We start from the raw sequence: 57,671 nt of genomic DNA on the forward strand, positions 1-57,671 counted from the left end.
AAGCAAAATATTCGGAAAAAATAATCGAATCAGCCGATGAATAAGCGAGCACATTGCCAAAAGCATCTTTTATCAATTGGTTTGGACTGCCCAAAGAATCATATGAAAATAAGATTTCATGATTATCGAATAGTTTATAAAAAAAGTTGCTTACTTTCAAAGAATCACTGTTCTTAGTCAGAGCGAAGTAATTCGGGGATTGACTTTCGATTGGTATATCAAAATAATGGCTCGTATCTTTGCCAATTGATTTGGATAAGATTCCTTCATTGTTGTAACGGAAAGTGATGAAATCGCCATTCGGTGCCGAGTAACCTATTAATTGGTCTTCGTTATTAAAGAAAAATCTGTATTGCTCATCGCCAACAGCTATAGAGCTGATATTCTCAGATTCATTTGTAAAGATGGTAGCATCGCCAATCTTATGAGGAATATTACTGTTTGAACTGTATTCGTAGTATTTCAATTCTCCATTTTCATTCCTTGATATAATTCTGCCGGTATCATCATGATTGTAAATCGTTGAAATATCTTTAGTAGTAACTTTGGTATATTCCGACCATTCGTTATAAGCTAAAGCAAGTAGCGATGTATCTGTGTCGCTCGAAATTTTCAACAATCTGTCAGCATTGTCGTAGAAGTAATTATATGATTTGTTCAAAATTCCTGAAGAGTAAATGCTTAGATTGGAGAGTCTGTTTTTCGAATCATAATCATATCGAACTTCAAAGCCATAATCGTATTGTATGCGTTTTGGCAAATCACTTTTGGTTTTATGGACAATGATTGTTTGATTAGCTCCAAATCTGACCGTATCAACTATGAAATTTGTTGCTTTGTTAATTTGAATCAAACTCTCGCCATTAACCGATAATGATTTCAAGTTATCGAGATTATCATATTGGTAAGTAACTATATTTTCTTGTCCGCCTGATAGTTTCTTTAAGTGATGCAACCTATCAGCTTTATCATATTCATAAGTTATCAGTTCAATATCGGGACTTGTTCGTGAAATCGTTTCAGTTTGCCCAATGCCAGTGTAAGTATAATCAAATTCGTTATCTGCTTGGTCAAATCGAATTTTCAATCTGTTCCATTCATCATATTCAAAAAAGTTATCAAACCCTGTCGGGAAATCTTTTATAATCAAATTTGAGTTTCCATCATAGAAGTAAGCGTATTTTTTGCCGTCTTTTACGATACTTTGCAAGTTGATTTTCGTATCGTAGAGGAAATCGTATTTCAATGAATTATAATCGAAAAATTCAAGTTCGCCTGATGGTGAAAATTTGGAAGTGATTAAATTTTTGTTTGAGTGACTGATACGTGTCAAGTGGTGGTTTGCATCATAAAAATAATTATAAGTGCCGATTGCCGGAATTGAAACTGAAGTTACATTTTGATTCAAGTTGAAATTTACAGTTGACTGGAGCACATTGTTAACTCGTGTTTCAAACAAACTATTGCTTGAGTTGATAGCAAATTCGACACCATCGCTACTTAATGAACTCGGTTTCAATTGTTTACCGTTGTAGTTGTACACATTCATTGATGAGCTGTTTGTGTAGTTACTTATCCTACCATACTTATCTTCCCGATAGAAATAATTTGTATCACCGTTTTGAGTAGTGCTAATCTTATTGCCAAAATTATCAAATCTCGAATTGATTGTTCGTCCGATTCTGTCAATTTTGCTTACAATTCTATAATAATTATCCAATCTAAATGTGGTAGTATCACCGGTTTTATCGTACATTTTGAAATCATTAGCTTGCTTATTGTATCTGAAATTTAGTAGGTAATCGTTTGGCGAAATTATCGAAGTAAGGTTACCTAACCCATTATATTGAAATTCAAAATTGTTTCCCATCGGTTCAGCAATACTTATGATTTCTCCAACTGAATTGTAGCCGAATTGCAAGGAATCAAATCTATTTACTACAAATGTGATTGGTCGCCTTGCTTTATCATATCGAATCAAAAATTCCGCGTTAGTCCTATCAATAAAACTTGAAATTTCGCCACTATTCATATATAAGAACAGTTCAGAAGTGCCATCGTGAAAGTTTTTTCTTAATATTCTGCCAATTTTATCACGGAAATAGTGGATGGATGTATTATCAAAATCTGTTTTTTGGTTTGGCATTCCTAAGTGATTGTTGCTGAAATTGATTTTGTAATCAGTCATAAAGGTATAGGAATTCACAAACCCGAAATTATCATAAGTCATTCTTGAAAATGGCGTCCCATTCAAATCTACTGAGACAAGTTTTCCGTTCAGATAGTTGGCAGATAAGTCGAAGTCATACATTTGAATGCTCTTAATGCGATTATTTTGATTCGTTATTTTCAATGTATCATTTAATTCATTTACAATTTGTGCCAGATTCAAATCACTGTCATACGAAAAGTACTTTGAGCTGGTTGCATCATAGACTTTCGACAGAAGACCAAAAGGATTATATTCAAAATTTGTTAAAGAGCCTCTTTCAGTTATTGTTTGGATTTTCTGCCCATACTGATTGTAAATATATCGAATGGAATCAGTTCCGGGGAAACTAACTTTAGATATTAAGTCATTTTCATATTGAAAAGCGATCGGTCTATTTTCACTATCAACATAATTTGAAATATCACCATGTACATTATATAATATTGCTGTCGAATTCAAATTTGGGTTAATGATTGAAATCAAATTTCCTATTGGGCTGTAGTTCAAAGAGAATCTGTTATTATCGCCATTTGTATAAGAACTGATTAATAAGCTATTGCTATATGTAAGTCCAAATTTCAACCCATCAGCAAAAATTTCGCTCAATCTCTCAGAATCATCATAATAAATTCTCATCTCGTCGTTTGCGGCATTTGTTGCAGACATCAGCTTATAAAAGTCATTGAAATTATATGTATAATTGAAGTTATTGTAAAAACTGATTGACATACTTCCGGGTGATGTCAGCAATTTATGAGTAGTGCCGTTTTGAGTGATTTGCTTTAATGAACCTATGGCATTGTATTCATAATTTATTTTTTGTAAGTCTTGATTTACAATTTCACTAACTTTACCTAACTGGTTATATGAATAAGTTAGAAGGTTGTGATTGTTTTTTTTGATGTCTGATAGCCTATTCATTTTATCATACGTGAACGCCATTACATTCAGCCCTTTGTCAGTGCTTGACACTTTTCGGAGGGAATTGTATTTATACTGTATGGGTGTGCCATTGTTGATTGATATAGATTTGGCTAATCCATTAAGGTCGTATTCAAAACCAATGTGAAGTTGTCCCGGCTTGTTTAGTGCGATTAGATTTCCAAATAAGTCATAGTTGAAAGTAGCAATAGTTTGTGAATTGCGTATAACATTTTCGAGATTGTTCAAAAAGTTATATTGAAATACATATTGAACATTGGAAGGAGTAACATAGTTAGTCAGGTTGGAAAAGACATCATATTGGAATAGTTTTGTACCATTTGGATTTGAATATGAGATAAGTCTTGATAATTTATCATACAAAAATTTTTCTTGGAATCCTAAGATTGTTCTTTCTGTCATTTCATTATTTAGATTATAAGTCAAGTTCGAAACTAAGTTATTACCAATATATTCTCTTATCAAATTGCCCCTATCGTCGTATTCGTACTTGTATTCAACATTATTGAAGTCGAGCAATGAGCCAAGTTTTCGATTTTTATCAAAGACTAATTGAGCTTGAGTTGATATTGGGGTTTGGAATTTAATTGTATCGAAACTTTTGTAATCGGCAATGAACTCCGGTAAATTACCGATTTTGAATGATTTTGGTCTCCCCGCCGAATCATATAAAAAACTGACGGCGACTCCATCATTAAGTATGACTTTTGATAAATTCGAGCCATTGACATATTCAAACTGTCTTGAACTATTATTTGGGTAAGCAATTTTGGTGAACAAGCCTTTGAAATTGTTCTCGAACATATAAATTATCCGGTCCGGTTGTGTAAATGAGGAAAAATTGCATAGTTGGTCATAGCGGAAATCATAGAGGATATTGTCAGAAAAAAGTATTCGAGTTGGATTTCCTTTAGTATCGTTATCAAATCTTATGCGGACCTCATCAATTTCGAAACTTTTCAATATGCCTTTGCTGTCAAAGCCAAAATCAAAATTTTTATTACCATCTGATATTGCATTTATGATTCCCAGTTCATTTCGGATAAATTTCCATTTATTTGTTTCAGCATCTGTATATTCCAATAGATTTCCAAAAGAATCATACGAGTACAGAGATTGTCTATTCAGAGGATTGATTGACATAGTAAGTAAACCCAAATCGTTGTAGAAAAATCTGCTTGTGGATTCGCCGGGATTTTCAATTGCCGTCAGCTCGTATTTTTCATTATAGCTATGCAACACTGTGGAACCGTTTGATTTCGTAATTCGAGTAGTCCTGAAAAGTGTGTCTGAATCAAATTTGTAAAAGCTGCCATTCGGCAAAATTACTTTAAACGCTCCTTTGGCTCTATTGCTTTCAAAGCTGTATTTTACATTGCTGCCGAGCGTCAAATTTTTCACTGAAAGGTCTGATTCATACTCAACATTGATGCTGTTTCCTGCGGGATAAATTATTTTGCTTAACAAGTTGCAATCATCGTACTCATACCTATAAATCGAAGCATCGGGATAAGTAACTTTTACGAGATTATCTGACTCATCATAGTCATAGCTTATTTCAAGAGTATCACCAAATCTCAGTTTTTTCAGCTTTTCATCAGTATAGCTCAAAGTCAGTTTGTTGCCTGATGGAAATAGAACCTGTGTCAATCTGTTTTGTTCGTACTGCAAATTGATTTCATTTCCGAAATTATCAACTATATTGCTGACATAATGATTATCAGGCTCATTGAAATGGTAATAAACTAGTCCTGTATTTTTTATATCATCGTTTGTAATACTTGAATATGAATACTTACTATTAGAGAGATTGAGCTTACCGGTAGCACCATAAATAGGGTGGAAGCTTGAATCAACTTTTTGGAATAACTCCGTTTTGTCGTCAGAGAGCACTATCATAACATTCTTATTGACATTGTTCGTGCAATATCTTATGTTATACGAAAATTGCCATTTTGCTCCAAATCTTCCGTTGAAAGAGCTAAGACTATTATAGGTGAATTTTGCATTAATCGGAAAGCCAATTTCATTACTTCGGAAATCGGTTCTTGAGTAAAGTAGATTACCAGTTACAGTATTTACCAATAGCTGCACATGCTCTTTGTCAAGTCCCGGAGCAGGGCTTACAAAGTGCTGAAAATGATACTTGCCTCTTGTCATAGAGCCAATCTGAGGGTCCGAAATAATCGAATCACCATGATTAATGCTAAAATCCGATTGCGATATAAGTGCCTTATCCGCATACAGGAAAATTAACAAAATAAATATGGTATTAAACTTCATCATAAATTATAGACACAGACTGCTTTTAAATGTTTCATAATCATAATTTCAAATATAAATATAAAATTTTAGGTGCAAAGCATCGTGACATAATATTTCATAAGAGTAAAAATGAGTTTAAAAGTAATTACTATTGATTTCTGGAACACTTTATTTGATTCCTCAGGCGGCAAACATCGAAATGCACTACGCTACCACACAATAATGGATGAGATTTCTAATCTCGGAACTGCGGTTACAGATGAAGATTTGGATTTGGCTCTAAAAGCATCCTGGGAATTTTTCAACAATATTTGGATTAATCAACAAAGGACACCAAAGCCGGTAGAAACCATTGAATTTTTCTGGAGCTTTTTGAAATTACCATATTCAAAACCTTCAATAGACAAAGTCACACAGGTTTTCTCCGATTCAATATTGAACTATCCACCCAAAATGTTGATAAATGTGAGCGAAGTTTTGCCTATTTTGGCATCGAAATATAAGTTAGGAATTGTTTCCGATACAGGTTTTACACCGGGGACTACACTTCAGAAACTTATGCAAGACAATGGAATACTGCAATATTTCACATCATTCAGCTTTAGTGATGAAACCGGAGTTTCCAAACCACATCCTAAAACTTTTCATAGAGTTTTAGATGAATTTGATGTAAAGGCTTCGGAAGCATTGCACATTGGCGACATCGAAAAAACCGATATTAAGGGTGCCAAAGAATTAGCTATGATGGCAATCAAATTTTCAGGCGACCCAACCACGACACATCGTGATGCAGATAATCTGATAACTATTGCCGATGCGGAGGTTTTTGATTGGATAGACATCCCTCATTGTATCGAATTGCTTGAAAAGAAGAAAGGGTTGCCTGCATAAGACAACCCTTTTTTAAAAAACTCCCAAAATTAAAATTAAGCTCCGAGTTCGCCCTTGATTTGAGCAACCCAAGATTTGATTCTATCTTCGGTTTGGTCTTCTTGGTTGTCTTGGTCAATTCCAAGTCCAAAGAATTTGCCATTTTCTGCCAATCCGGCAGAAGTTGTAAATTCATAGCCGTCAGTGGGCCAATACCCAAAGATTGAACCACCATTTTTGAGAACCGGCTTTCCGAGAATGCCAATAGCATCAAGGAAGTTGTCAGGATAACCGTCTTGGTCGCCAAGACCAACAAATCCAACTTTCTTGCCTGAAAAGTCAAATGATTCAAATTCGCCAAATACAGCATCGAAATCATCTTGCAATTCGCCATCATTCCATGTTGGTACTGCAATAATGAATTGGTCGTATTTTGCCATGTCATCTACTGAAGCGCTTGACATATCATGAACATCAACTTCAAATCCACTTCCTTTCAACTCTTTTTCGAGTATTTCAACAACTGTTTCTGTGTTTCCGGTATTTGTACCGAAAAAAATTCCTATCAACATAATACATCTCCGGTTTGTGAATTAACAAATAATGTTTTTAAAAATTAGTAAAAATCCAATAACAAATATAATTTACGTTACTATAATAGCAAAAAAAAACGCAACCAATTTGGTTGCGTTTTGTAAGTTTTTTTCAACTATTTGGTTTCCAAATCTTTCAGCATTTGATATAAGCCCTTTTTATCGAGAGTTTTGATTGCTTTAGCAGTAGCTTTAATAGTAATCCAGCGCTTTTCTTCGGGTAACCAAATACGCTTTTTCTGAAGATTTGGCAAAAATCTTCTGCGTGTCTTATTATGAGCGTGTGATACGTTATTACCCGATATTGGTTTTGTACCTGTTAATTGACATATTCTTGCCATGACTTATCCCCATTTATGTTGTTTATTATTACCAAAGATTACAAAAATACACAGAAAGTTTAAAATAAAAAAACTATTGTGGATGAAATTTCTTATAAATTTCAAAAATCTTAGAAATGTTATGTTCCCAATCGAAATTCTCCTCTGCAAATTTTCTACCGGCAACCCCCAATCTTCTTGCTTCATCAGGCTTGTCTAAAAGATGTCGGATAGCTGCAACAAAATCGCTTTTGTTATCTGCAATGATGATTCCGTTTTCTTTCGTTCCGGGAATACCCTCAGCAGCTACTGAAGTAGCTATTACAGGTAATTCCATTGCTAAGGCTTCAAGAATTTTAATTCTGATGCCGCTGCCGACAAACAAAGGAGCCACGAAGAATGAGGCTCTATTCATGTATTGGTTAATGTCCTCGACATAGCCTAAAAATTCACTTCGATTTATTGTTCTATTTTCATACTGTTTGGGAGTTCCTTTGCCAATAATGTTAAATTTCACTTCGGGATGTGAACTGACCACTTCAGGCATAACTTCGTCAATCAACCACGTAATTGCATTGACGTTGTGTATCCATCTAAAGTATGCAATGTGAACAAATTCATTGACTTTTCTTTCGATTGTACTGTTTGGTGTGAACTTTTCAAAATCAACTCCCGGATAAATTGTCATGTAATTTCCGCTTGGAGCAATTGATTCAGCCAACTTTTTATCTTCATTCGTAATCGTAAAACACATGTCAAATTGAGGAAACATCTTAGCTTCTTGAGACTTGAGCAATTTTGCTTGTCGAGCTACATAATACTTTTTTGGGTCGAATGGGTTTAAGAATTCACCATAACGTTCCCAAATCCGATGTTCAATATTTTGCAATCGTAAGAAAGCCGGAATTTTCAACAAATTTTTCAAATACAAAGCAAGTGGCGCCATGCTTGAGTGCTCGGCATGAATCACATCATATTGCTTTTCAGAAACGATTTTGCTCAAATTTTCTTTAAGATAATCGTTGATGTGTTTTCTTAAGTAAATCGGGTAAGTGTCTAATAATGATTTGATTATGCGAATTGGAGTATTGCGTGTTGAATATTCAATTACATGAACATCTGCATATTTCTTAAAGTGTTCTAAATGATTTTGAGGGATTGGATTTCGCGAAAAAGTAACAAAAGTGACATCGCATCCTAAGGATTTCAATGTTCTTGTTGTATTGTATATGCTGATTTTGCCACCGTCATCTGCCGGAAATACAAATTGAGGCGATAATTGTAAAACTCTCATTTTTTCTTAAAGTATTTGTTGAATTTGAGAACAAAAAATGATTTGATGTAAATATAAACTTTGCGGGACTCGCTAACTCCAAGAGTGACGTCGTAGTATTTATCTTTGGGAATCGGTGTGAATTCGTCGCGTCTCGTTGATAATATAACAGGTATAATACTCAAGTATCCTTCGATAAAAGCACCAATAGTGACTCGCATTCGAAAAGCATCGAAAAACTGAAGAAATATTATCACTAAAGTTCTGCCAAGAGCATCGAAAAATCTGAAATATTTCCAAGTATATCGTATTATTTGTTTAGTCATTTTTATCCAACGTGTTGGTTTGGCGCGACCTCCCATCGAAGCATAGTGTAATACTCTTATGTTGGGGAAATATCGTACATTGAAATCTTCCAAAATCGCGCGGGCACAAAAATCCATCTCTTCATGACCCCATTCCCAAAAACCACCGATTTTGTCATAAACTCTACGTCTGATAGCTGCTCCAACGCCGATAAAAAAGTTTGCTTTGTAGCCATCCGAAGGCACATTGATTTTATCATGCTCAAAGGGATACCAATTCCATACACCAAAGTTATCGTGAACATTGATGCACTCGCATGATATTATATCAACATTGTCGTGCTTTTGGAAAATTTCAACAACTTTTGCAAATTCATCATCAGTTTCAGGGCTTGAATCATCGTCAGTTCGCCAAATAATATCGCCATCGGACATTTCGATTCCAATGTTTATCCCTTTGATATCAATATTGTCCGGTAATCTGAGGTATTTAATATCGGGGAAGTTTTCTTTCATCATTTGGGTTGTATTGTCTTCGGAAGCATTATCTATGACGATAATTTCCTTGTTCTCGTAAGTTTGAGCCAAAAAGCGATTGATTGAAAACTTCAAATCTTCGCTTCTATTTCGGGTGACAATGACAACACTGATTTTCATTTGCTTTTCGGTTGATTCTTCAAACATTCAAAAGTAGTGAAAATATTTTATATCGTATATTATAACTGAACTTGATTGGAAATGAGTATTCGTCAAATATGCGCTGAGGGACATAAATGAGCAATTTCGCACGATGAGCATTTGGGTCTGCGAGCGATACAAGTGTTGCGTCCGTGATTGATAAAATAATGAGTGAATATCACCCAATGCTCCTTCGGAATTATTTTCATCAGTTCATATTCAATTTTTACTGCATCGGTCGTATTTACAAATCCCAACAAGTTGCTGATTCGGATTACGTGAGTATCAACAACTATTCCCGGAGTATCAAAGCAATGCCCCAAAATTACATTAGCAGTTTTGCGACCAACTCCCGGTAGTTTAAGTAAACTGTCCATAGTTTGAGGAACATCGCCGCCAAAATCTTCGATAATCATCTTGCAAGCGCTGCGAATGTTTCTCGCTTTTGCTTTGTAAAATCCGGTTGAAAAAATATCTTGTTCGAGCTCTTCAACATCAACAATTAAGTAATCAGACGGCATCTTGTACTTTGCAAACAATGATTTTGTGACGATGTTTACTCGCGCATCTGTGCATTGTGCAGATAGGATGGTAGCGACTAAAAGCTCAAATGGGTTTTCGTGTTCTAACTGAATTTTAACATCGGTATATTTCTGCGAAAGGATTGATATTACATCTGCAATTCTTGCTTTCTTGGCTGATAAAGTAGCCGGGAATTTTTGGACAATCATATTGACTTTTTGATATTATTGCAAATGGAATCGGGTGAATTCCGATTATAAATATAAGTCGGGTAAGCAATTTTCGCAATCACTAAACCTTTTTTGACAGCTCTTTCGTAAAATTCAGTATCATCACCATATGTTAGTGCCTTGAACCCACCAAGTTCGATAGCTTTTTCCTTACGAATCACAAAGGTGCCACCAATGATGCAATCCGACAAATGAATCATCTTAGTAGTATCGTTCATGTCCGGAACGAATTTATTTCCTATAATCTTGACACCACCATGTAACAACTCAACATGAGGATTTTGATTCAGCACTTTGTGACGTATGTCGAGATGGTCGTTTCTGTATTCATCGTCCGAATCAAGAAAAGTAACATAAATTCCCGATGATGCTAATATTCCGGCATTTTTTGAAAGGGCTTGACCGCGATTTGAATGAAAAATATACCTGAATCTTGGGTCTGCGTCTAAGTATTTTCTGCAAATATTGAAGGTTTCGTCGGTGCTTCCATCATCAACAATGATACATTCCCAATCAAGTTCCACCTGGTTGAGCAAAGAATCGCAAGCACGATGTAACAATTCTGCTCGGTTGTACGTCGTAACAATGACAGAAAAGTAAGGTATTATATTCTTTCTAACGGCAATATACATCTATGGACATTACTCAATTTTGGACAATCTGTTCAGCAAATTCAATAATTCTAACTTTAGAGCAACTCAAAAGCTTCGAACGCTACCGTGATGAGTTGATTTATTGGAATTCAAAAGTAAATTTAATTTCACGCAAAGACGAAGATAATATTTTTGAACGGCATTTTTTACATAGCTTGGCTATTTTGAAATACGTCAAGATTCGCTCCAAATCAAAATGTCTTGATATTGGAACCGGCGGCGGCTTTCCGGGATTGCCAATCAAAATCGCAAATCCCGAAATCAATATGATGTTGATTGATTCAATCAGGAAAAAGGTCAAACTTACCGAAATGTTCGCTCAACACACAGGATTGAGGAAAATCGAAGTCGCAACAATCCGCGCCGAAGATTTAGCAATCGGGAAAAAAGAATTTATACAATTTGATTTCATAATGGCGAGAGCCGTGAGCAGTATTAAGAATATTGTTGATTGGTCCTACAAATTTCTATCCGATTCCGGACTGTATGTTTTGCTCAAAGGTGGCGATTTGACTGACGAGATTGCCGAACTTAAACAAGCCTACCCTTCGATGAAAGTTCGCGAACATTTGATTGATATGTACGGGTGCGATTCATTCAAAAAAGATGAAAAGAAGATTGTAATCATCGGCAAAAGAAGTCTTGAAATGAATGACAAAGTGCTTCGTCAAAATAAAGAGTAGAATTGAATTTAAGCAGCAAATGAGAAATATAACAAAACTAATAATAATCATGATGATTTTTGTGACGTCCGATGCGGTAGCACAACAAATTTCATCATCTTTTAAAATTGCCAGAGTGAAATATTCCGGTGGTGGGGATTGGTACAATGACCCTGCTTCCGAAATTGAGCTCTTGAAGTACGTTCAGCGTAACACAAATCTGAAGGTTGAACCTGTTTACGAATTTGTGGACTTGAGCACCGATAAAATTTTCGATTACCCATTTTTGTTTCTTACAGGGCACGGCAATGTGAACTTCACAGATAGCGAAGTGCGTCGTTTGAGAGCATATTTGCAAAACGGGGGATTTCTCTACATTGATGATGATTACGGTTTAGACCCTTTCATTCGCAAAGAAATGAAGAAAGTCTTTCCCGACCAAGAATTTGCTGAATTGCCATTTTCACATGGCATATTCCATGCACATTTCAAATTTCCAAATGGAGTGCCAAAAATAAACGAACATGACGGGAAAAAGCCCCAAACTTTTGGGCTATTTTACCGTGGCAGACTTTGTGTAGTATTTACTTACGAAACAAACCCAAGCGATGGTTGGGCACCGCCCGACATCCACAAAACACCTCCCGATAAGCGGGAACTTGCTTTCAAATTTGGTACTAATCTTATAGTATGGGCATTAAGTAATTGAGGAATTATAATGAAAACCGATAGAATAAATTTTTCTGAACTTGTTGATAAAGTGAAATCTGTCAGGCGGCTTGAAAGCAGTGTTTTATTGCTTACAGGATTGTTGAGTACACTGATAGTTGCTTTTGCCGCGTTATTTCTGATTACAGTGATTGAATCAATCGCTCACGGAAGTGTGATGTTCAGAACAGCACTTGTAACGGTCTTTGTGGGATTGACCGCAGCTGCAGCATTTTGGTACTTATTCCCTGCATTGATGAGAGCCTTAGGAATTAGGAATAATCCTACGGAGTACGATATAGCACTTAGAATTGGCGAATATTACCCCCAAGTTAAAGATAATTTGTGCAATGCAATGCAATTGGTGCCTCTCATAGACAATCCGCGTGGTGCATCGCCCGAATTGGCTTTGGCAGCTTATTCTAACGTTTCAAACATTGTAAAAGATTTAGATTTCACAGTAATAATTGATAAAAATAAACTGAAAAGAGCAGGAATATTGTTCTTTGCGATTGCTTCTGTATTCATCGCATCGCTTACAATTTTCAGTACAACATTAGGCGAATCCTTATTCAGAATCTCCAAATTTTCGACATCATTTTTACCTCCGGTGCCATTTACACTTGACATCGAACCAAAAGATGATACGATTTTAAGAAGTCAAGCAGTAGAAATCAAGGTAATTGTAAAAGGGGAGATGCCGGACAAAATCTATTTGAATTTGCGTGAAGATTTGCAATCAAATTTTGACAAAATCGAACTCAAACCCAATGAAAGCGGCGAATACGTCTATGCGATAAATTCATTAAAAAGTTCAATAACATTTTATGGCTCGACTGAATGGTTTAGCGAGGAAATTGTTACTGAAACTGGGAAAATTAGCGTAGTTGATAAACCAATTGTCCGTTCAATCAACGGCAGACTGATTTACCCATCATATACCAATACAGCACCAAGATATTTCGATGAGAAAAATGGTGACCTTTCGGCTTTACTTGGCAGCAGAGTCGAAATATCAGTATTCAGCAGCAAACCTGTTGTCGAAGGCAATATTGTATTTGTAACTGCTAATGTAAGCATGGAAACAGCTGAGGAATCCAATACTAAGCTCGATACTACAAAATATGCTCTTTCAATCTCCGGAACTCAACTCAACTCGTCATTTAGGATAAATCGCTCAGGATATTATTATGTCGAAGTATTTGATGACGCCGGAAATAGCAATGAAGAGCCGATTAATTATTCAGTAATTGCACTGACAGACGAATATCCCAAAATTAACTTAATAGAACCGGAATTTGATGTTCAAGTCAATACTAATGCATTACTACCAATCAAAGTTTTAGTCAGCGATGACTATGGAATTTCGACCTTGAAGCTCTATTATCGTTTGGCTCAATCTCCTTATGCGGCGCCCGACGAGAGATTCACAGCTATTGATATAAGTTTCGTCAAAGACAGATTGGATTTGGAAGTCAATTACATTTGGGATTTGAATCGCCTTGGGATTATGCCCGATGATATTTTCGAATTTTACCTCGAAGTTGCCGATAATGACATTGTAAGCGGACCTAAAAAATCCAAGACACAGACTGTCAGTGTAAGATTGCCATCGCTATCAGAAGTGCAAAAAGATGCTGAATTAGCCCAAGAATATATCGAGAAAAATCTTGAAAAATTGCTAAAAGAGACCTTGGAAATCAAACGCGACCTGGAAGATTTGAATCGTGATTTGGCGAAAAACAAAAATAAAGAACCCGATTGGCAGCAAAAGAAAAAAGCTGAAGATTTGTCCAAACGCCAAAATGAATTGCGTAAAGAAATGAACAAATTGAGTGATGATTTGGAACAAAGCACTCAAAAAATGGAAAATAACAACCTTATTTCTCAAGAAACTCTTGATAAATTCAAAGAACTCCAAAACTTGATGAAACAAGTGGATTCGCCTGAATTGCGTAGAATGCAACAAAAAATGCAAGATGCGATTCAAAACATGGACCAAGATGCTATGAAAAAGGCTATGGAGCAATTCAAATTCGACGAAGAGCAATTCCGTAAAAATATCGAAAGAACTATGAAGATTTTGAAGCGAATCCAAGCTGAACAAAAAACGGATGCCTTGCGGAAAAAAGCCGAAGATTTGGCGGAACGCCAAGAGCAATTGTCGGCGGATACTGAAAAATCTGACCCAAAAAATCAACAAGCCCAAGATGAACTCTCTAAACGTCAAGAAAAATTAGAAAGTGAATTAGACCAACTTGAAAAGGATTTGAATTCGCTTGATGATTTGTTGAGTGAATTGGGCGAGGAGCAACTAAAAGATAATGACCTGCAACAAGCTAAAGAAGACTTGAACGCAGAGGAAACAAAATCGGAGATGGATAAATCGGAAAAATCTCTGAAATCCGGCGATTTCAAAAAATCCCAACCGTCTCAGAAAAAAGCTGCCGAAAATCTCAAAAAGTTTGCCAAGAAGATGGATGAAATGAAAGAGAATATGAAGCAACAAGGAATGGAGCAGGCTATCAAGCAAATGCAAAAATCCTTGGAAGATATGATTGAACTTTCGAAAAATCAACAATCAGTTAGGAATAATACTTCAAGGAGCGATTTCAACTCTACTCAATTGCCAAAGCAAGCCCAACAACAAGCAGAGCTATTCGAATCATTGGCAAACGTTGCAAAAGCAATGGCTGAACTTTCCGAAAAAAGTTTTGCTGTTACTCCTGAAATGGGAATGGATGTAACCAACGCTTTGAGCGAAATGAGAGAAGCAGTAGAAAAAATGGCAGACCGAAACATCAGAGGAGCGAATCAAGCCCAAAACAATGCAATGGGCTCGATGAATAAAGCGGCTTCGCAAATGCAAGATATGGTGCAAGCCATGAAAGACCAACAAAACGGTTCGTGTGATAATCCAGGTGGCGAAGGTGAAGGCGAGGGCGAAGGACAAGGTCAGGGGCAAGGCTCAGGTGGAATGGGAATGTCACAAAAAATGCAAGAGATTGCAGCACAACAACAGGCTCTAAATCAAGCTATGCAAAAAATGATGGAAGGTGGCTCAGGTCAAGGCGGAAGAGAGCAAATGCAAAAACAAGCCGAAATGGGCAGACTTGCCGATAAGCAAGGGCAAGCACAGAAATCACTCGAAGAATTAGCCGAAGAACAAAAGCAATTTGCTCCAAATAAGGAAAAACTCGGTGAATTGAACCGCATTGCTAAGGATATGGAAGAGATTATGAATGACATCAACAGTGGTAATGTCACACCGGAAACCTTGAAAAAGCAGGAACGAATCTTATCCCGTTTGCTTGATGAATCGAAATCAGTTCATGACCGCGATTACGAAAAGCAACGCAAAGCAGATTCCGGTCAAAACATATTTGGCGACAACCCGAATGACCTTGATTTGTCAAGCCAAGAAGGTCGCAAAGAATTGATGAGACAGCTATTGGAACGCAGCAGCAAATCATTTTCCAAAGATTACGAAAACCTGATTCGTGCATATTTCAATAATTTGGAGAAGAATAATCAGTAGGGTTAGACGGAACAAAGACAAGAAAATCACCTCACCCCGACCCTCTCCGAAGGAGAGGGAGTATGAAAAAATAAAATTTTTGTAGGGACAGAACAGCGTTCTGTCCTTTTTGTTTTATGTTTTAAAGATGTGCCACACCTGCCAGGTGTGGCACATCTGAAATCTTGGTTTTTAAGACTTCCGCGTCTTTAATGAACTCAAGTAAATGACTTTACCTATGAAGTAAACTAATATCGCTAATGCCAGATGGGAGTATTTGAAAACATCATCAGTGCTTTCAATCAGAATGATAAAAACTAAAGCGATTGATATTAACACTATCACATCAAACCAACTGAGTTTAAATTTATCCTTAGAGCCCCCAAAGATAAGATTCTTCAACTTAAAGCTATTTTCACTATTTTTCATTTATCACCATATATTTATAAAAATTGATTTTCAATATAAAGTTTATCAAATTTGCACTCATCTTACTTTATAAATATAAACAGAAGAATGCATTGGATTGTCATCAATCAGGTATTCATCAATCAAGTCATCGATATCATTTGATTCGCCGATATCATTTGTAAGAAATGGAATTGGCTTTGTAGTATAAAAATAGTCCCTTTTAAAACCAAATTGAATCAATAAAGGGTAGTAGGTACCGTTGGAGCAATATTTTTCTGAAAGTTCAATGTTCTCCTCAATTAGCGTAGCCTTTCCATCCAATATCTCCCAAACATCGTAGAATCTTTCTCGTTTTGGAGAATCCGCGTCTTTATCTATAGGTTTGGACCAAAATACAAAAATCATGGAATCACTAACAAATTGCACGAAGTCAATCGTAAATATTCGGAAATACATTCCTAACAATTCGTCAAATGCCAGGCTTGGGGAGGTATGATCAATTTCTATATCATTATTTGAAGAATCATTCCAACCCTCTTTTGTGGTACTAATGGTAAAACTATTATTAGATTCAATATTATAAACTTTAATATTATAATCAGTTGGATTTGAAATAGCAAAATGGTCGTTTTTAATGCTTTCGAGTTGTCGCTTAACGTAAGTAAATTGAATATTCTCGGGATTGGCAACCGGAATATACAAATCTGAACCATCAATTAAATTATATTTATAGGCATATGTTTGAGTAGTATCATTTTTATTATTGCTGCTAAATGCGCAGAACGATAACTCAACTGTAGTTTCATCGTCAGAACTAAAATCCATTCTGAACATTGTATTGGGCAATTCAATCATTCGTTTCAAATTCAAACTATATCTGTCAAATATCCACAGATGTTGTAAATCTAAGAAAATATAATCAGAATCATTAACTAAAATGTCAACTATATCTACAATTCCCTTAAATGGTATTGACAACTCGTGTTGGTAGAGTATAGTGTCCTTGAGAACTTGCATTTGATAATGTGTAAATCCATCGGTCGTCCTTTTTACCGGATTTAACCTGAATAAGGTATCCTTCCGAAAATCTAAAGGGTAGATTTTACCACCCCCATAACTTTCTTCAATTATTATTTGCTTAATATCAAAATCATCATAACAATCCATACTCTTGAGAGCATTCGTGAAGAATAAAAGGGATATCGTACAATAAATTGATAAAAGAAGTTTCATTCCTCAGTCCCTATGTTATTACTAATTTTACAAATTTTCAACATCAAATTTCCAGTTTGTATGTTTACGTATTTCTAAATTAATATAACTTTTCAACATTAGCAAATCAGACAACACGATAATTCTCAATTATTCGGGACTAAAAATTTGATGTGTTCGCGTTTTGTTGTTGGCGACTTATAATGCAATCCGACGAGCATTTTATCGCGGTCAATATCTCTGATTTCGAATAAAGTAGAACCATTATGATTGAAAATTGATTTGTTAGTTAGTTCGTCAGGAGAATATCCTGCCGCATATGGGTCATTATCGTCCATTGACACTAAGTAGGCGAGAGTTTCTCTTAACCCGGACGGGTTGTATGCCACATTATCCGAGCCGTAAACGAAAGCTAATGGCTTATTTGTCCCACCAATTTCCAGTTCAATTAAAAATTCATTGCTTGAGTTTATCGAAATATTTTTACTATAAATCAAATGAATTATCATTGAACCCAAGGAATAATCAACAGAATCATATGAAATGTAATGGAATGGGCTAAAAAATTCTTTATGTAAATCCGAACATCCCATAGCTTCTAAACCGGAACCACAGTAGAATGAGAACATGTGAGTATATTTGAGAGAATCAAGGACATCTGCTGAAAAGAAGGCAAAATTATCGTAATGTAAGCGAGTATCTGCTGACTCGCAATCGCCCATATTATTGATGTAAGACTGACTGAATGAGGGTATAGGCATTGAAAAAATAGCAATTAGTGCCGAAATAAAGTACAATTTCATTTTTTGCTCCTGTTTTGTTAAAACTAAAGAATGCAATATATGCACTCTGCAAAATAAAAATAGATTTGCTTATCTGCAAATTTATATTTATTGTAAAAAATCTCGAAGAGATTGAATGTAAATAGCCCCGTATGAAATGCGGGGAAAAGAAATTGCGACATTTTCAACAATCCCGAAGGGATTGAATATCTATAACAAAAGTACATCCTGATATTTGTTTATCGCAAAGCGATTATATATATTTAACCCCTTCAGGGTAAGTCGAGAACGCCTGTACGTCTCACTGTTACAGATATTTAACCCCTTCGGGGTAGAAATTGTTTTGGACAGAACGCTGTTCTGTCCCTACGTGTAAACAAATAAAAAAAAGCCGCCCGAAATTAATCGAGCAGCTTATGATTAGAATGCAATTCAGGAATTATCGCACTATCGAGAGTGCTTTGGAAACTACTGAATTGTTCGTTTCGAATGTTACGAAATACATACCTGCCGGCAATTTGCTAACGTCAATTGAATGCAGATGTGTTCCTTGCATCAATAGCGAGTTTGCATCTGTTACTGTGATTACTTCACGTCCCAGAACGTCAACTATGCTCAATTTGGCACTTGTGACATCATGCTTGACTGAAATTGTAATTGTAGCAGTGTTATTTGCCGGATTTGGAATTACCGATTGTATTTCCGAATCTCCGCCCATATCGAATCCATCATTCATTACCGATGAAATTGGATTGGTAAGCATCAAGCTACCGTTAGAAACCATTACGGCATCTCCATCGAATGTAGTGAATTCAATTTCAGCATTGGTATCATCAACATTCGAGAGTGTGATGTATATCGGGCTGACACGTGTTAAAGCTTCGACACCCATTATTCCTAAGCCCGGAACGGTAATGATATAAGAGCCGTCATCCTGCTTGCGCGGAACTAAATATGCGGGCTCATCTCCGGCATTTGGAGGACCTACAGCTAATATTCTCATATTATTTGTAGGTTTAATTCCAATTGCTGCAATATCTTGGTTGTAACCGTTAGAACTACTGAAATACATTGCGTATGTACGAACTCTGTCTGGTTTGTGATTCATTTCGATATCCAAAATATCCGGTTCAGCACCAGGTACTCTTACCAAATACGGAATCGGTTCGGTCCAGAATGTTTCTTCAAATCCTTCGACTTTATATGCAAAGCGGACATTAAATGTGAATGACAACTGTGGTGTGCTTTTACCAACCCTAAATTTAATTCCACCGACATCCCCACGAGCAATATCTGTAGCTACATAAGCTATGTCATCTTGAACGATACCTTTCTCGTCTCCGTTCGAGATTTCAAGTATAGTGACTTCGGATGAACGCATTTCAATAGCTGTTATGGTAACGTCATTGTCCACATGGTCGGGGCTGATTACCCACAAAGTACCGTTGGTTTCGTCGTCCATAATTATTGAAGTAATATCCGGTTGTTCGCTTTGGAATTCATCGCCACCCGGTTTGACTTCTCCCGTGAGCCTATCAAATTTGATTTCTCCAACAGCAACATCCCAAGGCAGGAATTTCCATTTTCTAACCACTGTATAAGTGACAACTGTATCGCATGTACGACATTCACAATCTGTGAAGCTGTATCTAATTGAGTAACGTAGTGTGTCACGGCATTTCAATCCACCGGAGAATGGTGGGAACAGCATATTAAGATGGAGTACGGCTCCTTTCGTCCAATCAATGCAATGCCCCGGACCCCATTTAGCTTCGCGACTGAAAATAGACAATAGCTGTGGACCGGGCGCCGGCGGAACAGCTAAGTTGCCACCTGTAATATCACCAAATATACGTGTCCAAGCAGATGCATTATTTCCACATACTCTTCTCATTTGAGCACTTACAATTGTAGCTGTAAATGATTTAATCGGAGCAGGTCCTGCAATCATTGGTATTGCCATTGCAACTGAGCCTGTGGAGCTATTTGAACTAATTTTAGGAACTCCGATATTATTTATAAATTTCGCACAACATTCATCTTTTGGCGGTTCGTTCGGACAATCCGGTAAATCCCTAAATATGCTGTCACGGCAAACTTCGCCATTGCAAAGTAAACTGTAATTTATGGTAATAGGATTATTAGCAGAAGTATGAGTGAAGTTTGTATTTATAGTCCATGAGCTTGTAGCCAAAGTAAATGTAGATGGCGAAAAAGTACCATCAGGCGAACTTATAATCAAGGTCGCAGGAGCACAAGAAACTGCACTGATAGAGAAAATGTATTTCTTCAATCCATCCGCAGTAACACCGTCGCACTTGACATCTAATTGGAACTCTTCAAAACAAGGCTTAGTTTGAGTAACCGTATCAATTGCCACACATGCTGTCGGCGATTCGAGTTGTCCTGCAAGTTGGAAAGTGGGGAGACTACTCTGAATCAAGTGCTTAGTCCATCCGCTTACTGCAAAAGTATTACATGCAGTTTGCTTAGGTTGAGCATTAGAGCCAACTATTCCGGCAAAATCAATTGTAGCGCCAGAAGTACCAATTGCACTCGGACCGAAATAAGCAGCAATATTCTTTTGTCCTGCACTCCAATTTGCAGCCCAAGTTCCTGTCGTTCCGCATCCAATTGTAAATGCCGGACTCGGAATTCCGGTAGGGGCGAGGTTATTGACATTTGACAATGCAGCCGCCGCATTATTCCACGATGAGAATATTGTAGGAGTTGCCGCTGTCAATGAGGAATAAGTTACATCGTATTGGCTGCCACGTGTGCCACAACCTTGGATAATTTTACCATCGTTAGTACCATCATTTCTCGGTAACAAATCAACAAATGTCACATGACGAAGTGCTGCTGTACCGGAGGAATTCATTCTCAAGCGATAATCAACTGTAGCGCCTGCTGTAGTCGAAATCGAAGGAGTGTAATTCGGGTCAGCCGGTTTCTTAACGCCCTTCATCAAATTATATCCTACAACACCGGTTATCAATACATAATCAATGTTTGACGGATGCGTTGTTGAACCAAGCGAGCCACCGGAAAGTACGAATTGATTAGGTACGCTACCCAAAGCTGCTGTATCGCGGACTTTCACGTCAAATTCGATAAAGTAATATGGAACTCCCGACGTGCCGTACATTCCACAATTAGTGTAGAAAATATTTTGACATGTAGCAGGAATTGTATCAAGAGTAGCTGTTACAGTATTCGATACATTATTGTACGACAAAGCGACTCCTGTCCAAGGATTGGCAGGCGTTGTAGTACAAGGAGTATTCCAAGTATTGCTTATATATGATGACGGATTGCCAACATATTCGAGATTCGGGTTAAGAACATCAGTAATTGTCGAACCTGTAATCGGCAATCCACCTGTATTTTGAACTCTCAAGCGATATCTAAATGTCGAACCCGGAGTATAATCTACCTGTTTGTTGCAAACTTCCTTCCAAACGCAAGGTTTTGCGGCAGGAGCATCTACGACAAACGAATTACAAACCATTTGTGGGGCATTACCTGCAATAGTTAAATGTGCACAATTAGTAATTGTAGAACCAACAACTGCATTAGCAGGGATTGTAAAATTGATATACACATATCCGCAAGCTCCGGGAGCCAAAGTATCAGTTATACTTACTATGCCGGAATTGAGTGTTGCATTAAGATTCCAAGTAAAGCCTAAACTATAATTAGATAATTGCGACGGAAGCGTATCCAATGCAGTAAATATAATTGGGGTTGTACCGGTGTTGCAAATATAAATCAAATATTGACCGGCACAACCGGGTTGGCGATTTGTATAAGCCCATTTGCTGATTGAACCGCTTGTGAAAGATAATTTCTGAACACAAGTTTGGTTGCTTACCACGCTGAAATTACTACAAGGCTGATTTGCACTGCCGAGTGAACCTGATAGAGTTGCTGAGTTTGTGATGTTCGTACCGTTCGGGAATAGAGCTGGCGGATAGTAAACTGTAAACTGGCAACAAACAGCATTGTAATGCGGAATAGCACTCAAGTTGCCCACATTCCAAGTAATTACATTGCCTGTTTGAGTTGCACCGCAATTAGAACTAACTAATACTGCACCGGTGGGTAGAGTATCAGTCACAACACCACTTACTAAATTTAATTGACCCGTAGTACCAACAGATTTATAAACACAAATTTGATACGTGATTGTATCATTACCCGTTGCATATTGACAATTGCCGCCTTGCCATGAAGCTCCCAACGGATATTTGTTGATTCCCCAAGGATTGACAGCAATCGCGGAAGTTGTTACATATGGTGTACAGAAATCATAATCTTTACCGTTTAACATTCCTATCAAACAGACATTGTTTCTGGCACTTGTTCCAGGGCATGTTACACCATTTGGGAATGCAACAGTTACGGTAAAAGACCCTGTGCAACCGCTTGGTAAACTACTCCAACTTAGAGAATATGTGCCACCCATTGCATTTACCGCAGGAGCCACTACTGTTGGAGTTCCGCAGGCACTCGTAAACGAATGTGCTAGAAATTGCAAGCCTGCAGGTATCTGGTCTGTTATAGTTACGTTTGTAGCTCCTGCAGGAATCGTGAAGTATATCGTATAACTAAAAGGCTGTCCTGTAGCAATTGTAGTATCGCTTACAACCTTTTTGAGGATAAAACCATCTTGTTGATTTTGGGCAACCCAACTCTGGGAATTGGCTTCTAAACTCATCAAAATTGGTATCAGAAACAACAAAAAAGCAATAGAATACTTTTTTGTTAATGAGTAACTTAACTTCATCTTAACACCTTGTAAAAAATTGAACAAATAATTTAACCAAACATATATAACAATGATTACATAAACAATTATTTTATTTTAATAATATATATTGTGATTATTTGATTATTTAATGTTATTATGATGGCGGATTAAGTTAATAAATTTACTTGATATATGAACTTTATATCTTTATATTACAATAAGTAACAAGAATTATTTAACAAGATGCGTTTGGTATAAATTGATTTGTAATGATTTTTTTGTGGCATCTGATTTTAAATAATTCATAGCGTTAAATCAATAAAAATTGATCATAATTTGATTCATACGTGATAGAATTGAAATATTAATGCGAAAATCATTGACAAATCAAATGATTTAAGTGAATTGGTATAAGAGATTGGAAAATATATAATATACGATTTGCTTATTGTTCATAAACCAATAATGGTTCAACTATATTTCGAACATTCGAGATTTGTTGAAGTCTGATTATGATTGGCTCTGTGATTTCTTTATCCTTTTTGAACAACACAGTATCGCGGTCATCAACAATGTCCTTAGCAGCAACCATTCCACCCTTGAGCTCCATAAGCTGGATTTGTTTGATTTTCCGTTTATTATCGGAGCCAACAACTTCCGTAAGAAGCAATTCTAATAACTTAGGGTCGTATTGATAGTACAATTCAAGCATTTTCTCATAAGCTTCGAGAGGGGTTTTGTTCGATTGAATGAGTTGGATATAATCATTAGAAACTTTGAGAATCCTCGAATAGAGCGGAATAGATTCGTTTGCAACATTTCTGTCAATTTTACTTCCAAAATTATCATTCATATGCAAAATAGCATCCGATATTTTCTCAAATCTTGGAATATTTGCGAGTAATTTTGCACCTAATTCAGGAAGATTACTGTAAACAGCTACTTCATTTGAAGTCAATTCTTTTCCGTCAGCTTTCTTTTGTATAATTTCGTTTGGCAGCATCAAGAGACCAATATTTGAAAGTAATGATGCAACTTCGAGCTCCCACAATTCAATTTCTCCGGTTTTAACACCAATTTTGCGGGCAACCAGACGAGCTTGCGAACCAATATTCAGTGATTGCGGAATAGACAATGAAATTAGGTCGATTAACAATTTCAAAGTGCCTTTTAAGGTATTGTTCAGCAGTTCCTTCTCATTTTTTTTCAAATTATATTGAACTAAAGCATCTTGAATAATCTGTTTCAATTCAGGAGTGGGCATTGGTTTGGTTAAAAATCTGAAAATTGAACCCTCGTTGACAGCATTAACCGCAATTTGCATATCTGCAAAACCGGTAATCATTATTCTTATAGGATCGGGGTAAATTTGGCGTATCATTTTCAACAAGTTTATGCCATTTACATCTGGCATTTTGTAATCAGTTACGATTACACCTATGTCAGCTTCTTCTTTAAGAATTTCCATTGCCTGATTGGCATTGGATGCAATTCTAACGATAAAATCTTTACGCAAATTAACTTGATAGGATGCTAAAATATCCTTATCATCATCAATCATCAATATCTTTCTTGTCATCAATTTTCCAATAAAAATATATTATTTAGGAATTTTAATGGTCACCGTAGTTCCGTAACCGTATTCCGATTCTAAGTAAATTTGTCCGCCATGTTTAGTGACTATCACATCATGCGAAAGCGATAAACCTTGTCCTGTACCTTTACCCGGGTCCTTTGTCGTAAAGAATGGGTCGAAAACTTTATCCATGTTTTCAGGCAAAATCCCTTTTCCTGTGTCAGAGACTGTAATTTTGCAATCGTTACCCTCGATTGAAGTCGTTATTGTTATTGTTCCATCTGTTTCTGTCATTTCTTTTTTATCAGCTATAGCATGAGAAGCGTTAACAATAAGATTGATTAGCACTTGATTGATTTCGTCAACTAAACAAAAAACCAAAGGCAAATCTTCGGCAAGATTTAGTTTCATATCAGCAACATATTTCCATTCATTTTTTGTCAGTATGGTTGCCATTTCAATTTCTTGATTTATGTCCGTCAATGATTTCTCATTTTGACTCGAATGGGTGAAACGTTTCATCGCTGTTATGATTTTATTCACTCTGCCTAAGCCGTTCGAAATTCTATTAAATGCATCGGGTACTTCATTGAGTACAAATTCTAAATCCAAATTTTCTTTCAAAGACTGTAACGAATTGTTCAATTCTTCATAATTTTCAATACTTTCGGCATTGTTCTTAATGTGGTTTTCGATAGTTTTGATATACACTATCATGTCGTTGAATGAAATATCGAGAAAATAGATGCTGTCATTGACAAATTGCAGTGGGGAATTAATTTCGTGAGCAATACCAGCTGCCAAATGTCCGATTGATTCCAATTTCTTAGAAATCGTTCGTTGGTTTTCAATTTTAATTCTCTCAGTAATATCATCCTTGATAATCACATAAAAATTGCGGTATGATTCTTCATCTCTTTGGGCATAAATCGAAACCGACTCCCAAAAATAATTACCATTCTTCCTAATATTTTTGGCTTGTCCGTGCCATTCTTTTTCGCTTAATAATATTTCCCATACACTATTATCGGCAAATTCGCACATGTAAGGCAAGTTGTCCTTCACATTCCTATTTAGGACTTCATTAAATTTGAATAATGTAGTCGTTGTAAATTTCTTATTTACATACAATATTTTCCCTGCCGAATTCAATATCACTATTGAATTCGGGCTCAAATCTAATGCACCTTTGTATAAATGTTCTTGCATCATAATTTTAAGCTACAAGCTATTTAAATTACTTGCTGCTAATGTTAAAGATACTTTCAAGCTTGCGAGTTTCTCCTGTTCGCTTCGGATTATTTCGGGCGCTGCGTTACTCATGAATTTCTCGTTGCTCAATTTTTTCTCACCGGATATAATCAAATTCTTCAACCGTTCAATTTCTTTCGATAGTTTGATTTTCTCTTGTTCGATATCAATGGCTTCACCAATTTCGAGATACAATTCGATTTCATGTACAATGGTCGTCAAACAAATCAAAGGGCGGTCCACATTAACACCGACTTTTACTTCCGAGCAACGCCCGAGAAATGCAACAATTTCATTCTCAGATTGGAAGAATTTAGCGATTTCATCATTTTTGCAAGAAATTGTCAAAGGTAATTTTTTCGACGGTGGGATATTTTTAGATGCCCTCAGCTTTCTGGTTTCTTCGATAATTGTTTGCAACAGAATGAAATTACTCTCAATTTTTGTATCAATCAACTTCTCATCAAAATCGGCGATATTGTGAGTGCTGATTGACTCATTTTCAGGCTTTTGATTGAGCAAATGCCAAATTTCTTCTGAGATAAACGGCATAATTGGATGAATCAACTGCAATATAGTTTCATAAACATGAATTGCAAAATTTATAGTTTCAATTCTTCTTTCAGGTGCTGCATCTTGCCCGGTTTGAACTTTGACTATTTCAACGTACCAATCGCAGAAATCTCGCCAAATAAAGTCATAAAGTGCTTTAGAATAATCGTTAACCTTGTAATTAGAAAGCATTAACTCGGATGACTTAAGAACATTGTTTAAGCGAGAAGCAATCCATTTATCAGAAGTTGAATAATCTTTAGCTTGCAATATTGAATCATTATTTAATCCGGTATCAGTAACAATTTGTTCCTTTTTCATTAATAAAAATCTACCGGCATTCCAAATTTTATTGCAAAAGTTTCGCCCTATTTCCATCGAAGGTATGTCTTGAGATTCGATGTCAACTTCCATACGGACATCTAATCCCAATGGTGATAAATAAATCATTGTAAATCTGACAGCATCAGCGCCATATTTATCAATTACATTCAACGGGTCAGGAGAATTGCCGAGAGATTTTGAAAGTTTGCGTCCTTTGCCGTCTCTAATCAAACTCGTGAAATAAACATCGGTAAACGGTATCGTATTTTTGAAATGGGAAGTAGCCATAATCATTCTTGCAACCCAGAAAAAGATGATGTCCGGTGCAGTAACGAGCAAATCTGTCGGCAGGAATCGTTTCATATCGTCTGGTTCGTCAATAACTCCATCGTGAAGCCATTGCATGGTTGTCATGGGCCAAATCCATGATGAAAACCAAGTATCCAATACATCAGCGTCTTGGCTTAAAATAGCACTATCATCAAGATTAAGTTTGACCCTTGCTGATTGCTCATTATGTGCTGCCACGAATCTGCCGTCTTCCGAATAATATACCGGAATACGGTGTCCCCACCAAAGTTGTCGGGAAATACACCAATCTCTAATATTATGCATCCAATGTTCGTATGTTTTTACCCAATGATTAGGGTGGAATCTAATTTGTCCTGACGTAACTTTTTCGAGAGCTTCGGCAGCAAGTGGTTTCATATTCACAAACCACTGGTCGCTTAGATATGGTTCAATTGGTTCGCCGCCCCTCTGGGAAAAGCCAACATTATGTACATAGTCTTCAGTTTTTTCAATCAAATTGTTCGCATTCAAATCTTCAACAATTTGCTTACGTGCTACGAATCTATCCAAATTAGCATACTTTCCGGTCATTTCATTTAATGTGCCGTCCGGATTGATAGTATTGATTATCTCAAGATTGTGGCGTAGTCCAACTTCAAAGTCATTAGGGTCGTGGGCAGGAGTGATTTTAACACATCCCGTTCCGAATTCGGGGTCTGCATATTCATCGGCAATGATTGGGATTCGCCTTCCTACTAATGGCACGTTTACAAATTGTCCGAGCATATGTTTGAAACGTTCGTCATTTGGGTTGACTGCAATTGCAATATCACCAAAAATTGTTTCTGGGCGGGCAGTAGAAACAGTGATATAATCAGTACCATTATCGAAATAGTACTTCATGGTATAAAGATGCTCTTTAACTTCTCTGAAATCCACTTCTTCGTCCGAGAGTGCTGTTTGAGACAGGGGAGACCAATTGATGATTCTTTTGCCTTTATAAATCAAACCTTCTTCGAACAATCTTATAAAGACTTCCCTGACAGCATGACTTGGGGCTTCGTCCATCGTAAATATTTGCTTATTCCAATCGCAGGAAGCACCGATTGTTTTGATTTGCTCTATTATTATACTTCCGTACTTTTCTTTAAATTGCCAGACTCGCTCGAGAAATTTTTCCCTGCCTAAGTCATATTTTGTCAGCCCTTCAGCCGCAATCTCTTTTTCTACTCTGGTTTGGGTTGCAATTCCGGCATGGTCAGTACCCGGAAACCAGCAAACGTTGTAGCCTTGCATCCGTTTTCTTCGGATTAACATATCTTGAATGGTCATATTCAATACATGTCCGAAATGAAGAATGCCTGTAACATTGGGCGGAGGCATGAGAATACTGTAATTTTTAGTTGAATCTAACCGATTAGAATCAAACAGATTATTATCGTTCCAGATTTTATACCATTTACTCTCTACAGAGTTTGGTTCATATGCTTTAGGAAATTCATTTATCATAAAATCATTTTTGAATTAGTCGTTACACAAACTTTAAATTTACCAAAAAATCAAGACTTATTGATACATATTTGCAAATACTACGTAAATGTCACCGAATTTATAATATTTTTGTATATATATTCGTTTCAGATTAGGTTAAAATAAAAATTATTACGATATTTGCGTACTATTAAATATATTGTTAATTAGAAAAAATGAGAAACTTGTTATATTATTTTACAATGGAGGCTATATGAATTTGAAGAGATTCGCAATTGCTTTAGGTTTAAGCTCTGCAATCCTTTTTTCAACCATGTCGTTTACAAGCTGTACTTCAAAAATAACAGAAGAACAACTTGCACAATTGGCTGAACTGAGAAAGAAAGAGAACCAATTAAACCAGTCTATCACTACTAAGCAATCTGAAGTACCAAAATTGGAGAGCGAAATAAACTCTCGCCAAGCTGTACTAAACGATTGCAATAAGGACAGAGATTTTATTAAAACCAAGTTGTCGCAATGGCCCAATGTTTGGCCTGATTACAATCCTAATAACTAATTATGTTAAACATTTAAAGACAGAAAACTATGAAAAACTTGTTAATAATTTTTGCCTTATTGATGATTGCATCTGTAGCAATCCAGGCACAGGTGGTTCCGCCACCGGCAAACAAACCCGATGTTGATTTGACGAAAGATGAAGCTACTTTAAGAATAAACCAATACCTTCAGGTCGTTCAAGATCTTGAAAAAAGATTGAATGATGCAAATGTTAAGGTAGATGGCTTGAAAGCTAAACTTGAAGAGGTAAACAAGCAACTTAGGGATTGCGAAGACGAAACTAAGCGTCTTTTGGGTGCAACCGATGCTGATATTGCTGCTTTCAAACAAAGATTGGGCGTTATCGAAAACAAAGTTCGCGAAATGCAAAGACTATCAGATAGTCAACTTGCTGACCGTCAAGACGAAGTCCGCCAATTGGAAGCTGATTTGAACGAACTTCGCAACAATAAAATTGCTTTGATACCTGAATTTTACAATAAAATTATTTCATTGGCAAAAGATATCAAAGGGCTTTACAGAGAAAAGAAAATCACTACTTATACAGTTGGCACATGGGCTGAAAATCGCGACTGTTTGTGGAATATCGCAGGCAAAATCGAAATTTACGGCGACCCATTCATGTGGCCTAAAATCTGGCAAGCAAATACTGACCAAATCAGAAACCCTGATATTATCCATCCCGGTCAAGTATTGCAAATTCCTGTCAAAGGACCCAAATCCAGCGAAGAAATCAAAGCTGAGCGTACTTACTGGAGAATGAAGAAAGAAGCTCAAGCTGAAAATGATGCTGCTGTACAACCCGGCGTAAATTAATGATTATTGAATTATTTTGAAAAAGAAGCCCTGTTTCGTTTACGAAGCAGGGTTTTTATTTGGTACTCTGAAACTTAGTTCTTATTTTTAAAGATTATTCAAAGTGGAGTAATTAAAATTGACAGAGAAGCGCATTGAATTTGAAGACATTGAACCGGTCGCCCTTTTTGGGACTAACGACATTTATATCAATATGATTGAAAATCGTTTCAAAGCCGGAATCATAGTTAGGGGCAGTAGTCTAATACTGAAAGGTGAGGAAAATGAGATTGAAAAAATCGAGAAGATTTTGAACGAAATGAATTATATGCTGAAGCGAAATAAGAATCTGACCGAAAGCGATGTCAAAACGGTTATTGATTTGGTTGATAACAAGCCAAAAGGTTCTGATAGCCAGTCAGCGAGATTTATGAATCAAGTTATTTTCCAAGGAGTGAAGGATTCCATCAGAGTTCGGAATGCAAAGCAACATGATTATTTCAAATTAGTTCAGCAAAATGACCTCGTGTTTGCAATTGGTCCGGCAGGTACAGGAAAAACTTTCTTAGCAGTAGCAATGGCATTAGCATCACTACGAAATAATGAAGTAACACGAATTATATTATCAAGACCTGCTGTTGAAGCCGGAGAATCCTTGGGATTTTTACCCGGAGATTTGCAAGAAAAAATTGACCCTTACCTTAGACCATTAATGGATGCTCTGCATTTCATGATTTCAGCAGAAAAAGTTAAATCGCTAATCGAAAAAAATGTAATCGAAATCACTCCTTTAGCATATATGCGGGGACGTACTTTGAGCAACTCATTCATCATTTTGGATGAAGCCCAAAATGCAACCGCTACACAGATGAAAATGTTTCTAACACGCTTAGGACCTAATTCTAAAGCAATTGTAACGGGAGATATTACACAAATTGATTTGCCACATCATGCAATCTCAGGGCTGAAAGAAGCTCAAAGACTGCTCAAAAACATTGATGACATCGGATTCATTTATTTCGATAATAAAGACGTTGTCCGACATAAACTCGTAGCCGAAATCATTAAAGCTTATGAAAATGACATTGCCAAGAAAGATGCTATTGAAAATAAGAGCGAAAAGTAAAAATAAAAGATAATGACACTATTCAAAATTGGCTTTCTGACCTTCACTTTGGTTGATTTGTTCGATATAATTATCGTAGCTTTGATAATTTATTGGGTCTATCGCTCATTGAAGAATACAGTTGCAGTACAGATTCTTTTTGGAATGGTCATTATAATAGGTTTGCAATTCATTACTGAAGCAGTGAACTTTAAGTCACTGAATTGGATTTTGCGTACAATATCGGATATTTGGCTGATTGCATTCATAATATTGTTCCAGCCGGAACTGCGGAAATTGCTGATGATAATTGTTCGAAGTCCGATTTTTAGGGTATTTGTAAAGCCCAAAATCTCCGAAACAGTTGATGAAGTAATCGAAGCAGCTATTGAAATGTCTGAAAAGCATGTTGGAGCCATAATTGTTTTCACTCGTTCACAAAATGTTCAAATGACGGTAGATACGGGTATTCCGCTCCAATCCATGGTATCGAAGGAATTACTGCTATCGATTTTCAATACTAAATCGCCTCTACATGATGGCGCTGTAATAATAGACAATAATATGATTGTAGCTGCGAGATGTATTCTGCCACTAAGTTCACAAACAAAATTTGGGAATAAAAATCTTGGTACGCGTCATCGGGCGGCATTAGGATTATCTGAACAAGCTGATACTATTGTGCTTGTAGTTTCGGAGGAAACCGGTGGTATTTCGATTTCCGAGAGTGGAGACATGACTTTGAACATACAACATGACGAAATTGGTGATATATTGACAAATAGTCTTTCGCAGACATAGTTATGCTGAATGATTTTCTTAGTTTGAACCCCGAAGCTCGGGCAAAATTAGTCAAAGACTTGAGAAAAAAGGGTATTTTTGACAATAATGTCTTGAATGCTTTATTGCAAATTCCGCGTGAACTTTTCTTAGACCCGTCTCTTTTCGAGAGAGCTTATGAGGATGTGGCACTCCCAATTGAATTCAACCAAACTATATCGCAACCATATACCGTCGCATTTATGACTCAGCTATTGGAATTGAAGCCTAGCAATAAAGTATTAGAAATCGGCACGGGCAGCGGTTATCAAAGTATGATTTTGAAATTATGTGGTGCCGAAGTTTTTACTATAGAACGAATTTCGCAACTATACAACAAATCTAAAGCCTTATTCGAAATGTTAAATTTCAATATTCATATCGAGTTGGGAGACGGTAGTGTGGGATTGACTGAATTTATGCCTTATGACGCAATAATTGTAACTGCCGGAGTGCCTTCAATACCAAATGATTTGGTGAAGCAATTGAAAATCAAAGGCAAACTTGTTGCTCCTGTTGGGGATTTGAAATCGCAGACTATGACAAAGTTAATACGCACTGACGAAGAAAAATTCACAATTTCCGAACATAGTAAATTTCGTTTTGTTCCACTAATTGGTGATAAAGGTTGGGATATTGATGACCGAAATTAAGTCTATAGCAATCCCTGTCATCATTGGTCCTACAGCCTCAGGCAAAACTAATATAGCCCTCGAACTTGCAAAAATTGCACCAATAGAAATTGTGTCTGCAGATTCGAGGCAGATTTATAAATATATGTCTATTGGGACTGCTAAACCGACAAAAGAAGAATTGTCGCTCGTCAAACACCATTTGATTGATTTTCTTTTCCCAAACCTTGCATATAGTGCCGGAAAATTTGCTGAAGATGCACTCATAGCTATCAATGATATTATCAGTCGTGATAAAATACCGGTGATTGTCGGCGGCACAGGATTTTACATCAAAGCATTTTTCGATGGACTATCTGACGAACCTGTTAGCGAGTCTCGAGATTTGATAAGAGAAAATCTGAATAACATGCTCAAAGACAAAGGCAGAGAGCATCTTTATCAATTGCTTAAACAAATTGACCCCGTTTCGGCTGAGAAAAACCGCGATATGAATCCGCAGCGAATTGTCAGAGCTATTGAATTTTATTATTCGTTTGGAATTAAATTTTCCGAATCACCCGAATCGGAGAAGAAACATAATTTCCTTCCTAAATATTTCGGATTGTTCCCCGAAAGAGATTACTTATACCAAAAAATCAACTTACGAGTGGATAAAATGATTGAGAGCGGACTTGTAGATGAAGTGAAATATCTGCTGTCACTCGGTTTCGACCTCAAATTCAATTCGATGAATACAGTTGGTTACAAAGAAATCATCAATTATATAGACGGGCAATCAACACTTGAGCGAGCTATTGAACTGATTAAGCAAAATACAAGACGTTATGCCAAGCGCCAATTTACTTGGTTTAACAAAATTGAGGGTGTAATTGATATTACAAATGACATTGAACGCTTAAAAAATGAATTTAATCTTTTGTAATTCAAATGATTTTTGTTAATTTGTAGTAGCAGATAAAGAGAATTTTAAAAAGTATGAAAACCAGACTACCAATAATTATAATTTGTTTTTGGGCATTGACTTTTTCGGGCAAAAGCCAAAACGATATAGATGCAGCCCAAATCTACCGTGAGACATTCTTTACCGGATTCAACGAATTAGACAGCGTCTATTCATTAGGGCTTCTTGTCCGGGATATAGAACGGACTATCGCTCAATCAAAAATCGGTAAAACCGAGTTCGGTATAGCCATTCATTCGCTAAATAACAATAAACCTTATTATTCGCATAATTTAACAAAACCTCTCACTCCGGCTTCAGTTACAAAACTATTTACATCATTTGCCGCTCTCAATCTGTTTGGTTCGGAATATATGATTCCCACGAAAGTATTTACCGATGGATATATAAGCTCAGATTCCATATTGAAAGGGAACCTATACTTGGTGGGCTTTGGAGATGGCATCTTTTCTTTACGTGATTTGGAGCAATTATCGGATAATGTTAAAGAATTGGGTGTGAAAGTAATTCATGGCAATATTTATGTTGATGGAAGTTATTTCGACGGAATCTATGAACGCTTGACATATAGCGGCGATAAAGATGTAGTTGTCCAACTTCCGCCGATTTCAGCTGTAAGTTTGGACAGGAATGTAGTTCAGGCTATTGTATCATCAGGCTCGAAAGCGGGGACTCCACTCAGAGTGCAGTATATGCCCTCATCTGAGCATTTTTCAACAATCAACTCTGCAACTGTAAGAGGTGGCAAGAAAAGAGCTTCTAAACTCAGGGTGATAACGAAAGCCGGGCAAGATGGCAAACAAGTATTTACAATCTCAGGGAATTTGGCTGCAAATCGAACATCTTCATATGGTCACAATTTAACTTTTCCCGAGATGGCAATTGCCGGAGCATTCAAAAGTCGCTTAGAAGCCGGTGGGATAAAAATTACCGGTTCAAGCTCTGCCACAGAAGCATATCATAAAGATACTTCAATTTTATTCACCGCTGTTACCGAATTCAGAAGACCAATTATGGATATACTCAACAAAGTGAATAAGGATAGTGATAATTATTTGGCTGAGACTTTGTTCAAAATTGTTGGTGCTCAAGCAGACTTAGACGACGATAATGCAAAATCGGCACGTTTGTTTTATAATGAACTTTTTGGCAAATACGAAATCAATTGTGAAAAATGTATGTTGAACGACGGCTCCGGGCTATCTCGACGAAATTTAGTAACTCCCGAATCTGTCATAAAAGTGTTACAAGAGTCTTATAAAAGCAGTTTTAGAGATGAATTCCGACGTTCCTTTTCATTAGCCGGAAACGACGGTACGCTCAAAAAAAGACTTAAAAGTGCAAATGGAAATGGAAATATCACCGCCAAAACCGGCACTTTACGCAATGTCAGCGCCTTAGCAGGTTATATTGATACAGTCGAGGGCGATACTATTGCTTTTGCTTTCATTTTCAATGGTCCAAATGTTGGGATTTATAAGGATTTGGAAAATAAATTAGCCCAGCTTTTATCAGATTTCACTTATCGTTTTTCAGTCACAGATTCTTATGAATAGATTCCCAATCCGGAAAATATTACTCTACGGATTGTTGTTCCTCATAGCAATTGGAATGATTTTCCCGATATTTTGGATGCTATTATTATCGCTAAAAGAATACCCTGAAAAATATCAAACTTTTCAAGAACTTTTATTTTCGGATTTCACGCTTAATAATTTCGTTGATGCTTTGCAATCGGATTCATTTGATATATACTTCCTGAATTCCTTGTTCGTAGCCACTTTAGTTACTGCCGGAAATTTACTTTTTTGTACTTTGGTGGCTTATGCCTTTGCCAGAAAGGAATTCATCGGGAAAACTGTTTTGTTTGCCACATTGCTTGGTGTGATGATAATTCCGCCACATGTCATCATGATTCCTTTGTACAGAATGATGGTCGGATACGGCTGGATTAATTCATATTATAGTTTGGTCTTGCCATGGCTCGTGACGCCATTTGGCATATTTTTGATGAGGCAATATATCATGACAATTCCACGCGAGATTGAAGATGCTGCCAAAATTGACGGTGCAGGGTTTTGGTACATAATTTTTAGGATTATAATGCCACTTAGCAAACCAATGCTTACTGTTTTAGCAATTTATACTTTCTTGTCCAATTGGAATTCTTTCCTTTTTCCGTACTTATTCACAAATACAGAGAAATTCAGAACTTTGCCCGTGGGATTAGCATTTTATCTGGGAAAACAATCAATTGATTGGGGACATTTGATGGCTGGAGCTGCCATTTCAGCTTTCCCTATCATTGTAATTTTTATTATTTTTCAACGTCAAATCATAAAAGGCTTAACTTCAGGAGCACTCAAGGAATAAATTATGTTAGACAAATTTGAAATTAGAGAACTTGCAAAAGCAATAGTCGAAGAAATGGACAGGTCGCATTCGGCAGAATTAGCACCAAAATGGGAGGGAGGCTCAATTTTCTTCATCCCGAAAAGTTCCGATACGAAAGAACACGAAATGGGCATTGATAAAATTATGCACAAAATTGTGATGATTCGCGATAATTTGCGTGTTTTGAGCAACAAATCAATTCCAATGATAACTTGACCGACGGTGAGAAGTTAAAGTACCAAGGGTATGTTACAAATGCACGGCTCGTTGACATCTTTTAATTTCCTATTTCGGGAAGAGGAAGATAAATTTTCCTCTAAAAAATAGCTTTATCGCTCGGGTGAAATGCTTACTGCAAGTCTGTAATTTTCAGCTGGAGAACTCCCAAAAGGTATTTTCAAGTAGCCACCGTTAAGCCATATTCTAACTTGGTCACTAAAATTTGGTGATGCCGGGTCGCCGGAAGCACCTCCGGGCACGACAGTGAAAATGAAATCTTCGTTCATATCAGCTATAAAACGCATGGAAGCACCAATTACCATGGCATACGGGTTTGTAAAATTCCATTCGGTATTATTTACAGTTGTGTTATTACCACTCATTTCAAATGGACCTAAAGTTACCGAGGGTGATAGAAATTTTTGGCGGCTGAACACATGATTGATATTTAATTGGTGTATGTTGCCGTATTTCCAATCATTTATCTTGCCTGAGTTGAAGTGTTTTATCAGATGATTTATACTAGCTCTGTAAGTTTCAAATATGATATCATCAATTATTTCAGTTTCATTTGTTCTTAAGTTATCTATGAAAGTATCATATTTGGAATTAGTTAGGACGTCCATAACTAATCGTGTAGGAATGCTGCTTACGAAAGTAAATTTATTGTACAGCAATGGACCAAAATCATCATGAAATATATTATAAATGAATTGGTTAGTATAAACATTGATGAAAGAACTCAAACCAATGTCGGTTAATATTATATAGTCCCAATCATTTAAACTATTCAGAACCCTAAGTTCATTTACTGTCATCAATGATGAGTATTTGTCCAAAATTGGTACTATAATATCCGACATTTTCTTGGCAAAATCCGAATAATAATCATTTTGCAAATATTGGGCTTCTCGCCAACCATGCTTATCTTCGAGAGTCAGAACTTCGTTTATTCTATTGATTCGAGATTCCGGCTCCCAATAATTTGAAATATAGTTCACATTTTCAATTTTCTCGTTTGCAGAAGCTATAAATTTAGCCTCTTTTGAACTTCGGGAAACTTTTTCGTTTTCAAGTCTATTAAATCCTTTCCATTGATAAGTATCAATCCATGCAGGATTCGGCAAATTGGGGTCGCAATCTTTACCACGGGCTGGGATGTCTGCCGCTGATTTCAATCCAATATTTCCGGCATTATCAGCATAATGAAAATTCAATCCCGGATTAGACCAATGATTGCAAGCTGATTTGAACTCATCATAATTGTCGGCTCGTGCTAATTTATAAAGCGTCAAAATTTCATCAGAAATGTTATTTCCAACCCATCTGAACGACATAGCATTTTGAACAAAGAAGCTTGTATCTGTTTTACCCGGCAAATTTAACAAAATGGAAGGGTCGCGATTGATATGAAAATCAGAAATTATAGGCGAAGTCTCCGTAAATCTCTGGTAATACACGTGTGGCTCTTTGTCTTTAACAAAAATTGTGTCAACGTGGAATCTGATTTTCTTCTTGTTTTCGCCAACATAATAATGTTCGTTTTCGATTCGTTCTACGAAATAATCGAAGTCGTCTGCCATGATATTGCTGATTCCCCACGCAATATTATCATTTCTGCCACTCATAAGCAAAGGAATTCCCGGCAGAGAAAGCCCTACAGCATTGATGCCCTTGGTTGTGAATTGCATTTGCAACCATCGCGCCGGAATTGTGAGTGGCAAATGGGCATCATTTGCCAGAATTGCACTTTGCGAAATTGAGTCCACATTTCTGAAAACCCAGCAATTGCTTCCCGATGATGAACCTACTATACCAACATCATTTCGAATTTTAGTAAGTTTGTCAGAGTAGAGGCTCAAATCTTGGTCAAAAGTTGTCGAAAAGATATTGCTGTCAATTTGCGTTGGCTTTGGTTTATCAAGTCCGGGAATTAACAATCTTGCTTTTTCATAACCGAATTTCGATGCAATTTCACCATATGCAGCATCAGCCCAAATTCCTAAAGATAGTTCAAAAGTCAGCACACGCCCAATAAGTATCGAATGATAGGGAAGCCATTCGTCCGGTTGGTATGCCAAAGCTCCAAATTCGAAAGGCATTTTGTTCCTATATTCGCTCATATAAAAGTTGACACCTTGGCTGTAGCGCTGCAGAACTGCTTTGGATTGCTCCGACATGTTGTCGTAACATTTTTGAGCAGTGCTGTCAATCATAAAGCATCTCAAAAATTTATCAACAAGTATAGATTCGTCCCCGAAAATTTCGGATAATCTCCCTTGAGAAAGACGCCTATAATAATCCATTTGCCAAAGCCTATCGGAAGCGTGGTAAAAGCCCATGGCGAAAAACAAATCGCTTTCGTTATCAGTGATTATATGTGGAATGCCATAATAATTTTTAAAAATTTTCACTTCTCCCGTGACTAAAGGAGTATCAAAATTTTCAAAATCTTTTGGCAAAGAAGCCTTAATCAAGCCGTCAGAAAATCGAATAACTGCTATTACAATGATTATAAATGCCAATCCTACAACCAATATAACCGGGATTCTATTCATTCAATCATAGCCATTTATTTTGTTTATACCAATTAACCGTCTCTTGAATAGCTTCCGGAATAGTATATTCGCATTTGAAACCGAGCTCGGTTTGAGCCTTGTTTGCAGAGCATATCCAAAACTCTTGAGTGAAATCAATCGCTTTATCACGGTTGAAAATTGGGGCTTGTTTTAAAAATCGACCAAACCATTCTGTGGTTGCACCCATCACCATTACAATACTGTCGGGAATTCTAATGTTGAAAAAGAACCTTTTCCCCAGAGCATCTTTAATAATTTTGATGAGTTCGTCCCAATTGTATATTTGATTATCGGCTAAAAAGTATGATTGCCCTATTGCTTTTTCAGATTCACCGGCTAAAATAGTACCACGAGCCAAATCCAATCCATATATAAGATTCAGATATTTTTTGTTCAAACCGATTAAAGTACCGAGCCCCATGTTAGCAGTCTTGAAAATCGAATATATCGCAGTATCGCGTGGACCGAAAACCGCCGGCGCTTTAATAATAGTCACAGGAATTTTATCCTTGTATGACAAAACAAGCTCTTCGCCTGCATGTTTGCTCTTAGCATACGCAGTCAATGGTTTGGGTATTGAAATCTCGTCCACCGGACAATCCAAAGATAGGGCAGGACCCGAAACGGTAAAGCTACTCATATACACGAATCGTTTCAAATTTGGGCTATATTTGATAACTTGGTCAATCAATTCTTTAGTTGCTAAGGCATTGCTTTTGTAAAATTCGTCATAATCACGAGCAAAAGTAGCACCGGCTATATGATACACTGCGTCAAGATTGCTGAAAATCTTTTCGGCATGATTGTCATCAATGGCAGGTAATTGTTCAATAATAAAATTTTTATCTTTCAGCCATCTCAAATTACTTGATTTTCTAACCGTGCAAACAACTTCATATCCTTTGTCCAATAGCATATCGGCAACATGACTCCCTATAAAACCCGTCGCTCCTGTCACAAGAACTTTCATTTTAGTCTATCCTTAATTTAATAAATACAAAAATAAGCATTAAAAAGATTACAGAATGTTCAAATTTTATTTGACGGGTCAGGATAAAAATATAAATTGCTTATAATCTTTTGACAAATTTTAATTTTTTGTTTGGAAATAATATGAATAAAGCAATTATTATGGCAGGTGGCTTTGGTACAAGGCTTCGACCATTAACGATGAGCATACCTAAACCTATGGTTCCAATTTTGAATAAACCTATGATGGACCATATAGTATCCTTACTAAAGAAGCATAATATCAATGATGTAGTATCACTGCTGTATTTTGAACCTGATAAAATCAAATCCTACTTTGGTAACGGCGAAGCGTCCGGTATAAACATGAATTATGTAATAGCTCAGGCTGATTACGGTACTGCCGGAGCAGTCAAAAATGCTTACGAGCTTGTCAAGGATAGATTTATAGTCATCAGTGGTGACGTTCTGACTGATTTCGATATCACTGCTGCACTTAACTTTCATGAAGAGAAGAAAGCGATAGCAACTGTTCTGCTAACGCGAGTACCGGCACCATTGCAATATGGAATAGTAATGACCGATAATGATGGCAAAATCACTCGTTTTTTAGAGAAACCATCTTGGGGGCAAGTCTTTTCAGATACTATCAACACAGGCATTTACATCTTCGAACCCGAAGCTTTGGACTTGATTCCCTACCGAGAGGATTTTGACTTCAGCAAAGACCTATTCCCGTTGATGTTGCAAAACGATATGCCACTATACGGATACATTGCAAGCGGATATTGGCGAGATGTGGGTAATTTGAACGAATATCAATCCGGTCAATTCGATGCATTGAAAGGCACCGTTAACCTCGAAGAGTCTAAAAAAATCATCAATAATTTATCAATTGGTCAAAATACATTTTTGCCAGATAGTGTATCATTAATCGGTAAAAATGTAATCGGCAATAATTCTCAATTTGGCGAAAACTGCGAGATTAAAGATTCTGTTATCGGCAATAATGTAATAATCGGCAACGGTGTAAGATTGAATGGTGTTACACTTTGGGACAATGTCGAAATAGGCGATTTCGCAGAACTAACCGACGATGTGGTTTGTAATAATACTAAGATTGGTGATTTTGCACTTATCGCTGAAAATGTATTTATAGCTGAAAATTGTCAAATCGGCAGTCATGCAAGGCTTTTTTCAAACATAAAACTTTGGCCCAACAAAATCGTTGAATCAGGTTCGCAATTATCACGTTCACTTGTGCAAGAAGAGAAATGGCAAAGGGAATTGTTTACCGATGCACGTATTTCGGGGCTTTCAAATATTGAAATCAATCCCGAATTTGGTGCTAAACTTGGCTCTGCTCTCGGGTGTACCTTTGGAAAAGGTACGACATTACTTGCAAGTCGCGAACCGGATTCCGTATCTCGAATTATGAAACGTTCGATTACTGCTGGCTTGTTATCAGTTGGTGTATATATTAATGATTTACAACAAATTTCGATTCCACAAAATAGACAGGAATTACGGATTGGGAAATATGCAGGCGGATTCCATGTCAGGCGTTCACCACGAAATCCCGACATTACTGACATTATAATATTCAATAAAGACGGTCGAGACATTTCGATTGACACAACTAAGAAGATTGAAAGATATTTCTTTGGCGAAGACATTGAAAGAGTAGCTGCAAGTGATGTTGGAGAGATTTACTTCCCGGAAAGAACAAATGAAATTTATTTCAGCAGGTACTTGTCATCTTTGGATATTGAAGCAATCAAAAGCCGCAAATTCAAATTACTAATGGATTATTCATTCGGTTTGGCATCTTCGATTTTCCCCGGGATTCTGGGCAAATTAAGTGCTGAAGTTTTATCATTGAATAATTATATTGATGGCTCACGTTTTCATCCCGACCCAAATGAAATTGAAGGTGATACAGACAATACCGGTAGAATCATGAGTTCATTGGGATACCAACTTGGATTTAGAATGCAGGGTGGTGCCGAAAAAATTTCTGTGATTGATGAACGTGGCATTTGGTACACACACATCAGATTGCTTACAATACTTACGAAACTATTTCTTGAAACAAACAAACAACGTCAACCGTATAAGATAGCAGTTTCAATTGTTGCTCCATCAGAGATTGAAATGATTGCAAAAGATTATGATGTCGAAGTTATACGTATTAAAAATTCGCACTCAGCAATGATGGAAGCGACCTTAGACGATAAAGTGCTGTTTGTTGGCGGAATTTATGGCGGATTTATATTCAGAGATTTTCTTTTTGCGTCTGATGGTATGTACACAGTGGGTAAAATGCTCGAAATGCTTGCCATAACTGATTTGACAACATCTCAGCTTGATGAAGTATTGCCGAGAAGGTTCCAATGTGGAATCAATGTGTCTGTTCCTTGGGAATTTAAGGGAACTGTTATGAGAAATGCAATGGAATTCTCGGATAAGTATAAACGTGAATTGGTTGATGGAGTAAAAATCTATGAAAACGGAGAATCAGTTTTGCTTATGCCGGATAAAGAAAAAGCTGCTTTCATCGTATATGGTGAAGGCGATACTGAATTAAAAGCTAGAAGAATCGCTGAAAAATATGCGAGTTTGATTAATAAATGGAAATCCTAAAGGTGAAAATCTCAGGTAAATAAAATGAAAATCAACGAAATTATAAATATTAAATCTATCGTATTAGACTTGGAAGTTGACAGCAAGGCTGATTTGCTTGCTAAAATGGTCGAATTTGCTTCATACAGCGGCAAAGTAAACGATGTCAACGCCGTTTTGAAAGCTGTTAATGAGCGTGAAAAAATCATGTCAACAGGTGTCGGGAAATCAATCGCTTTGCCACATGCTAAAACTCACAATGTTAGCGAGCCAGTCGGGTCTTTGGCAATTTTGAAAGAACCGCTTGACTACGATTCACTCGATGGCGAACCCATAAGAATAGTGTTTCTGCTCTTAGGTCAGGAAGCGAACGTAGGCTTTCATCTTCGGGTTTTGAGCAAAATTTCGAGGCTCATGAATAACGATAGCTTTAGATACCAACTGTTAGATTGTCGTTCATCCAAAGAAGTTCTCGACATTTTCAATAGCATGGAAGAAAATGACTAAATAAACAATTTTTGATTTTGAATTTTGGCAGCTGTCTAAATTATTGGACAGCTTTTTTTTTGAGTTGTGGTCTAAACAAGTGATTATTGACACATTTTTCAAACTTAATGCGACTAAATTAATCGAATATGTGAATCTTTTATGTCATAAATAAATTTTCCACTATTATTTCAAAAGTCGCATATTTACTCAAAATTAAGTATTGAATACATCGTTTCTATTTTTTATATTTGTTACATTTTTGGCATCTTTTGAGATGATAAATCTTAACTCTGCTTTTGAAGATGAATTGTATTTTAGTTTTTTAAAAGACCCTGATTCTGTCAGCAAGGAATGGAAAGAGTATTTCCAGAGTATTCACGGGAAATCAATTTATGTGATTGATGAAGGCAATAGACCAATTCCTTCGAGTAGTCGAGAAAATGTTGATATAAAAACTTCTGCTTGGAATCACGGCAATTCCGGTTTTAAAAAGAATGGTGGTTTCAATAAATCCGGCGGCGAACTTACTCCGCTGAATGAGATGGAGCAAAGCAATGCTTATCAAATGTTGGAAAGCTTGGAAGTTCCCACAGCTTCATCAACGAGAACCATTCCTGTCAAAGCATTAGACGAAAATAGAAGAATTATAAATCGTTACTTAGTCAAACTAAAGCGTGATAGGGTTTCCTTTACGCATTTATTGGCTTGGGCAACCATCAAAGCCTTAATGAAATTCCCAAATCTAAATGATACTTTCGAGGTAATTGACGGAAAGCCTTACCGCGTAAAACGAAGTGCCATTAATGTTGGTTTGGCAATTGATGTCATTGCAAAAGATGGTGTAAGATTGCTTGTTATCCCAAATATCAAAAACGTTCAAGATATGAAGTTTGATGATTATATCGAAGAATTTAATAACTTGATTGAAAGGGCGCGAGCTAACAAATTGGAATACAACGATTTTGTGGATACCACTTTCACTTTGACTAATCCGGGTATGATTGGGACAACATCATCGCAACCGAGATTATTCAAAGGGCAGGGTGTGATTGTTTCCACCGGGTCAATTGATTACCCGACAGAATTACAAGCTGTTCGCCCGGAAGTGCTGACTACTCTTGCGGTTTCCAAAGTTGTCAATATCACTAATACTTATGACCATAGGATAATTCAAGGTGCAGAATCTGCGGAATTTTTGGCTCAAATCAACAAATTATTCCTTGGTGAAGAGCAGTTCTATGACCAGATGTTCTATAGTCTGAAAATTCCATTTGAGCCGATTAAATGGGCAAAAGACAGTTCTAACGGAAAATTCAGCTTTTTCAATGTCGAAAATGAAGTTGAAAAGGGTGCTCACGTAATTCAGATGTTGAATGCTTACCGAGTTCGTGGGCATTTGCTTGCTTCCGTCAATCCATTGGGGCTTCAAACATATTACTATCCCGAGTTAGACCCCGCATATTATGGATTCACTATTTGGGACCTTGATAGGGTTTTCCATGCAGACGACAATTGGGACGAAAATAATTTACCGCTCCGTGATATAATCGAAATTTTGCGAGAGACTTATTGTGGCTCGACAGGAATTGAATTTATGCACATCCAAAGTCCCGAAAAGAAAGATTGGATAAAGCGAAGATTGGAAACTACACGCAATACAATCGAATACTCCCAAGACGAGAAAATCGGTATAATGCATAAATTGATTGATGCTGAAGTTTTCGAAAATTATTTACATACAAAGTTTGTAGGTAGCAAGAGATTTTCAATCGAAGGCGGCGAAGCTGTTATAGTTATGCTTGATAAAATTTTCGAAGCCGCCGCAGAAGCAGAATTAAGCACAGTTGTGTTGGGTATGGCACATCGGGGCAGACTCAACGTGCTTGTAAATAATATCGGCAAAAAATACAACAAAATTTTTAATGAATTTGAAGGAATTATTGACCCTAAATCTTACCAAGGTTCGGGCGATGTCAAATATCATTTGGGTTCTAAAGGAACTTATACAAGCGAAAATAACAAATCAATCAAAGTCATTCTATCTCCGAATCCATCGCATCTCGAATTAGTTGACCCGGTCATTGAAGGCATGGCTCGCGCACTCGAAAATGAAATAGGGGACAGGTCATACTCCAAAGTATTGCCTGTGCTCGTTCATGGAGACGCCGCTTTTGCCGGACAAGGAATTGTAGCCGAGACTTTGAATATGTCCGAATTAGATGGTTACAAAACCGGTGGTACAATTCATGTGATTATCAATAATCAAATTGGATTCACAACAACGATAGATTCAGCAAGGTCGAGTATTTATGCAACCGATATTGCTAAAATGATTCAAACTCCAATAATTCATGTTAATGGCAATGACCCCGAAGCAGTAAGTTCAGCTGCAAAATTCGCCTTTGAATACAGGAGTAAATTCCGTTCTGATGTGATTATTGATATTTTATGCTACAGAAAATACGGACACAACGAAGCCGACGAGCCAAGCTACACACAACCTTTGCTCTACAAAAAAATCAAATCTATGCAGAATGTTGCCAAACTTTATGAGCAACAACTTATACATGAAAATGTTGTCTCACGTGAGCAAATCAACGAGTACTACGACCAATTGAAAGAAAAACTCGATTCAGCTTATGCAAACCGCAAGGACATTGCTCTCAGTAGTTCTCTACAGTTATTGAATAAACAAGAAACGATTTTCGATGATTTTGACAGCAAAGTATCTGAGGAAATTATAAATGAAATAACTCATGCTTTGACAAATGTCCCCGAAGGATTTAAAATTAATCCAAAGTTGGCTACTTTATTGCAAAAACGTGCCGATATGGTCAATGCCGATAAGCCGCAAATAGATTGGGCAATGGCTGAGTTACTGGCATTTGGTTCGCTGCTCCTCGAAGGGAAAGAGGTCAGATTTTCGGGGCAAGATTCAAGACGCGGCACTTTCAGCCAACGTCACGCTGTGTTGACTGATATGATTACCGAAATTGATTACGTATCGCTTAATCACATAAGAAAGCAACAAAGTGTTCTACGAATATTCGATAGTCCTTTATCGGAAGTAGCTGTCTTAGGATTTGAATACGGTTACAGTGTTATTTCTGCGAATGGGTTAACATTATGGGAAGCACAATTTGGTGATTTTGCAAATAATGCGCAAACCATTGTTGACCAATATATGGCATGTGGTGAAGTAAAATGGGGGCAAACCTCGAATTTGGTCATGTTGTTGCCTCATGGCTATGACGGACAAGGCTCAGAACATTCGAGCGCCAGATTGGAGCGCTATCTGCAGCTATGTGCTGAATATAATTTGATAGTGGGGAATTTCACCACTCCTTCAAACTATTTCCACGCTTTACGTCGCCAAACATTGACACCATACAAAATGCCGATGATATTGATGACACCAAAGGGCATGCTAAGACATCCACTAAAAGTAGCATCAATGGACGACCTGACAAAAGGCAAATTTGTTCATATCATTGACGACAACTTAATTGAAAAAAGTCAAGTCCGAAAAGTTTTGCTTTGTACAGGTAAAATTTATTTTGACATTGAAACTGAAAGACGTAAACGAAATATCAGCGATATTGCGATAGTTCGGATTGAGCAACTCTATCCATTCCATCAAGTATTATTCAATGAAATCATTGCCTCATTCAAAAATGCCAAAGACATTTGTTGGGTGCAAGAAGAACCCAAAAACATGGGTGCTTGGAACTATCTGCATCAGATTTTTATCGAAAGCGATTCGCTGTCATCTGCAAAAGTCAAGTACATTGGCAGAAAAGCCAGCGCTGCAACCGCTACAGGAATTCACCAAATTCACTTAGCCGAACAACACGAAATTGTAGAAACGGCTCTGAGCTAAGAAATACAGAAAATTTAAGAAGCTGTCCAATTGGGCAGCTTTTTTTTTAGGACGAGACAGTGCCGATAATTTAAATTGCATATCAGTAGGAAACAAAGGTAGTGGCATGGTAAATGCTCGAACAACCGACGGAGGTTATAATTGGTTCATTCAAACTGCTGATACACAAAAAGTTGTATACAACGATAAAGGACAAGTAGTAGAAGTAATTGGCACAAAATATAAAGGAGCACGTTGCTTAGACTATGTCACTCCGGATTTTGCCGTAATTGGTCATATTGAAGGTCAAATTACAATATCAAGAGATGGTGGTGATTCATGGGATTCACTCAGTTTAAATACAATTCAAGATATAAAAATTATTAGATTCGCAGACTCATTATCAGGAATTGCGCTTACAAACAATTTTATTTTTTTAACAACAGATGGTGGGGTCACTTGGGAAAATATTACAAGTAATCTTAATTATTCCGGTGCTATATATTTCCAATCAGCATTTATGAGAGATGATTTTATTTATGCAGGAGGATTTTTTTCATTGGATAAAGGGAATACTTGGACAAAAAGTAATCCAATATTGAATATTAACGGTATGCATGGTGTTAATTTTATAAATAATTACGAGGGTTGGTGTTCTGGGAGACGTCAGATTGTACCAAATCAATTTCAATATGTCGATGTTATTCTCCATACTACAAATTCGGGATTAGACTGGGTGACTCAATTGGATACAGTTTTAGAACCTCATTTTCCATTGACGGGTGATATATATTTTGCAAATAGTTCAGAAGGTTTGGCTTATGGTGAAGGTGGAAAGATATGGCGTACAAGTGATGGCGGTCAATATTGGGATTTAGATAAATCTTTTCCAATTGAACAAAGTGACCATTTTACAAAATTGGCTTTTCCTAATGGGAATTTAAACAAAATACTTGCAAATGTTTATTTTATTGGTGATATCTGGATGTTTACTGACCCAACATCTATAGAGGAAAATGTAATAGGTACAAATGATATGAGTATTTTCCCCAATCCCGCAAGCGAATATATTACAATTACGAAACCTTCCGAAGGTTTCGAACCTTCGGAAGTTTCCGGTGTTCAAATTTTCAATACTTTGGGTGAATGTGTTCTTAAGGAATCAATTCATCCGATGACTCCAAGTCATCGGATGAATGTAGAACATTTACCATCAGGCGTGTATTATCTGCGTATTGGTAGCAGGACGCAGATGTTTGTGAAGATGTGACAGATGAAGACTTCGGAAGTCTAATTTTCTAAAGTATATGAATGTAATAAGCTTCTTGAAGTTAATTATAAAGACTTCCGAAGTCTAACTCCAAATTTCTGAACTATGATTTGTTTGATTAAGATGATTTGTGTGATTTTCAATATTGAATTCATATTCATCATATCAATCACACAAATCTTATGAATCATAGTTCAGACAATAATCACAAAAATCATAGTTCAGACATAAAAAAAAGACTGACTCTTTGAAAGTCAGTCTTTTATTATAAAATTTCTAAGCAAGATTATTGATTGGGTTGTGCGTTAACATTTTCGGATAATGTGTTTGCTACACTGATTTTTGTGCCATCAGCAAAGTTGATTTCCGTTGGAACCCAGATTCTTCTCATTTGGTCCCATTGTGTGCGCAATGTCATGTCATTATTATTATTGGGGTCATGAACAAATGGATAAACGATGCGTCTTGTTTCGCCGGCTTTGATTGGCTGATTGCTCAATACCACAGGGATTTTGCCCATTATGAAGTTTTTGACGAGTTGGCGATTTTGAGTGTAAATTTGCAAAGCACCCTTGAAATCGACGATGTCTTTGTCCGAACGGTTTGTAAATTCAAATACAATCGAATTCAACTCTCTGTTGTTAACCGAATCTGCTTGTGGAGCTAATCCAACCAAAAGGAATTTATGGTTGAGCACTAATTCGGAACGAGTAGCAACGTTTGCCAAATTTGCAGACATCTGATTTCTCTCGTTTTCAATCTCGAATTCAATAACTTGGGCGAGAGTTTTCCCTACGAGCGAATCTACGCTTTTTGATAATAAGGTGGTCATCCCGGTTGATAGATATCTCATTTCATCAGCAGTGAGAAGTGGGTCTTTTCCCGCTTTAGTGATAATTTGGACCAAATTATCTTTAGTAATAGATTCGTTCAAAAGCGGTGATTTTTTTGCTTTTTGTTCGCATCCGGTAAAAATTACAAAAGCAATTGCAATGATTGTAAGCAATTTAATTGTAATACGCATGTTTAGACTCCAAATAGAATTTCAAAAATGTTTTATTAAGCTTACAAAAATAACTTATATTTTAGTTAATACAAAAATTCAATTTTTTAAAGCATTCCAAGCAAGTGTCCTTGGATAACTCCGTATCTCAATCCTTTGGCACTTACGACACATTCCGCGATTTTGAATTCTTCAAAAATTGTTCGCAAAATCAATGTGCCTGCGAGTATCAGGTTAGCCCTGCCCGGGCTAACGAGATGTTTGGTAGCGATTTCTTCGACTGTTGAGCCATAGTACAAATTAAAAAGCTCATTGAGCTTTTCAATTGTCAAATTGTAGTTGTCAATTTCTCTCACTTTATAATCATGTACTCTGCAAGCGGTAGCAGCGAGTGTAGTTGCAGTGCCTGCCACAGCATAGATTTGATCATATTTTGGAATTTCCGCTTTTACATCATCCAGCAAAGAGCGAATATAGCGGACTGTTTCATCAATTTGCGATTGAGTAGGAGGGTGGTTCATATTGAAAAATCTTTCGAAAATCCTGACTGCACCTATATCAAGACTTTGTTTAAACAAAATTTGTTTGTCTTTGCCGATGATAATTTCTGTACTGCCACCACCAATGTCAATCACCAGCGATGTTTTCGGGGAATTAACTGTACCAATAAAACTCAAAGTCGCTTCCTTTTTGCCATCAATAATGAACACCGGGTGTTGGAGTATGGATTCGAAAGACATTTTGACTTGAGCACTATTCTTAGCGTCTCGCATAGCGCTCGTTGCAACGGTAATTATGCTCTGTACATCGAACTTTTTGCAAACGTTGACACATTTTTGAAGAATTTTCTCGGCTCTCAGGATAGCTTGTTCGTTTATCAACCCTGTTTTGTCGGTATCTTCACCAAGTCTGGCGATTGCATACTCCTCGTGAAGAATTTTAATCTCATTATTTAGTGATATTTGAGCAACAAGCATCAAAATTGTGTTTGTACCAATATCAATCGAAGCTAATCTCATACTTATTCCGCTATAAATTGAAAAGCAACCCATTCATCGTCATACATTGTTTCATTCAGCTTGAAACCGGCTTTTAGAGCACTTTTGACAACGGTTTCTTCGTCATATTTCAATATCCCCGATACAAGCAAAATTCCTTTCCTTTGCTTTAGCGAATCATACATTTTGCTGAATGAATCTATAACTAAATGAAGGAACAAATTTGCAAAAATCCCGTCTGATTCTGGCAAATCAACTTTGTAAACATCTGCATTTTCCACTTTGATGTTAGACACACCATTCAAGACGATGTTTTCATTTATATTCAACGTTGACCATTCGTCATTATCGAATGCAAAAACTTCCTTAGCGCCAAGTTTAGAGGCTAAAATAGCTAATAATCCGGTGCCTGAACCTGCATCTATCCAAAAACTATCAGCTTGGACATATTTTAATGCTAATTGGGACATCATCTTAGTAGTAGAATGATGACCCGTACCGAATGACATCTGCGGATTAATAATAATTTTCATGTCTGCCTCAACTTCATTTGCTTTCCATTCGGGCGTAATAACGCAATTATCATCAATCCAAACAGGCTCAATCGAGTTCTCCCAATCTTCATTCCAATTTTTTTCTTCGATTTCGATTGTTTCAACAAATTTTGCCTTTGGATAGACTCCCTTGATAATTTCAAACAAATTAGCTAAGACTTCCTCATCGAATTTATGTGAATGAAAAGTAATTTTGAAAATATCATGGATGTGTTCAACACCCACAAAATCCATCTCGCAAATCAAGCCTAAAGCCAAATCATGAAGTTCTTCGGGGAACTCAAATACTACTACTTTATAAGTGTTCTTCAATTGCATATCCAATAATTGTGTGACATATACTTTAATAATAAGGTATCTCGTTAAATTCAAAAATATGTTTTTTAAGAATATGAGTGACATAAAAGTTACTGACGAACTAAATCACAAGCTGAACAAAATAAAGCTATTAGTGATGGATGTTGACGGAACACTGACAGATGGTACAATGTATTATTCCAAAAGTGGGGAAGAACTCAAGAAATTTTCAACACGAGACGGAATGGGAATAACATTACTACGAAAAAATGATATTGAGAGTGCAATCATAACAAGCGAATATTCGCAAATTTCGGAACAAAGAGCTATCAAATTACGTATTGAACATGTTGTACTTGGAAGTCGGAATAAAACCGAATCACTTTTAGAATTATCAAAAAAATTGAATCTAGAATTGAATGAAATCGCTTTCATTGGCGATGATATTAATGACGAGCATGTAATGAATATTGTAGGAGTCTCGGCTTGTCCGGCAGATGCAACTAAATCAATTCAACAAATTGCTGATTACATTTGCTCGTCCAATGGTGGAAATGGTGCAGTCAGAGAATTTGTAGAAGCTATTTTAAAATCACAAAATAAAACTATTTCATTAACAGAAAATTGGTAGGAGGATTTATGTCAGGTAACAATGATTCTGGAAATTTCACACGCGGATTTATAATCGGCGCAGTTGTCGGTGGCTTATCGGGAGCAATCGCTGCTCTATTGTTAGCACCAAAATCAGGCGAAGAACTTAGGAAGGATATCGCTGACCAATCGGTAGATTTCTACTCGAAAACAGCTGATTATTTCAAGACTATGGAAGGTAAAATCGAAGATGGTATCAACGAAGGCAAAAACAAAGCACAAGATATCATGGAAAGCGCTCGACACAAAGCAGAAGATATTTTGCACGATGCAGAAAGTGTACTGAAAGATGCACGTATGAAAGCGTCTAATGCGAAAGAACATATTCAGGACAGGATTGAAAATATTCGAGATGCGGCTAAAGCCGGTACGGATGCCTTCAAAACTGAAATGAAATCAATCGATAACAAATAATAAGTGGGATTATCATGGATGACGCGCTTAGAATCACAGGTTTGTTAGCAATTGTTTCATTCATAATTTTGTCTTGGGTCGGAATTGTTGTTGTAGTTAAATCAGGGAAACTCTTTGGGAATATGTCACTTACCTTGGATATCAAGAGATGATGTTGGTGATATGCGCTAAAGCAATCGTTTTATTTGATGATTTACATAGCATGAAATTTAGATTAGAACGTACTTTAGACGATTTTACCGAACTTAAAGAGCATATAACAGTTTCGCTTGGAAGTATAAATGATATGAGCGAACAGATAACAAAATCTGTCGATAACATCGAGAGACGTACTGATAAATTTATCAGTATTCTCGAACCAATTGAAAAAGTTGTTGGACAATTTGTTAATTCTATTTCGCCGACATTAAATTACACAGGTGGCGTGATAAACGCTTTTTCAAAAGCTATTTCTGCATTTTCAGGCAAGTTATTAAAGGGCAAAGGTTAAACTTTCCTGCAAAAAAAAAATGGGCTGACTCGTAAGTTACGATTCAGCCCTTTTTTTATAGCTTTTGCTTTTTACTTTTTTGCTAATTCTGCTTTTGTTGAGAAGACATACTTTTCAGCAGCTATCCAAACTCCAAACATGATGCCCGAATAGAGTAGGGTCGAAGCTAAAGTATATCTGAAAAATGGAAGTGCTTCAGCAAAACAATACAAAAATCCGGCTAAGGACTTCTCGTAAGGAGTGTTTGTAATATCCAAACCGAAAAGCCAAGAACCCATATTTGTCAGCAAAAAGAAAATCAGAGCACTTGCCAAGGATGTAAGTGTTACATTTTTGAAGTTAATAGTCTTTATTCCAACCATTCCCATGAAAGCAATTACTACAATTGCAAAGTAAACTATCAATGTGCTGTAATGAAATCCTGCATAATAACCCAACAAACTTTCGCTAAAGAAATGTAAAAGTACATCGCTCAAAAACATTACCGAAATAGGGATTAAGATAGCAAATTTTCTGTTAGAAGCAAAAATTGCTCCGGCAAATAATGCTAGCGCTGTTACCGGCTGAAAATTTGGGAAAACGGGAAAAAGTCTCGATAAAGCCATTACTAATATTAGCCCGATTGCAAAAAGCATTTTATTTTGCGTTGTCATAATTTTATACTCAATTTTAGTTAACAATACTATCAGATACAAAAATATTCAAAATAAGTCATAAACACAAATATTAAACTGAATAGGGTAGAAACTTTAAAAACTTTAGTTTACATAATGTTGATTATATTGCATAAATATTAATCTTGATTTTTCAAAATCGTCTTAAAAACCTTCAGAAAGTTCCTGTCATTAGTTTCAATTTTATTTTGAATCCTTCTCAACATATCTTTATTCATCATGTTTTTCAGAATATTATCTTCCGGATTTGATTTCACAAGTTTGTTGTCCGGATTCTCTTTGTTTGATTTACTCATGGCAATTAAAGGTTACATTCAATACATTGGTTGTTGTTTATCGAAAAGATTGGTTTGCCTTTCAAAACTAATTTATCAAATGGTGTATTTGGAGACTTCGATTTAAATAGTTTTTTATTTACAGTCCATTCTATTTCGGGATCGAAAATCGTAAGATTTGCTCTTTCACCTACATTGAATTCAATAGATTCCAAATTCAAAATCTTTCGTGGATTAACAGACATTTTTTCGATAATTTGATTCAAAGTTAGATGTCCTGCATGATAAAGATACGTCAGCGAGAGCCCCAATGAAGTCTCTAAGCCAATAATACCGTTTGGAGAATTTTCCAATTCTACATGCTTTTCATGCAAACTATGCGGCGCATGGTCAGTAGCAATACAATCAATCGTTCCATCTTTCAATCCTTCGATAATAGCTTCCACATCTGATTTGGTTCTCAATGGCGGATTCATTTTATAATTTGAATCATAAGTGGTCAGATACTCATCTGTAAGGACAAAATGGTGTGGAGCGGCTTCAGATGTTACTCTTTGTCCGTCAGCTTTAGCTTTTCTGATTAATTGCACAGTTCCGGCAGTACTGATATGCTGAGGATGATAACGGCGGTTGCCTGTATAACTTGCAATCATTAAATCCCGAGCCACTATCATTTCTTCAGCTATACTCGGGTATCCTTTCAATCCAAGTCTGTAAGCCAAAGCACCATCATTCATTGCAAAATTCTTTGTCAAAGAGTGCTCTTCGCAATGCTGAGACAAGAGATAATCAAAAGGTGCAGCATATTCAAAAGCAAGTTTCATCACATCAGCACGGCTTACGGCGGAACCATCATCGGTAAAAAGTACGACACCAGAATCGCTTAATTCAATCATCGGTGTAATATGGTCGCCTTTGCGTTCTTTCGTGATTGCTGCCGATATATAAACATCCGTAAGTAAGCCTTTGGACTTGCTTTTGATATACTCTACAACAGTAACGTCGTCAATTGTCGGTTCAGTATTGGGCATACAAACTACGCCAGTAAAACCACCATTAGCTGCCGAATCTGTTCCTGTTTGGATTGTTTCTTTATGCTCTTGTCCGGGTTGTCTGAAATGCACGTGCATATCAAATAATCCCGGTGAGGCTACAAAATCTTTCGAATCAACAATTTGTGTTTGTGAATCTGCATTTATCGCAGAACTTGTCATTTCCGCTATGAATCCATCTTTTACTAAGATATTAAGCCGAGTATCAAGTTTTTGACTCGGTGATATTACTCTGATGTCATTGAATAATATATTCATCAATTTTCCGGTTCTTGTACATAATAAGTTTACAAATTTAACATAATTATATCAAAATGGCTCTGATTCGCTTTGTTTAGTGCAAATCTTATCATAAAAACGAGTTGCTTCCATGTTGCCCATTTCTGAAGCAGTTCTCCAATCTTTGCAAGCAGATTCTAAATCGTTCATTTCGTAGTATGCCCTGCCCCGCTCAAATATTGCATCTGTGTCATCATTGTAAATTGATAACAGTATCGTGTAATCTTTGACTACATCTTTGAAATTCCCGATTTTGGAATTCAATTGTGCCCTACTGTGAAAAGCCCTGACATAATTAGGTTTAATTTCAATTGTTTTCGTATAACATTCAATTGCCTTGTCATAGTCTTCAAGACCTTCACATGCAACACCGCTATAATAATGTGCTTCTGCGTAACTTGAATCTTTCGATATGATGTCCGCAAGCTTGGCAAGGGCGCTCTCGTATGATTTTGAATTGATTAATCCGACAGCGATTTTAATTTTTTCTTCTTTCGTTTCCGAACAGGAGAACAAAACTGAAGCTAAAAGCAAAATAGGTAAAATTTTATAAAACATTTTCTCCTCGTCATAAAAATATTTGTAAAATTACGTAATTTCGGAGTCAAAATAAAGAGATTTGTTTGGTGAAGAATTTTTTTAGAAATGTCATTCGATGCAAAGGACAAATTCCATACTTGGCTATAGCGTCAAAATGCTCTCGAGTAGCGTAGCCTTTGTGTTTTGCAAAGTTATACTGAGGATATAATTCGTGAGCAACATCAGTCATCCAATTGTCCCGATGAACTTTTGCCATAATTGACGCCGCTGAGATTTGCGAAATGAAAGTATCCCCTTTCACGACAGCTTCAGCCTTGTAGGGCAAAGTTTTTGGAATGCTGTTTCCATCAATATAAATATAATCTGGTTTGATTTTAAGCATTTCAACAGCCATGACCATAGCTTTATGGGTTGCTTTAAGTATGTTTATTTCATCAACAACAATATTATCCAACTCGGCAATTGAAAAATCAATAGCGATATCTTGAATTTCTTTAGTAAGTTGAAGTCGACGAGAATGTGAAATTTTTTTAGAATCTGTAATTTGGGAATTATCATAATCATCCGGCAATATTACGCACGCAACAACAACAGGTCCTGCTAAAGGACCTCTCCCTACTTCATCAATCCCGGCTATAATCATGACATTTTTAAACTCATAATTTTGTATTCTAATCACAAAGACTTCTGAAGTCTAATTTTCCAAATTATTTGTTAACCCAAAGACTTCTGAAGTCTAATTAGTATCAAACATCTATCAACATGGATTAACTAAACATGCTAATATTATTTATTTCCAATGAGTTTGCAAAGACTTCGGAAGTCTGATTGTCCATATTATTTGTTAACCCAGACTTCCGAAGTCTAATTACTATCAAACATTTAACAATATGGATTAACTAAACATGCTAATATTATTTATTTTCAATGAGTTTGAGGAATTCATTTCTTAAATTCAAATCATCAAGCAAATAGCCTCTAAGCACTGAAGTCGTCATAAAAGAGTTTTCTTCAGAAGAGCTGACGCCACGTGCTATCATGCAGTAATGCTTGGCATTTATCACAACCCCGAGTGCCTTGGGTTTGAGCAAATCTTCTAAATAATCAGCAATTTGTTCTCCCATTTCTTCCTGAATTTGACCACGCCTGGAGAACCAATTTACAATTCTGGTAAGTTTCGACAGCCCTATTATAAATTTTCCGGGAATATATCCAATTGCACAATTGCCTGAAATTGTTTGCCAATGATGCGAACAAACCGACATCACTTCTATCCCCTTACTAATAATCAAATTATTGACATGGTTTCGGTTAGGGAATACAGTCAATTGCGGCGCTTCAGTGTATCTGCCTTCAAACAACTCGTTGACATACATTTTGGCGAGTCTTTTGGGAGTATTTGTAGAATTTGGGTCATCCGATGAAATTTTCAAGATTTCAAAAACTTCCGCGAATTTTTTTTCAAGCTGACTTATCATTTGCTTGAGTTCAGCTTCAGTCTGAGGTTTATTACCATTAGAGTCAAAGGCATCTGTAGTTTGATTTATTTCCATTTTGTTTTATTTTAAGTCGTAAATAGGTATTTCAATCGGGTCTCCGAAGTATTCAACCCAGCTGCTGTCAGATTCAAACAATCGAATTTTAAAAAGCCTTCCTGAAGTGATTTTTGGCGAAAGTATATTCCAAAAAACCACAGCAATATTTTCAGCGCTTGGTATTACTCCCTTCAAAAAAGGTACATCATGATTGAGGTGCTTGTGGTCAACGTATTCGAAGATTTCATCTTTAAGAATTTGTTTCAATTTCTTAAGGTCAATTACGTAGCCTGTGCTTGGGTCAGGGGTTCCGGCTACAGTTACTTCTAATGTATAATTGTGACCATGTCCCATGATGTTATTGCACTTATCAAATATTTCTTCATTTTTCGCATCTGTAAATGTCGGATTGAATAATCTGTGCGCAGCAGAAAATTTAATCTTTTTTGTAACATAGAGCATTTGAAGCCTTATATATTGATTGAAATCGTCATAACTAATACGTGTTAAAGACGTCATAAATTATCATATATTTAGTATTTTTGATGTTTATCCAAATGGGGAAATGCAATTAATGAAAAAGATAATATACATAATGCTTTTAATGCTTATCTTTTCATGTTCAAGCGTGAAAGACAAAAGCTCAGGAACCGCTTTAGAGCTTGATAAATTAGCAAAATCAGATTTGAACGTCATGATTGTAACCGGAAAAATGGATGCAGCATTAGAATCTACAAGTTACAATTTTGCTTTCAAAATGGTGATTGGTCATAATGATTCGCTTGAAATGGAAGTCATTGGACCATTTGGTGTGTCTTTGGGCAAATTATTTGCCGATGAGAATAATTTCACATTCCTCAACTCATTTGAAAATCGGATTTATAAAGGTAAATCATCACCTGAAAATTTCAAACGAGCATTTCGGATTATGATTTCAATCAAAGAACTCATTGCATTATTGAGAAATTCTCTGCCCTATCCCCAATCTGAATACGCGATTTCAGAATCAACCGAAGCGGGTAATTTATATAAATACATAGCTCCATCAGGCGAATTCGCTGATTTTCTTTTTGTGAACAATAGCGGAATTTCAAAATTCCAACGGAAAGAAACCGGAAATATACTTTCAATGAATGCCGATATGTCCAATTTTGAACTAATCGATAATTACAGTTTAGCGAAAACGATAGATTGGTCATTTCCTGCGGCAAAAGCAAATTTGAACTTAAAGATTGATAA

Annotated in this window: 47 protein-coding genes (2 of these 47 running past the window's edge); 22 read left to right on the plus strand and 25 right to left on the minus strand. The window is 36.6% G+C overall.

The genetic code is table 11. The features are described 5' to 3' along the window. Nucleotides 1–5,440: the 5' portion of a DUF6531 domain-containing protein gene (locus M9949_08380; protein MCO5251421.1), read on the minus strand. 1,178 nt of this gene lie to the left of the window's left edge; the window shows 5,440 of its 6,618 coding nt (coding positions 1–5,440); the start codon lies at nucleotides 5,438–5,440; the stop codon falls past the left edge of the window. A gap of 108 nt (nucleotides 5,441–5,548) precedes the next feature. Here M9949_08380 and M9949_08385 point away from each other — a divergent pair, with 108 nt between their 5' ends. After that, the gene (locus M9949_08385) at nucleotides 5,549–6,310 is read left to right on the plus strand and encodes an HAD family hydrolase (GenBank protein MCO5251422.1); all 762 of its coding nucleotides are present in this window, start codon (nucleotides 5,549–5,551) and stop codon (nucleotides 6,308–6,310) included. A gap of 35 nt (nucleotides 6,311–6,345) precedes the next feature. On the opposite strand, the gene M9949_08390 is transcribed toward M9949_08385, so the two are convergent. The 6 genes from M9949_08390 to M9949_08415 form a co-directional block, all read right to left on the minus strand. Further along, complete coding sequence (locus M9949_08390; GenBank protein MCO5251423.1) at nucleotides 6,346–6,864, minus strand: flavodoxin; 519 nt, start codon at nucleotides 6,862–6,864, stop codon at nucleotides 6,346–6,348. A gap of 134 nt (nucleotides 6,865–6,998) precedes the next feature. Next, nucleotides 6,999–7,223, minus strand: a complete 225-nt coding sequence (rpmB, locus tag M9949_08395) for a 50S ribosomal protein L28 (protein ID MCO5251424.1) — start codon at nucleotides 7,221–7,223, stop codon at nucleotides 6,999–7,001. A 73-nt stretch (nucleotides 7,224–7,296) separates the two neighbouring features. Beyond that, nucleotides 7,297–8,496, minus strand: a complete 1,200-nt coding sequence (locus M9949_08400; GenBank protein ID MCO5251425.1) for a glycosyltransferase family 4 protein — start codon at nucleotides 8,494–8,496, stop codon at nucleotides 7,297–7,299. Further along, nucleotides 8,493–9,437, minus strand: a complete 945-nt coding sequence (locus M9949_08405) for a glycosyltransferase (protein MCO5251426.1) — start codon at nucleotides 9,435–9,437, stop codon at nucleotides 8,493–8,495. The genes M9949_08400 and M9949_08405 overlap by 4 nt, the downstream gene beginning before the upstream one ends. Nucleotides 9,438–9,529: 92 nt before the next feature. Next, nucleotides 9,530–10,189, minus strand: coding sequence for an endonuclease III (nth, locus tag M9949_08410; GenBank protein MCO5251427.1), 660 nt, complete (start codon nucleotides 10,187–10,189; stop codon nucleotides 9,530–9,532). Further along, nucleotides 10,186–10,842: a glycosyltransferase family 2 protein gene (locus tag M9949_08415; protein MCO5251428.1), complete on the minus strand. Its 657-nt coding sequence runs from the start codon at nucleotides 10,840–10,842 to the stop codon at nucleotides 10,186–10,188. The genes nth and M9949_08415 overlap by 4 nt, the downstream gene beginning before the upstream one ends. 2 nt (nucleotides 10,843–10,844) lie before the next feature. Here M9949_08415 and rsmG point away from each other — a divergent pair, with 2 nt between their 5' ends. The 3 genes from rsmG to M9949_08430 are packed head-to-tail and all read left to right on the plus strand — an operon-like array spanning nucleotide 10,845 to nucleotide 15,771. Next, nucleotides 10,845–11,546 (plus strand): 16S rRNA (guanine(527)-N(7))-methyltransferase RsmG, encoded by a 702-nt coding sequence (gene rsmG, locus M9949_08420; protein ID MCO5251429.1) that lies wholly within the window; start codon nucleotides 10,845–10,847, stop codon nucleotides 11,544–11,546. A 19-nt stretch (nucleotides 11,547–11,565) separates the two neighbouring features. After that, complete coding sequence (locus tag M9949_08425) at nucleotides 11,566–12,234, plus strand: DUF4159 domain-containing protein (GenBank protein ID MCO5251430.1); 669 nt, start codon at nucleotides 11,566–11,568, stop codon at nucleotides 12,232–12,234. Nucleotides 12,235–12,243: 9 nt separating this feature from the next. Next, nucleotides 12,244–15,771: a hypothetical protein gene (locus M9949_08430; GenBank protein MCO5251431.1), complete on the plus strand. Its 3,528-nt coding sequence runs from the start codon at nucleotides 12,244–12,246 to the stop codon at nucleotides 15,769–15,771. 465 nt (nucleotides 15,772–16,236) lie between these two features. Here M9949_08430 and M9949_08435 read toward each other — a convergent pair whose 3' ends face one another. The 6 genes from M9949_08435 to M9949_08460 form a co-directional block, all read right to left on the minus strand. Further along, nucleotides 16,237–17,394 (minus strand): hypothetical protein, encoded by a 1,158-nt coding sequence (locus tag M9949_08435; protein ID MCO5251432.1) that lies wholly within the window; start codon nucleotides 17,392–17,394, stop codon nucleotides 16,237–16,239. Between the two features lie 125 nt (nucleotides 17,395–17,519). Continuing rightward, entirely contained in the window at nucleotides 17,520–18,176 is a 657-nt protein-coding gene (locus M9949_08440; protein ID MCO5251433.1) for a hypothetical protein, read from the minus strand. A 418-nt stretch (nucleotides 18,177–18,594) separates the two neighbouring features. After that, the gene (locus tag M9949_08445; protein MCO5251434.1) at nucleotides 18,595–22,944 is read right to left on the minus strand and encodes a T9SS type A sorting domain-containing protein; all 4,350 of its coding nucleotides are present in this window, start codon (nucleotides 22,942–22,944) and stop codon (nucleotides 18,595–18,597) included. A gap of 409 nt (nucleotides 22,945–23,353) precedes the next feature. Then, nucleotides 23,354–24,487 (minus strand): response regulator, encoded by a 1,134-nt coding sequence (locus M9949_08450; GenBank protein ID MCO5251435.1) that lies wholly within the window; start codon nucleotides 24,485–24,487, stop codon nucleotides 23,354–23,356. Between the two features lie 21 nt (nucleotides 24,488–24,508). Continuing rightward, nucleotides 24,509–25,696, minus strand: coding sequence for an ATP-binding protein (locus tag M9949_08455; protein ID MCO5251436.1), 1,188 nt, complete (start codon nucleotides 25,694–25,696; stop codon nucleotides 24,509–24,511). A gap of 9 nt (nucleotides 25,697–25,705) precedes the next feature. Next, on the minus strand, nucleotides 25,706–28,411 hold the full coding sequence (locus tag M9949_08460; protein ID MCO5251437.1) for a valine--tRNA ligase: 2,706 nt from the start codon (nucleotides 28,409–28,411) through the stop codon (nucleotides 25,706–25,708). Between the two features lie 235 nt (nucleotides 28,412–28,646). On the opposite strand from M9949_08460, the gene M9949_08465 reads away from it, so the two are divergent. From M9949_08465 to M9949_08505, 9 genes are all read left to right on the plus strand, one after another. Continuing rightward, complete coding sequence (locus M9949_08465; GenBank protein ID MCO5251438.1) at nucleotides 28,647–28,952, plus strand: hypothetical protein; 306 nt, start codon at nucleotides 28,647–28,649, stop codon at nucleotides 28,950–28,952. A 29-nt stretch (nucleotides 28,953–28,981) separates the two neighbouring features. Further along, entirely contained in the window at nucleotides 28,982–29,770 is a 789-nt protein-coding gene (locus tag M9949_08470) for a LysM peptidoglycan-binding domain-containing protein (GenBank protein ID MCO5251439.1), read from the plus strand. 118 nt (nucleotides 29,771–29,888) lie between these two features. Beyond that, nucleotides 29,889–30,875, plus strand: coding sequence for a PhoH family protein (locus M9949_08475; GenBank protein ID MCO5251440.1), 987 nt, complete (start codon nucleotides 29,889–29,891; stop codon nucleotides 30,873–30,875). A gap of 12 nt (nucleotides 30,876–30,887) precedes the next feature. Beyond that, complete coding sequence (gene cdaA / locus M9949_08480) at nucleotides 30,888–31,655, plus strand: diadenylate cyclase CdaA (GenBank protein ID MCO5251441.1); 768 nt, start codon at nucleotides 30,888–30,890, stop codon at nucleotides 31,653–31,655. Between the two features lie 2 nt (nucleotides 31,656–31,657). Next, nucleotides 31,658–32,326, plus strand: coding sequence for a protein-L-isoaspartate(D-aspartate) O-methyltransferase (locus M9949_08485; protein ID MCO5251442.1), 669 nt, complete (start codon nucleotides 31,658–31,660; stop codon nucleotides 32,324–32,326). Next, nucleotides 32,313–33,230 carry a tRNA (adenosine(37)-N6)-dimethylallyltransferase MiaA gene (miaA, locus tag M9949_08490; GenBank protein MCO5251443.1) on the plus strand — a complete coding sequence of 306 codons (918 nt, stop codon included), beginning with the start codon at nucleotides 32,313–32,315 and terminating at the stop codon, nucleotides 33,228–33,230. Before M9949_08485 ends, miaA begins: the two co-directional genes overlap by 14 nt. Nucleotides 33,231–33,283: 53 nt before the next feature. Then, the gene (gene dacB / locus M9949_08495) at nucleotides 33,284–34,825 is read left to right on the plus strand and encodes a D-alanyl-D-alanine carboxypeptidase/D-alanyl-D-alanine-endopeptidase (protein ID MCO5251444.1); all 1,542 of its coding nucleotides are present in this window, start codon (nucleotides 33,284–33,286) and stop codon (nucleotides 34,823–34,825) included. Continuing rightward, complete coding sequence (locus M9949_08500) at nucleotides 34,818–35,642, plus strand: carbohydrate ABC transporter permease (protein ID MCO5251445.1); 825 nt, start codon at nucleotides 34,818–34,820, stop codon at nucleotides 35,640–35,642. Before dacB ends, M9949_08500 begins: the two co-directional genes overlap by 8 nt. Before the next feature lie 3 nt (nucleotides 35,643–35,645). Next, nucleotides 35,646–35,879, plus strand: coding sequence for a hypothetical protein (locus M9949_08505; GenBank protein MCO5251446.1), 234 nt, complete (start codon nucleotides 35,646–35,648; stop codon nucleotides 35,877–35,879). 113 nt (nucleotides 35,880–35,992) lie between these two features. Here M9949_08505 and M9949_08510 read toward each other — a convergent pair whose 3' ends face one another. Together M9949_08510 and M9949_08515 are read right to left on the minus strand one after the other, a co-directional pair. Next, on the minus strand, nucleotides 35,993–38,440 hold the full coding sequence (locus M9949_08510) for a penicillin acylase family protein (protein ID MCO5251447.1): 2,448 nt from the start codon (nucleotides 38,438–38,440) through the stop codon (nucleotides 35,993–35,995). A 4-nt stretch (nucleotides 38,441–38,444) separates the two neighbouring features. After that, nucleotides 38,445–39,431 carry an NAD(P)-dependent oxidoreductase gene (locus M9949_08515; GenBank protein ID MCO5251448.1) on the minus strand — a complete coding sequence of 329 codons (987 nt, stop codon included), beginning with the start codon at nucleotides 39,429–39,431 and terminating at the stop codon, nucleotides 38,445–38,447. Between the two features lie 143 nt (nucleotides 39,432–39,574). Here M9949_08515 and M9949_08520 point away from each other — a divergent pair, with 143 nt between their 5' ends. From M9949_08520 to M9949_08535, 4 genes are all read left to right on the plus strand, one after another. Continuing rightward, the gene (locus tag M9949_08520) at nucleotides 39,575–42,073 is read left to right on the plus strand and encodes a sugar phosphate nucleotidyltransferase (protein ID MCO5251449.1); all 2,499 of its coding nucleotides are present in this window, start codon (nucleotides 39,575–39,577) and stop codon (nucleotides 42,071–42,073) included. Between the two features lie 24 nt (nucleotides 42,074–42,097). Continuing rightward, entirely contained in the window at nucleotides 42,098–42,559 is a 462-nt protein-coding gene (locus tag M9949_08525; protein ID MCO5251450.1) for a PTS sugar transporter subunit IIA, read from the plus strand. 256 nt (nucleotides 42,560–42,815) lie between these two features. Next, complete coding sequence (locus M9949_08530) at nucleotides 42,816–46,421, plus strand: multifunctional oxoglutarate decarboxylase/oxoglutarate dehydrogenase thiamine pyrophosphate-binding subunit/dihydrolipoyllysine-residue succinyltransferase subunit (GenBank protein ID MCO5251451.1); 3,606 nt, start codon at nucleotides 42,816–42,818, stop codon at nucleotides 46,419–46,421. A gap of 106 nt (nucleotides 46,422–46,527) precedes the next feature. After that, nucleotides 46,528–47,670, plus strand: coding sequence for a T9SS type A sorting domain-containing protein (locus M9949_08535; GenBank protein MCO5251452.1), 1,143 nt, complete (start codon nucleotides 46,528–46,530; stop codon nucleotides 47,668–47,670). Nucleotides 47,671–47,956: 286 nt separating this feature from the next. Here M9949_08535 and M9949_08540 read toward each other — a convergent pair whose 3' ends face one another. The 3 genes from M9949_08540 to prmA all read right to left on the minus strand — a co-directional run bounded on the left by M9949_08540 (nucleotide 47,957) and on the right by prmA (nucleotide 50,537). Further along, nucleotides 47,957–48,694 (minus strand): hypothetical protein, encoded by a 738-nt coding sequence (locus M9949_08540; GenBank protein MCO5251453.1) that lies wholly within the window; start codon nucleotides 48,692–48,694, stop codon nucleotides 47,957–47,959. A gap of 86 nt (nucleotides 48,695–48,780) precedes the next feature. Next, nucleotides 48,781–49,692: a rod shape-determining protein gene (locus tag M9949_08545; GenBank protein MCO5251454.1), complete on the minus strand. Its 912-nt coding sequence runs from the start codon at nucleotides 49,690–49,692 to the stop codon at nucleotides 48,781–48,783. A gap of 2 nt (nucleotides 49,693–49,694) precedes the next feature. Beyond that, the gene (prmA, locus tag M9949_08550) at nucleotides 49,695–50,537 is read right to left on the minus strand and encodes a 50S ribosomal protein L11 methyltransferase (protein MCO5251455.1); all 843 of its coding nucleotides are present in this window, start codon (nucleotides 50,535–50,537) and stop codon (nucleotides 49,695–49,697) included. A gap of 79 nt (nucleotides 50,538–50,616) precedes the next feature. Between prmA and M9949_08555 the strand changes: the two genes are divergently transcribed. The 4 genes from M9949_08555 to M9949_08570 are packed head-to-tail and all read left to right on the plus strand — an operon-like array spanning nucleotide 50,617 to nucleotide 52,077. Beyond that, a complete protein-coding gene (locus M9949_08555; protein MCO5251456.1) occupies nucleotides 50,617–51,153 on the plus strand; it encodes an HAD hydrolase family protein in 537 nt (178 codons plus the stop codon). A gap of 8 nt (nucleotides 51,154–51,161) precedes the next feature. After that, nucleotides 51,162–51,587: a YtxH domain-containing protein gene (locus M9949_08560; GenBank protein MCO5251457.1), complete on the plus strand. Its 426-nt coding sequence runs from the start codon at nucleotides 51,162–51,164 to the stop codon at nucleotides 51,585–51,587. Between the two features lie 14 nt (nucleotides 51,588–51,601). Beyond that, on the plus strand, nucleotides 51,602–51,739 hold the full coding sequence (locus tag M9949_08565) for a hypothetical protein (protein MCO5251458.1): 138 nt from the start codon (nucleotides 51,602–51,604) through the stop codon (nucleotides 51,737–51,739). Further along, entirely contained in the window at nucleotides 51,736–52,077 is a 342-nt protein-coding gene (locus M9949_08570) for a hypothetical protein (GenBank protein MCO5251459.1), read from the plus strand. The genes M9949_08565 and M9949_08570 overlap by 4 nt, the downstream gene beginning before the upstream one ends. Nucleotides 52,078–52,148: 71 nt before the next feature. On the opposite strand, the gene M9949_08575 is transcribed toward M9949_08570, so the two are convergent. From M9949_08575 to M9949_08605, 7 genes are all read right to left on the minus strand, one after another. Next, a complete protein-coding gene (locus tag M9949_08575; GenBank protein ID MCO5251460.1) occupies nucleotides 52,149–52,730 on the minus strand; it encodes a hypothetical protein in 582 nt (193 codons plus the stop codon). A gap of 140 nt (nucleotides 52,731–52,870) precedes the next feature. After that, complete coding sequence (locus M9949_08580) at nucleotides 52,871–53,047, minus strand: hypothetical protein (GenBank protein ID MCO5251461.1); 177 nt, start codon at nucleotides 53,045–53,047, stop codon at nucleotides 52,871–52,873. 5 nt (nucleotides 53,048–53,052) lie between these two features. After that, nucleotides 53,053–54,336, minus strand: a complete 1,284-nt coding sequence (locus M9949_08585) for a dihydroorotase (protein ID MCO5251462.1) — start codon at nucleotides 54,334–54,336, stop codon at nucleotides 53,053–53,055. A 51-nt stretch (nucleotides 54,337–54,387) separates the two neighbouring features. Then, nucleotides 54,388–54,915: a tetratricopeptide repeat protein gene (locus M9949_08590; protein MCO5251463.1), complete on the minus strand. Its 528-nt coding sequence runs from the start codon at nucleotides 54,913–54,915 to the stop codon at nucleotides 54,388–54,390. A gap of 46 nt (nucleotides 54,916–54,961) precedes the next feature. Next, nucleotides 54,962–55,576 carry a ribonuclease HII gene (locus M9949_08595; protein ID MCO5251464.1) on the minus strand — a complete coding sequence of 205 codons (615 nt, stop codon included), beginning with the start codon at nucleotides 55,574–55,576 and terminating at the stop codon, nucleotides 54,962–54,964. 235 nt (nucleotides 55,577–55,811) lie between these two features. Further along, nucleotides 55,812–56,450, minus strand: a complete 639-nt coding sequence (locus M9949_08600; protein ID MCO5251465.1) for a GTP cyclohydrolase I — start codon at nucleotides 56,448–56,450, stop codon at nucleotides 55,812–55,814. A 6-nt stretch (nucleotides 56,451–56,456) separates the two neighbouring features. Then, on the minus strand, nucleotides 56,457–56,951 hold the full coding sequence (locus M9949_08605) for a 6-carboxytetrahydropterin synthase (protein ID MCO5251466.1): 495 nt from the start codon (nucleotides 56,949–56,951) through the stop codon (nucleotides 56,457–56,459). A 55-nt stretch (nucleotides 56,952–57,006) separates the two neighbouring features. Here M9949_08605 and M9949_08610 point away from each other — a divergent pair, with 55 nt between their 5' ends. Continuing rightward, nucleotides 57,007–57,671: the 5' portion of a DUF4292 domain-containing protein gene (locus M9949_08610; protein ID MCO5251467.1), read on the plus strand. 85 nt of this gene lie beyond the right edge of the window; the window shows 665 of its 750 coding nt (coding positions 1–665); it begins with the start codon at nucleotides 57,007–57,009; the stop codon falls past the right edge of the window.

Origin of the sequence: Candidatus Kapaibacterium sp. (assembly GCA_023957315.1) — a bacterium.
GTDB lineage: Bacteria > Bacteroidota > Ignavibacteria > Kapaibacteriales > UBA2268 > PGYU01.

Bases quoted from the DNA above. Each gene is read 5' to 3' on its own strand.
- M9949_08385 (MCO5251422.1), top strand. From the start codon at position 5,549: ATGAGTTTAAAAGTAATTACTATTGATTTCTGGAACACTTTATTTGAT.
- rpmB (MCO5251424.1), bottom strand. From the start codon at position 7,223: ATGGCAAGAATATGTCAATTAACAGGTACAAAACCAATATCGGGTAAT.
- M9949_08400 (MCO5251425.1), bottom strand. From the start codon at position 8,496: ATGAGAGTTTTACAATTATCGCCTCAATTTGTATTTCCGGCAGATGAC.
- M9949_08405 (MCO5251426.1), bottom strand. From the start codon at position 9,437: ATGAAAATCAGTGTTGTCATTGTCACCCGAAATAGAAGCGAAGATTTG.
- nth (MCO5251427.1), bottom strand. From the start codon at position 10,189: ATGATTGTCCAAAAATTCCCGGCTACTTTATCAGCCAAGAAAGCAAGA.
- M9949_08415 (MCO5251428.1), bottom strand. From the start codon at position 10,842: ATGTATATTGCCGTTAGAAAGAATATAATACCTTACTTTTCTGTCATT.
- rsmG (MCO5251429.1), top strand. From the start codon at position 10,845: ATGGACATTACTCAATTTTGGACAATCTGTTCAGCAAATTCAATAATT.
- M9949_08425 (MCO5251430.1), top strand. From the start codon at position 11,566: ATGAGAAATATAACAAAACTAATAATAATCATGATGATTTTTGTGACG.
- M9949_08430 (MCO5251431.1), top strand. From the start codon at position 12,244: ATGAAAACCGATAGAATAAATTTTTCTGAACTTGTTGATAAAGTGAAA.
- M9949_08435 (MCO5251432.1), bottom strand. From the start codon at position 17,394: ATGAAACTTCTTTTATCAATTTATTGTACGATATCCCTTTTATTCTTC.
- M9949_08440 (MCO5251433.1), bottom strand. From the start codon at position 18,176: ATGAAATTGTACTTTATTTCGGCACTAATTGCTATTTTTTCAATGCCT.
- M9949_08445 (MCO5251434.1), bottom strand. From the start codon at position 22,944: ATGAAGTTAAGTTACTCATTAACAAAAAAGTATTCTATTGCTTTTTTG.
- M9949_08450 (MCO5251435.1), bottom strand. From the start codon at position 24,487: ATGACAAGAAAGATATTGATGATTGATGATGATAAGGATATTTTAGCA.
- M9949_08455 (MCO5251436.1), bottom strand. From the start codon at position 25,696: ATGATGCAAGAACATTTATACAAAGGTGCATTAGATTTGAGCCCGAAT.
- M9949_08460 (MCO5251437.1), bottom strand. From the start codon at position 28,411: ATGATAAATGAATTTCCTAAAGCATATGAACCAAACTCTGTAGAGAGT.
- M9949_08465 (MCO5251438.1), top strand. From the start codon at position 28,647: ATGAATTTGAAGAGATTCGCAATTGCTTTAGGTTTAAGCTCTGCAATC.
- M9949_08470 (MCO5251439.1), top strand. From the start codon at position 28,982: ATGAAAAACTTGTTAATAATTTTTGCCTTATTGATGATTGCATCTGTA.
- cdaA (MCO5251441.1), top strand. From the start codon at position 30,888: ATGACACTATTCAAAATTGGCTTTCTGACCTTCACTTTGGTTGATTTG.
- M9949_08485 (MCO5251442.1), top strand. From the start codon at position 31,658: ATGCTGAATGATTTTCTTAGTTTGAACCCCGAAGCTCGGGCAAAATTA.
- miaA (MCO5251443.1), top strand. From the start codon at position 32,313: ATGACCGAAATTAAGTCTATAGCAATCCCTGTCATCATTGGTCCTACA.
- dacB (MCO5251444.1), top strand. From the start codon at position 33,284: ATGAAAACCAGACTACCAATAATTATAATTTGTTTTTGGGCATTGACT.
- M9949_08500 (MCO5251445.1), top strand. From the start codon at position 34,818: ATGAATAGATTCCCAATCCGGAAAATATTACTCTACGGATTGTTGTTC.
- M9949_08505 (MCO5251446.1), top strand. From the start codon at position 35,646: ATGTTAGACAAATTTGAAATTAGAGAACTTGCAAAAGCAATAGTCGAA.
- M9949_08510 (MCO5251447.1), bottom strand. From the start codon at position 38,440: ATGAATAGAATCCCGGTTATATTGGTTGTAGGATTGGCATTTATAATC.
- M9949_08515 (MCO5251448.1), bottom strand. From the start codon at position 39,431: ATGAAAGTTCTTGTGACAGGAGCGACGGGTTTTATAGGGAGTCATGTT.
- M9949_08520 (MCO5251449.1), top strand. From the start codon at position 39,575: ATGAATAAAGCAATTATTATGGCAGGTGGCTTTGGTACAAGGCTTCGA.
- M9949_08525 (MCO5251450.1), top strand. From the start codon at position 42,098: ATGAAAATCAACGAAATTATAAATATTAAATCTATCGTATTAGACTTG.
- M9949_08530 (MCO5251451.1), top strand. From the start codon at position 42,816: ATGATAAATCTTAACTCTGCTTTTGAAGATGAATTGTATTTTAGTTTT.
- M9949_08535 (MCO5251452.1), top strand. From the start codon at position 46,528: ATGGTAAATGCTCGAACAACCGACGGAGGTTATAATTGGTTCATTCAA.
- M9949_08540 (MCO5251453.1), bottom strand. From the start codon at position 48,694: ATGCGTATTACAATTAAATTGCTTACAATCATTGCAATTGCTTTTGTA.
- M9949_08545 (MCO5251454.1), bottom strand. From the start codon at position 49,692: ATGAGATTAGCTTCGATTGATATTGGTACAAACACAATTTTGATGCTT.
- M9949_08555 (MCO5251456.1), top strand. From the start codon at position 50,617: ATGAGTGACATAAAAGTTACTGACGAACTAAATCACAAGCTGAACAAA.
- M9949_08560 (MCO5251457.1), top strand. From the start codon at position 51,162: ATGTCAGGTAACAATGATTCTGGAAATTTCACACGCGGATTTATAATC.
- M9949_08565 (MCO5251458.1), top strand. From the start codon at position 51,602: ATGGATGACGCGCTTAGAATCACAGGTTTGTTAGCAATTGTTTCATTC.
- M9949_08570 (MCO5251459.1), top strand. From the start codon at position 51,736: ATGATGTTGGTGATATGCGCTAAAGCAATCGTTTTATTTGATGATTTA.
- M9949_08575 (MCO5251460.1), bottom strand. From the start codon at position 52,730: ATGACAACGCAAAATAAAATGCTTTTTGCAATCGGGCTAATATTAGTA.
- M9949_08580 (MCO5251461.1), bottom strand. From the start codon at position 53,047: ATGAGTAAATCAAACAAAGAGAATCCGGACAACAAACTTGTGAAATCA.
- M9949_08585 (MCO5251462.1), bottom strand. From the start codon at position 54,336: ATGAATATATTATTCAATGACATCAGAGTAATATCACCGAGTCAAAAA.
- M9949_08590 (MCO5251463.1), bottom strand. From the start codon at position 54,915: ATGTTTTATAAAATTTTACCTATTTTGCTTTTAGCTTCAGTTTTGTTC.
- M9949_08600 (MCO5251465.1), bottom strand. From the start codon at position 56,450: ATGGAAATAAATCAAACTACAGATGCCTTTGACTCTAATGGTAATAAA.
- M9949_08605 (MCO5251466.1), bottom strand. From the start codon at position 56,951: ATGACGTCTTTAACACGTATTAGTTATGACGATTTCAATCAATATATA.